The sequence below is a fragment of the Agrobacterium tumefaciens genome (genome assembly GCF_013337285.1).
GTDB lineage: Bacteria > Pseudomonadota > Alphaproteobacteria > Rhizobiales > Rhizobiaceae > Agrobacterium > Agrobacterium burrii.
On the sequence record NZ_SUPW01000010.1, the window covers coordinates 1 to 57,671 of the forward strand.

The 57,671-nt window shown below is 59.5% G+C and carries 48 protein-coding genes and 1 pseudogene (1 of these 49 running past the window's edge); 29 read left to right on the forward strand and 20 right to left on the reverse strand.

Features of this window, described 5'->3' with window-relative positions; translation table 11 throughout:
- Positions 1-23 precede the first annotated feature (23 nt).
- Positions 24-1,787, reverse strand: coding sequence for an ABC transporter transmembrane domain-containing protein (locus FCH38_RS20800; protein ID WP_174375010.1), 1,764 nt, complete (start codon positions 1,785-1,787; stop codon positions 24-26).
- A gap of 479 nt (positions 1,788-2,266) precedes the next feature.
- On the opposite strand from FCH38_RS20800, the gene FCH38_RS20805 reads away from it, so the two are divergent.
- Complete coding sequence (locus tag FCH38_RS20805) at positions 2,267-3,559, forward strand: glycosyltransferase family 4 protein (RefSeq protein ID WP_153516011.1); 1,293 nt, start codon at positions 2,267-2,269, stop codon at positions 3,557-3,559.
- Between the two features lie 45 nt (positions 3,560-3,604).
- Here the strand turns inward: FCH38_RS20805 and FCH38_RS20810 are convergent, their stop codons facing one another.
- The 5 genes from FCH38_RS20810 to FCH38_RS20830 form a co-directional block, all read right to left on the reverse strand.
- Positions 3,605-4,501 (reverse strand): MurR/RpiR family transcriptional regulator, encoded by an 897-nt coding sequence (locus tag FCH38_RS20810; protein ID WP_153516169.1) that lies wholly within the window; start codon positions 4,499-4,501, stop codon positions 3,605-3,607.
- 96 nt (positions 4,502-4,597) lie between these two features.
- Positions 4,598-5,560, reverse strand: a complete 963-nt coding sequence (locus FCH38_RS20815; protein ID WP_153516012.1) for an ABC transporter substrate-binding protein — start codon at positions 5,558-5,560, stop codon at positions 4,598-4,600.
- Between the two features lie 7 nt (positions 5,561-5,567).
- A complete protein-coding gene (locus tag FCH38_RS20820; RefSeq protein ID WP_153516013.1) occupies positions 5,568-6,608 on the reverse strand; it encodes a FecCD family ABC transporter permease in 1,041 nt (346 codons plus the stop codon).
- Positions 6,605-7,648 carry a FecCD family ABC transporter permease gene (locus FCH38_RS20825; protein WP_153516014.1) on the reverse strand — a complete coding sequence of 348 codons (1,044 nt, stop codon included), beginning with the start codon at positions 7,646-7,648 and terminating at the stop codon, positions 6,605-6,607. The genes FCH38_RS20820 and FCH38_RS20825 overlap by 4 nt, the downstream gene beginning before the upstream one ends.
- The gene (locus tag FCH38_RS20830) at positions 7,645-8,469 is read right to left on the reverse strand and encodes an ABC transporter ATP-binding protein (RefSeq protein ID WP_153516015.1); all 825 of its coding nucleotides are present in this window, start codon (positions 8,467-8,469) and stop codon (positions 7,645-7,647) included. The genes FCH38_RS20825 and FCH38_RS20830 overlap by 4 nt, the downstream gene beginning before the upstream one ends.
- Before the next feature lie 271 nt (positions 8,470-8,740).
- On the opposite strand from FCH38_RS20830, the gene FCH38_RS20835 reads away from it, so the two are divergent.
- Positions 8,741-10,912 (forward strand): TonB-dependent siderophore receptor, encoded by a 2,172-nt coding sequence (locus FCH38_RS20835; protein ID WP_153516016.1) that lies wholly within the window; start codon positions 8,741-8,743, stop codon positions 10,910-10,912.
- A 49-nt stretch (positions 10,913-10,961) separates the two neighbouring features.
- Here FCH38_RS20835 and FCH38_RS20840 read toward each other — a convergent pair whose 3' ends face one another.
- The gene (locus FCH38_RS20840; protein ID WP_174375011.1) at positions 10,962-13,028 is read right to left on the reverse strand and encodes an ATP-dependent helicase; all 2,067 of its coding nucleotides are present in this window, start codon (positions 13,026-13,028) and stop codon (positions 10,962-10,964) included.
- 384 nt (positions 13,029-13,412) lie between these two features.
- Between FCH38_RS20840 and FCH38_RS20845 the strand changes: the two genes are divergently transcribed.
- Positions 13,413-14,150: a prolyl oligopeptidase family serine peptidase gene (locus tag FCH38_RS20845; RefSeq protein WP_174375012.1), complete on the forward strand. Its 738-nt coding sequence runs from the start codon at positions 13,413-13,415 to the stop codon at positions 14,148-14,150.
- Positions 14,151-14,238: 88 nt separating this feature from the next.
- Here the strand turns inward: FCH38_RS20845 and FCH38_RS20850 are convergent, their stop codons facing one another.
- From FCH38_RS20850 to FCH38_RS20865, 4 genes are read right to left on the reverse strand one after another with little or no spacing between them, the layout of a single operon-like run.
- Positions 14,239-14,976 carry an ABC transporter ATP-binding protein gene (locus FCH38_RS20850; protein ID WP_174375013.1) on the reverse strand — a complete coding sequence of 246 codons (738 nt, stop codon included), beginning with the start codon at positions 14,974-14,976 and terminating at the stop codon, positions 14,239-14,241.
- Entirely contained in the window at positions 14,973-15,818 is an 846-nt protein-coding gene (locus FCH38_RS20855) for an ABC transporter ATP-binding protein (RefSeq protein ID WP_174375014.1), read from the reverse strand. Before FCH38_RS20855 ends, FCH38_RS20850 begins: the two co-directional genes overlap by 4 nt.
- Complete coding sequence (locus tag FCH38_RS20860; protein WP_174375015.1) at positions 15,805-16,704, reverse strand: ABC transporter permease; 900 nt, start codon at positions 16,702-16,704, stop codon at positions 15,805-15,807. The genes FCH38_RS20855 and FCH38_RS20860 overlap by 14 nt, the downstream gene beginning before the upstream one ends.
- A complete protein-coding gene (locus FCH38_RS20865) occupies positions 16,701-17,729 on the reverse strand; it encodes an ABC transporter permease (RefSeq protein ID WP_149900939.1) in 1,029 nt (342 codons plus the stop codon). Before FCH38_RS20865 ends, FCH38_RS20860 begins: the two co-directional genes overlap by 4 nt.
- Positions 17,730-17,935: 206 nt before the next feature.
- Here FCH38_RS20865 and FCH38_RS20870 point away from each other — a divergent pair, with 206 nt between their 5' ends.
- From FCH38_RS20870 to ligD, 8 genes are all read left to right on the forward strand, one after another.
- Positions 17,936-18,649, forward strand: a complete 714-nt coding sequence (locus FCH38_RS20870; protein ID WP_149900940.1) for a FadR/GntR family transcriptional regulator — start codon at positions 17,936-17,938, stop codon at positions 18,647-18,649.
- Positions 18,650-18,716: 67 nt separating this feature from the next.
- The gene (locus FCH38_RS20875; protein ID WP_153516022.1) at positions 18,717-19,697 is read left to right on the forward strand and encodes a mannonate dehydratase; all 981 of its coding nucleotides are present in this window, start codon (positions 18,717-18,719) and stop codon (positions 19,695-19,697) included.
- Positions 19,698-19,773: 76 nt separating this feature from the next.
- Positions 19,774-21,360 (forward strand): ABC transporter substrate-binding protein, encoded by a 1,587-nt coding sequence (locus FCH38_RS20880; RefSeq protein ID WP_174375017.1) that lies wholly within the window; start codon positions 19,774-19,776, stop codon positions 21,358-21,360.
- 243 nt (positions 21,361-21,603) lie between these two features.
- A complete protein-coding gene (locus FCH38_RS20885; RefSeq protein WP_174375018.1) occupies positions 21,604-22,707 on the forward strand; it encodes a hypothetical protein in 1,104 nt (367 codons plus the stop codon).
- A gap of 177 nt (positions 22,708-22,884) precedes the next feature.
- Positions 22,885-25,227 carry a bifunctional diguanylate cyclase/phosphodiesterase gene (locus tag FCH38_RS20890; protein WP_174375019.1) on the forward strand — a complete coding sequence of 781 codons (2,343 nt, stop codon included), beginning with the start codon at positions 22,885-22,887 and terminating at the stop codon, positions 25,225-25,227.
- 211 nt (positions 25,228-25,438) lie between these two features.
- Positions 25,439-25,723, forward strand: a complete 285-nt coding sequence (locus tag FCH38_RS20895; protein ID WP_174375020.1) for a hypothetical protein — start codon at positions 25,439-25,441, stop codon at positions 25,721-25,723.
- Entirely contained in the window at positions 25,720-26,547 is an 828-nt protein-coding gene (locus tag FCH38_RS20900; RefSeq protein ID WP_174375021.1) for a Ku protein, read from the forward strand. The genes FCH38_RS20895 and FCH38_RS20900 overlap by 4 nt, the downstream gene beginning before the upstream one ends.
- A 3-nt stretch (positions 26,548-26,550) precedes the next feature.
- Entirely contained in the window at positions 26,551-29,043 is a 2,493-nt protein-coding gene (ligD, locus tag FCH38_RS20905) for a DNA ligase D (protein ID WP_174375022.1), read from the forward strand.
- A 3-nt stretch (positions 29,044-29,046) separates the two neighbouring features.
- Here the strand turns inward: ligD and FCH38_RS20910 are convergent, their stop codons facing one another.
- A complete protein-coding gene (locus FCH38_RS20910; RefSeq protein WP_153516029.1) occupies positions 29,047-29,838 on the reverse strand; it encodes a Ku protein in 792 nt (263 codons plus the stop codon).
- 83 nt (positions 29,839-29,921) lie between these two features.
- Positions 29,922-30,065, reverse strand: a pseudogene (locus tag FCH38_RS20915) (nuclease PIN); the annotation flags it as partial.
- 113 nt (positions 30,066-30,178) lie between these two features.
- Between FCH38_RS20915 and FCH38_RS20920 the strand changes: the two are divergent.
- Complete coding sequence (locus FCH38_RS20920) at positions 30,179-30,721, forward strand: NUDIX hydrolase (RefSeq protein WP_149900948.1); 543 nt, start codon at positions 30,179-30,181, stop codon at positions 30,719-30,721.
- A 287-nt stretch (positions 30,722-31,008) separates the two neighbouring features.
- Here FCH38_RS20920 and FCH38_RS20925 read toward each other — a convergent pair whose 3' ends face one another.
- Together FCH38_RS20925 and FCH38_RS20930 are read right to left on the reverse strand one after the other, a co-directional pair.
- Positions 31,009-34,167 (reverse strand): efflux RND transporter permease subunit, encoded by a 3,159-nt coding sequence (locus FCH38_RS20925; RefSeq protein ID WP_174375023.1) that lies wholly within the window; start codon positions 34,165-34,167, stop codon positions 31,009-31,011.
- 1 nt (position 34,168) lies between these two features.
- Positions 34,169-35,317, reverse strand: coding sequence for an efflux RND transporter periplasmic adaptor subunit (locus FCH38_RS20930; protein WP_174375024.1), 1,149 nt, complete (start codon positions 35,315-35,317; stop codon positions 34,169-34,171).
- A gap of 188 nt (positions 35,318-35,505) precedes the next feature.
- Between FCH38_RS20930 and FCH38_RS20935 the strand changes: the two genes are divergently transcribed.
- The 3 genes from FCH38_RS20935 to FCH38_RS20945 all read left to right on the forward strand — a co-directional run bounded on the left by FCH38_RS20935 (position 35,506) and on the right by FCH38_RS20945 (position 38,495).
- Positions 35,506-36,180, forward strand: coding sequence for a response regulator transcription factor (locus tag FCH38_RS20935; RefSeq protein WP_153516033.1), 675 nt, complete (start codon positions 35,506-35,508; stop codon positions 36,178-36,180).
- Positions 36,177-37,514 carry a sensor histidine kinase gene (locus FCH38_RS20940; protein WP_174375025.1) on the forward strand — a complete coding sequence of 446 codons (1,338 nt, stop codon included), beginning with the start codon at positions 36,177-36,179 and terminating at the stop codon, positions 37,512-37,514. Before FCH38_RS20935 ends, FCH38_RS20940 begins: the two co-directional genes overlap by 4 nt.
- 102 nt (positions 37,515-37,616) lie before the next feature.
- Positions 37,617-38,495 (forward strand): DUF3313 domain-containing protein, encoded by an 879-nt coding sequence (locus tag FCH38_RS20945; RefSeq protein ID WP_174375026.1) that lies wholly within the window; start codon positions 37,617-37,619, stop codon positions 38,493-38,495.
- 51 nt (positions 38,496-38,546) lie between these two features.
- On the opposite strand, the gene FCH38_RS20950 is transcribed toward FCH38_RS20945, so the two are convergent.
- Entirely contained in the window at positions 38,547-39,455 is a 909-nt protein-coding gene (locus FCH38_RS20950; protein ID WP_174375027.1) for a hydrogen peroxide-inducible genes activator, read from the reverse strand.
- 209 nt (positions 39,456-39,664) lie between these two features.
- Between FCH38_RS20950 and katG the strand changes: the two genes are divergently transcribed.
- On the forward strand, positions 39,665-41,836 hold the full coding sequence (gene katG, locus FCH38_RS20955) for a catalase/peroxidase HPI (RefSeq protein WP_174375028.1): 2,172 nt from the start codon (positions 39,665-39,667) through the stop codon (positions 41,834-41,836).
- 163 nt (positions 41,837-41,999) lie between these two features.
- Here the strand turns inward: katG and FCH38_RS20960 are convergent, their stop codons facing one another.
- A complete protein-coding gene (locus FCH38_RS20960) occupies positions 42,000-42,176 on the reverse strand; it encodes a hypothetical protein (RefSeq protein WP_174375029.1) in 177 nt (58 codons plus the stop codon).
- Between the two features lie 216 nt (positions 42,177-42,392).
- On the opposite strand from FCH38_RS20960, the gene FCH38_RS20965 reads away from it, so the two are divergent.
- Entirely contained in the window at positions 42,393-43,286 is an 894-nt protein-coding gene (locus tag FCH38_RS20965) for a helix-turn-helix domain-containing protein (protein ID WP_210267274.1), read from the forward strand.
- 200 nt (positions 43,287-43,486) lie between these two features.
- On the opposite strand, the gene FCH38_RS20970 is transcribed toward FCH38_RS20965, so the two are convergent.
- Positions 43,487-45,607: a TonB-dependent siderophore receptor gene (locus FCH38_RS20970; RefSeq protein ID WP_174375031.1), complete on the reverse strand. Its 2,121-nt coding sequence runs from the start codon at positions 45,605-45,607 to the stop codon at positions 43,487-43,489.
- Between the two features lie 221 nt (positions 45,608-45,828).
- Between FCH38_RS20970 and FCH38_RS20975 the strand changes: the two genes are divergently transcribed.
- From FCH38_RS20975 to FCH38_RS21000, 6 genes are all read left to right on the forward strand, one after another.
- A complete protein-coding gene (locus FCH38_RS20975) occupies positions 45,829-46,839 on the forward strand; it encodes an iron-siderophore ABC transporter substrate-binding protein (protein WP_174375032.1) in 1,011 nt (336 codons plus the stop codon).
- Complete coding sequence (locus tag FCH38_RS20980; RefSeq protein ID WP_174375033.1) at positions 46,836-47,879, forward strand: FecCD family ABC transporter permease; 1,044 nt, start codon at positions 46,836-46,838, stop codon at positions 47,877-47,879. The genes FCH38_RS20975 and FCH38_RS20980 overlap by 4 nt, the downstream gene beginning before the upstream one ends.
- Entirely contained in the window at positions 47,876-48,916 is a 1,041-nt protein-coding gene (locus FCH38_RS20985; protein WP_174375034.1) for a FecCD family ABC transporter permease, read from the forward strand. Before FCH38_RS20980 ends, FCH38_RS20985 begins: the two co-directional genes overlap by 4 nt.
- Positions 48,913-49,722, forward strand: a complete 810-nt coding sequence (locus tag FCH38_RS20990; protein WP_174375035.1) for an ABC transporter ATP-binding protein — start codon at positions 48,913-48,915, stop codon at positions 49,720-49,722. The genes FCH38_RS20985 and FCH38_RS20990 overlap by 4 nt, the downstream gene beginning before the upstream one ends.
- Before the next feature lie 76 nt (positions 49,723-49,798).
- Positions 49,799-50,080, forward strand: a complete 282-nt coding sequence (locus FCH38_RS20995) for a type II toxin-antitoxin system RelE/ParE family toxin (RefSeq protein ID WP_149900962.1) — start codon at positions 49,799-49,801, stop codon at positions 50,078-50,080.
- Positions 50,081-50,132: 52 nt separating this feature from the next.
- Positions 50,133-50,432 carry a HigA family addiction module antitoxin gene (locus FCH38_RS21000; RefSeq protein WP_149900963.1) on the forward strand — a complete coding sequence of 100 codons (300 nt, stop codon included), beginning with the start codon at positions 50,133-50,135 and terminating at the stop codon, positions 50,430-50,432.
- 19 nt (positions 50,433-50,451) lie between these two features.
- Here the strand turns inward: FCH38_RS21000 and FCH38_RS21005 are convergent, their stop codons facing one another.
- A complete protein-coding gene (locus FCH38_RS21005) occupies positions 50,452-51,324 on the reverse strand; it encodes a helix-turn-helix transcriptional regulator (RefSeq protein ID WP_174375036.1) in 873 nt (290 codons plus the stop codon).
- A 134-nt stretch (positions 51,325-51,458) separates the two neighbouring features.
- On the opposite strand from FCH38_RS21005, the gene FCH38_RS21010 reads away from it, so the two are divergent.
- The 6 genes from FCH38_RS21010 to FCH38_RS21035 all read left to right on the forward strand — a co-directional run bounded on the left by FCH38_RS21010 (position 51,459) and on the right by FCH38_RS21035 (position 57,429).
- Positions 51,459-52,673 (forward strand): amino acid ABC transporter substrate-binding protein, encoded by a 1,215-nt coding sequence (locus FCH38_RS21010; RefSeq protein WP_174375037.1) that lies wholly within the window; start codon positions 51,459-51,461, stop codon positions 52,671-52,673.
- A gap of 70 nt (positions 52,674-52,743) precedes the next feature.
- A complete protein-coding gene (locus FCH38_RS21015; protein WP_174375038.1) occupies positions 52,744-53,616 on the forward strand; it encodes a branched-chain amino acid ABC transporter permease in 873 nt (290 codons plus the stop codon).
- The gene (locus FCH38_RS21020) at positions 53,613-54,521 is read left to right on the forward strand and encodes a branched-chain amino acid ABC transporter permease (protein WP_174375039.1); all 909 of its coding nucleotides are present in this window, start codon (positions 53,613-53,615) and stop codon (positions 54,519-54,521) included. Before FCH38_RS21015 ends, FCH38_RS21020 begins: the two co-directional genes overlap by 4 nt.
- A complete protein-coding gene (locus tag FCH38_RS21025; protein ID WP_174375040.1) occupies positions 54,518-55,246 on the forward strand; it encodes an ABC transporter ATP-binding protein in 729 nt (242 codons plus the stop codon). The genes FCH38_RS21020 and FCH38_RS21025 overlap by 4 nt, the downstream gene beginning before the upstream one ends.
- Positions 55,239-55,961 (forward strand): ABC transporter ATP-binding protein, encoded by a 723-nt coding sequence (locus tag FCH38_RS21030; RefSeq protein ID WP_174375041.1) that lies wholly within the window; start codon positions 55,239-55,241, stop codon positions 55,959-55,961. Before FCH38_RS21025 ends, FCH38_RS21030 begins: the two co-directional genes overlap by 8 nt.
- 16 nt (positions 55,962-55,977) lie before the next feature.
- Entirely contained in the window at positions 55,978-57,429 is a 1,452-nt protein-coding gene (locus FCH38_RS21035; RefSeq protein ID WP_174375042.1) for an aldehyde dehydrogenase, read from the forward strand.
- 30 nt (positions 57,430-57,459) lie between these two features.
- Here FCH38_RS21035 and FCH38_RS21040 read toward each other — a convergent pair whose 3' ends face one another.
- A protein-coding gene (locus FCH38_RS21040) for a choline sulfate utilization transcriptional regulator (RefSeq protein WP_135397603.1) crosses the window boundary here: on the reverse strand, positions 57,460-57,671 show its 3' portion. It continues 685 nt past the right edge of the window; only the last 212 of its 897 coding nucleotides appear in the window; its start codon lies off the right edge, out of view; it ends in the stop codon at positions 57,460-57,462.

The window sequence follows — 57,671 nt, forward strand, 5'->3', positions numbered from 1 at the left end:
TGCGGCCTGATAAAGGATCAGGATTATGCTACGTCCGCATCGAACTGGATGCTGTGCAGGCGTTTATAAAGGCCATCCGTTGCAAGCAGTTCACGCCGACTGCCTTCTTCTACGACCTGCCCATTATCCATAACGACGATCTTGTCGGCTCGATTGATTGTTGAAAGCCGGTGAGCAATGACAATAGACGTCTTGTTCAGGGTCAGGCGCTCAAGTGCATCCCTTACGAGGGCTTCGGATTCTGAATCCAGGGCGCTGGTCGCCTCGTCGAGGATCAAAATGTCGGCATCTCTCAGCATGGCGCGAGCGATCGCCACACGCTGTCTCTGGCCGCCGGATAGGCCTGAGCCATTTTCACCGAGCTTGCTGTCGTAGCCGTCAGGCATCTTCATGATGAAGTCATGCGCATTGGCAGCCTTGGCAGCAGCTATGATTTCTTCTTCCGTCGCGTCGTCACGGCCAACGGAAATATTGTGCTTTACGGTGCCCGAAAACAGGAAAGTTTCCTGACCGACATAAGATACATGCTCGCGCAGGCTCGCAAAGGAAGCATCACGCAAATCCATGCCGTCGATTTCAACGGAACCGTTTTGAGGATCGTAAAGGCGCATCATAAGATTGATAATGGTGGATTTTCCGCTGCCGGAAGGACCTACCAGTGCGGTCATTTTGCCGCCCTCAAAGAGCACACTGACATCCTTCAGAACCGGCTGGCCTGAAACATATTCGAAGCTGACGTTCTTCAGTTCCACATCGCCACTTGCCTTGGGGAGAGGCTGAGCGTCCTTTTTTTCGTCAAGCGTCAACGGGGCGTCCAGAACCTCGAACATCATGCGGACCCCGATCATGCCGCTTTCGATCTGGATTCTCATACGCGCCAGACGTTTTGCCGGTTCGTAAGCAAGAAGCAGAGCGGTTATAAAGGCCATCAGATCGCCAGGAGAACCGCCTTTTTCCAGAACAGTATAACCGGAAACGGCGATGACGACGGCAATCGCGAGGCCCGACAGCGTTTCCATGATCGGGCTGGTCGCCGCTTCAAGCTTCGCAATACCATTGGCGCGATGCTCGACGTCAGACACCGCCTTGTTCATACGTTGACGCATAAGCTTCTCAAGCGAAAACGCTTTGATCACACGGACGCCGATGCTGGTTTCCTGCACGACATTGACGATTTCGCCAAGCGAAGCAAGTTCCGCCTCCATGATCTTGCGCACGCGACGCAGGACAAGACGGACGCTGAAGATTGCGATGGGTCCTATAATCATTGAAATCGCGCTCAGAAGAAAATTCTGGGCGAACATCACCACGATCAAGCCGATGAGCGAAAGCAGGTCGCGTATAAACGACGTGACGACCGTATCGATAACGCTTCTGGCAGCCTGTGCATTGTAGGTTACGCGAATTAGCAATTCCGACGATGGCAGGTTCTGAAAGAACGATACGCCTTGCTTCAGCAGGCGATCATAAATTTTGCGTTGCTGCTCCGCGACAATGCTGTTGCCTGCTTTGCTCAGATAATAGCTCTGAACGAACGTGGCGAGGCCCTTGACGATGAATATTGCGGCGACAGCAAACGCAATCTGAAGAACGACATCAAAACCACGTTTCAGGTAAACGCTGTTAACGATATCGCGCATGATCCAGGCGCTGAGAGATGTCGTTGCAGCGACGACAACCATTGCCGCGATTGCCATCGAGTACCAGCTAACGTGCTTTTTGAAGTTCTCTTTGAACAGTCGTACCAGCAGCTTCTTGTCGTTTTGCGACAAAAATGATCCGATCACAGCGATATTCCTAAATTGGTGCAGAAACTACATTTGGTGAGTGTTATCACGTTAGACGAACAAACCCAAACTAGGGGAGTGATGTTCTGTGTGTAACGTTCACATATGATCTGCTCAAGTTTCATGCTCAGAAAACTCAAAGCTTAACACTGGTCCCAAATGCCGAGGCACGTCTAATCCGAAATTGGTTTAGTGCACTTAAATGGGTGATCGCTAAGTGTCAATCTCCCTCTGGTGAGGAAGCCACGAACCGCCGTTTTTGCCAGAAGCAGAATATGGGGGCAATTCCCGCTTTAGTTGTTAGGCGGAAATGTGTAGTTTTGCGCCACCGATAGGTTCTCAACATTGACAAATGCGCTGTGCAAAAACTATATGCCAAGCTCAATGGTGGGCTATCGACAACGGCGTGGCATATAAGCTCGTAAGTTTTTGCAATCTAATTGTTTTATGACGGAAGTGTCCGTCAGGCAGGACGGTAAATGCCCCAAGTCTTTTTTGATCTGTCGGAACTGTTCCTGAACTCGGGAGTGAAGTTTAAATATTACGGTATCGCGCGAACCGTAATGGAAGTCGCTTATGAACTGACTTTGGCTGATAAATCAGTAAGGTATGTAATCTATTCGCCGCTGCATCGTCGGTTTTTCGAGGTTTTTCCGCGGACAGGTGATGCATCGCCAACCGGTGTTCTGGATCCGAATGTTCCTTCAAGCGCGACGCCACTGCGCCTCAGACAAAATCTTTTTGATACGAATTTTTTGAAGTCTTTGTTCTACAAAGCGGTGCGCACGGTAGTTGAGCATCGCAATCGCAAACGTTGGGCAACTATTCCGGCTGGTGCAGTTCGAGAGGTTGATCTAGACGGGCAGATTCTGGTCTCGCTTGGGAGGCCTAAAATTATGTCAGATTACATCATGGCATTGAATGAACGGGGCGAAAAAGCCACCTTTATTCCGATGCTCCATGACATGATCCCGTTGCATAATTTCACCCACCGGAATCAATTTTCGTTTCCGAGGAATTTCATTTACGATAACAAAGTCGCCATAGGGGCCGCGGCGCTGATTTTGACGAATTCAGAATTCACGGCGCGGGAAGTAAAGCATTTTTCAAATATGGGAACATTGCCGCCCGTGCCGGACGTTGTGGCGATACCCCTTTGCAACGAGCTTCGGCCGACAGTTGAGCCAATCAACAAGAGGTCGCCTCAAGGCCGCTATCTTCTGGGTGTCGGTATTTATAATGGCCGTAAAAACCTGGAATGTGTTGTTGAAGCCATGCTTCTATTACAGGCTTCCGGCGTCGTGCCGCCTGCGTTGGTGTTGGCAGGTGCAAGGCGAAAAAGGGTTGAAAAATTTTTAAAACTAGAAAAATTCCGTCCGATCGTCGACAAGTTTCACTTTGTTCTTAATCCGAACCAGGCGGAATTACGTCTGCTTTACGAAAACGCCTACGGTCTCGTTTTACCGAGCAGGATGGAGGGGTGGGGTTTGCCGATCAGTGAAGCTCTGTGGTGCGGGACCCCGGCGTTTGCCGCGGATGTGCCGGCATTGAGAGAGGCCGGCGGGACGCTGGCACTTTATTTCGATCCGGAGAAACCAGACGAGTTGGCAGATTTGGTTCGTGTATTGTTATTGGAACCAGATAAGTATTCTGCGTTGAAAACGAAGATAGCCGAGTTCAAACCACAAATGCGAACATGGCAGGATGTCGCGTCAGATATACTCCGTGCGGTTCACGAATTAGATAACAACGAGAGAAAATCGGGGACCTAAGGCCGCAAACTGAAGCCCCGGTAGGTTCGATAATCCGCGCTACTTTTAAACGCGCTTATGCGGCCTGATCGACGTCCTCAACTCCACCAGCCGCTCCAGTGTCTCGAGGCTCCGCTCCGGAAGTGCCGCGGAGAGAGCTAATGCCATGGTTTCCATTGCAACCAGCGATGGGGCGTGCAGCGCCACACCTTCGTTTTTGGCACGCGGCAGGAAGAGGCAGGCATCGGCGTGTTTTTTGAGCACGCTGTCTTCCTGGCCGAGCAGCATGATGATGGGGATGTCGAGACGGCCGGCCTCGGTGATGGCGGTCTGGGCTTCGCGGTGGGCGCGGCCGTGCAGGAGCATGATGAGGACGTGGCCGTTTTCCAGCTCCAAAAGCTGTTCGGCGAGTGTGATGCCGGTGGCGTTGAGCGCATAGGAGCGGACGCCGGAGCGCTGGAACAGTCTTGCCGCATAGGTGGCGATGATGCCGGAGGCTCCAATGCCGAGAACGCCGATGCCGCGCGCTTCTGCCAGAAGACGTACAGCGGCGGCCATCGCCTCGCGGTTTTCCGTATTGGCGAGCATTTCCAGCGTATTTTTCTGATTTTCGAGAACGAAGTCGATTGCGGCGTCCGAATTGCCGGACATGGATTTTGTCGTGGCCGCCATTTTCTCGACGGGCGAATCCGTCACGCCGAGATAGGCCTCCAGCGTTTCTTTCAGATCGACCAGCCCCTGAAAACCGAGCGCTTGAATGGCGCGAATGACAGTCGCATCGGACGTGTTGGTCTCGTAACCGATCTCCAGCGCCGATTTGCCGAGGACGGCATGGCGATGGCCGTCAATATACTCGGCAACGGCGAGCAGGCCGGGAGACAGTCGTTCACGACGCTTGCGTAATTGATCGCCGAACCGGTCGGTGCGCCGAAGCCTTGATGTTTGCGTTTCGCCAGCCGCCATGGGTATTCCGTGAAGATGAGTTGCATACTCTTCTTCACGGATTAGCAGCGCGCCGAGCCCGGAGGCAAGCGCTTTTGTTTGCACCGGCTCTCTCCCTTATTTTGCCGCCGCCGGCCTTGTCGTCAAATGTGATTGGACGGCGGAGACCATGAGGCTGAGCGCGGCATAAGAGTTGGAAATCGCTTCTTCGCGCGGCAACAGAATGTAGCGGCCGTCGCGGCAGGCTTTGAGGAAATTGCAGAAGCCCGGCATCACGGTTTCCATCATGTCGATTTCCACCTGCGGTGATGCGCCGGTATCGGAGCGATAGGGATCGAAGATGATATCGGCGTCGAGTTCCGGCAGCCGCTCGGCGCTGATTTCAATACGATCGCCGTCTGGAATGTCGTCGATGATGGCGGGGAACCGGAAACCGGCATCGCGCAGCACCCGCCCGAGCGCGCGGTAGGTGTGATAGACACTGATCTTGCCGTTGAGCGGCTGGAACACTGAAACCGTGATGGCGTCGGTATCGATGGCGGCCTTCAGCGCTTCGATCTGCGCCCGGTAGCGCCTGTCGAGCACAGCAAGCCTAGCTTGCGTGCCCGTCAATTCGGCAAGTTCCCTGTAGATATGCGGCGCACCATCCTTCGTGTTGTCGATGGCGATAGTCGGGGCGATCTGTTCCAGTTTTGCGATGGGGGTTGGGCGGTCTGGCTCGGTGAGGATCAGGTCGGGCTTGAGCGCGACGATCGCTTCCAGATCGGCATTGATGGAGCCGATATAGGTGATGTTGCTATTGTCGAAATCCACACCTGTCAGGATGGCGCTGGAACGCAGATAGGGTTTGCCGTCCGCGCCCACGCGGCCGTGGCTGCCCACGGGCATCACGCCCAATTCGATCAGCGGTATGGTGAGGTCGATATCATGCAGCGTCACGATGCGTTTCGGTTTTACCGGGATGGAAACGATGCGGCCGAGATCGTCGGTAAAGCGCCGGCTGGTTTCTTCGGCTGGGGCCATGGCTGCGCCGAGGAGAAGGCCGGCGGCCGAAAGAAAAGCGAAAAGGGTTTTGCGCATGGAAGACCTATAGGCGATACCGGTGAAACCAGAGAAGGGCGAGAAGTGTGGGCGCGCCGATGGCGGAAAGAACGAGGCCGGTCGGCAGCTCCAGGGGTGAAAAGGCGGTGCGGGCGATGGTGTCGGCTGATGCCACCAGTATTGCGCCTGTCAGCCCCGCACCCGCGATCAGTCCGAGATATGAACCGCCCGGCAGCAGAAGCCGGGCGATATGCGGGCCGATCAGGCCGACGAAACCGATGCTGCCGGTGAAGGAAACACAGGATGCGGTGAGAATAACGGCAAGCACGATCTGCAGTGTAGAAAGTAAGCCTGTGTGAACGCCAAGCGTCGCTGCGGCATTGTCGCCGAGGGTCTGAACATCGGCAGTGCGGGCGGCCAATACAAGAAGGCCGATGGCGATAACGAGGATGACCGAGAGAACCCGGACGGCAGTCCAGCTTGCGCCTTGCAGGTTTCCCGCCATCCAGATCATCGCCGTCTGCAAATTACGAATATCCAGCGATGCCATAAGGATAAGCAGCAAAGCTGATAAAAACCATGAAAAGCCGATACCGGTCAGGACGAAACGCAGACGCGAGGTTGCGCCGGAAAGCGTCAGGACGATTGCGGCGCTTATCATGCCGCCCGCAATACCGGCGGTGGGGCGAAGCATCACCGGCAGGGCAGGTAGCATAAACAGGCAGCCCAGCACGGCAAGCGATGCGCCTTCCCGCACGCCGAGCAGGCCGGGATCGGCAAGACCGTTGCGGGTCGTGGCCTGCATGATGACGCCGGCAATGCCGAGCATGGCGCCGGCCACCATCGCGAGCGCCAGTCGCGACAGCCGGAAGTCGATAACCACCATGGCGTCGTTCATGACGGGATCGGTGTTGGTTGCGGTCAACAGCGACCAAAGGGCGGAGGTGGGGATGCGCTGGGTGCCGACGGTGAGCGACCATGCGGCGACAAGGGCAAGACAAAGGAAAAGCCCCAGCAGAACGGCGAGCCGCGAAGGCATGAGGCGAATGGAAAAGTGTGCCAGTCGGATGACCCGGTAACGGTTCATTTCAGCACCCTGCGCACTAGCCACAGAAAGACCGGCGCGCCGACAAGGCCGGTCATCGCGCCTGTGGGCAATTCCGTCGGCAGGAGGATCAGCCGGGCGGCAAGATCCGCCGCAATCAGCAGGGCCGAACCGCCGAGTGCCGCGAGAGGAATGGCAAGCAGAAGCCGCCTGGTTCGCAGACGTGCAATGAGCGGTGGCACCACAAGTCCGACAAAACCGATTGGACCGACGATGGCGATGGCCGCGCCGCAAAAGAGCGATATGGAGATGAGCGCCAGGGTGCGGGTTGCGCGCACGGATACACCAAGGGTTACGGCAACGGCGTCACCAAGGGCAAGCAGATCGAGCCGGGGCGCGACGGCGAGGGCCAGGATGAGGGCGATGCCGGAGGCGGGCAGGGCGGCGGCTATCGTGGCCATCGAAACGCCGGCTGTGTCACCCACCAGCCAGAAACGCATCTGCTGCAATGTTTCCTCGTTGAGAATGAGGATAGCGGAGGTCAGCGTTCCAGCAAGTGTGGAAATTGCAATGCCGCAAAAGACGAGTTTTGCCGGTGTCAGGCCCTGCCGTCCGGCGCAGGCGAGGAGAAGAACGAACGAAAAGCTCACGCCCGCTCCCGTGGAAGCCAGTAATGGCCGCAGCGTTGGCGTGGCGATCAGTCCGAGCGGCGGCACCGTTGCCGCAACGACCGCGAGGCTTGCGCCGGCATTCAGCCCCAGAATATGCGGTTCGCCCAGCGGGTTTCGCAGCAATGTCTGCAACAGAAGCCCGGCAACTCCAAGGCAGGCGCCGGCCTGCAGCGCCGCCAACAGGCGTGGAAGGCGAAGCTGCAGCAAGACCTGCTGGTCGAAATTGCGGACATCGTAGGAAAATATCAGCTCATGCAGGACATGGGGGGCAACGGCGCGCGGGCCGGTGGCAATATGGGCCAATGCCAGAAGCAGTATTGCCAGCAATAGAAAAAGCGTCGCCACAAGGGCGCGGCCATAGGCTGTCGTCTGCAGGGTCTCCGGGCTGTTGCTGGTCGTGTCTGCCATCATGCCGCGCCGCTCCGCCCGGGCAGGGGAAGAAACACCGGCCGCGCCGTGACAGGATGTGTGAGCTGGGCGACTGCCATGTCGAATACATCCGCAATGATGCCGGCATTGCAGAGCGTTGCCGTTTCCAGCCGGTGCCGCAGCCGGCCGTCTTTCAGAAAAATCAGATGATCGGCATATTGGAGGGCAAGATTGATATCATGCAGCACCGCGACGATCGTGCGGTTATGGTGCGTGACGAGACCGGCCAGCATGTCCAACACCTCAATCTGGTGGTGCAGATCCAGATAGGTGGTCGGTTCGTCAAGCAGAATGATATCCGTCTGCTGCGCCAGAGCCATGGCGATCCAGGCGCGCTGGCGCTGGCCGCCGGAGAGGCTGTCGACCGTTCTTTCCGCCAGTTCGGACATGCCGGTCACAGAAAGTGCCTGTTCCACCGCGTTGGCGTCGTCCTCGCTCCATTGTTTCAGAAAACCCTGATGGGGGTAACGACCGCGGGAGACGAGATCGAAAACTGAAAGCCCTTCTGGCGTGTGGTTCTGCTGCGCCAGCATACCGAGCCTTCTTGCCACATCCCGTGTCGGGTGGCGGAAGATATCGCGGCCGTCGAGAAGAACATGGCCGCGGCTCGGCCGGTGCAGGCGGGCGAGCGCGGAAAGGAGCGTGGATTTTCCCGAGCCGTTTGGGCCAAGCAGGACGGTGAAACGGTTCGGAGCTATATCAATGGACATATCGGCAAGCGCCGTCCGGTCGCCATAGGCAAGCTCTAGTGCCTGTGCAGCAAGCCTTTTGTCCGCGCTTATGAATTTGCTACTGAAACTCAAGATCGTCCCCGTTCGAATGAACCGCCACCAGAATTATTGATGACTGTAGTAGTCAAGTATATAGGCTGCGAAAAATCGGTTTTTATGCGCTGATTTGCGCAGGAAGCGGCTGGCGCACACCAGATTGGGAGCGAAGATGCGTAAATATGCGCCCTCGAACCCGTGAGTTTTAACTGTCGTCCGCCGAATTAAAGTTGACTACTACATTCATCAATTGAAAGAGCGGTGCATCGTCGCGATGACGATTTGGGACAGTCGGGGACAAGACAGGATGCATAACGGTTCGATGATCATTCGGGTTGGCTCGCGGGCGCTAGTGGCATTTCTTTTGGCCGGGGTCGCCCTGCATGCCTATGCGCAGGAGAGCGCGACACCGAAGAAAAATGCCGACGGAACGACCGTGCTCGAAACCATAACGGTCAATGCTGATGTCAAGAAAGGCGCGCGTGGCTACCAGCCGGTGACGACGGGCACGGCGACGCTTACCGAAACGCCGATCCTCGATATTCCGCAATCGGTCAATGTGGTGACGGCTGAGGTGCTGCGTGACCAGCAGGCGCGCTCCCTGGACGACGCGCTGGCCAATGTCAGCGGCGTCACCCAGGCGAATACGCTGGGGGCCACGCAGGATGCCGTCATCCGTCGTGGGTTCGGCGATAATCGCGACGGCTCCATCCTCGTCAACGGGCTGAAGACCGCACTGCCGCATTCTTTCAACGATACGGTCGAGAGAGTGGAAGTGCTAAAAGGTCCGGCCTCGACGCTTTATGGCATTCTCGATCCGGGCGGCATGGTGAATGTTGTGACGAAGAAGCCGGAAGACACGTTTACGGCGGAGGCCTATTCGCGCTTTTCCGCCTATGGCGCAGGCAAGTATGGCACATCAGGCGGTTTCGATGTGACCGGCCCGATTGCAGGTACGGATTTTTCCTATCGCCTGATCGGTGAGGGGGAAAACAGCGATTACTGGCGCAATTTCGGTGAGAAGAAGAACTGGCTGATCGCACCCTCGCTGAAATGGAGCGGCGAGGACACCGATATTACGGTTTCCTACATGCATGAGGACTATAGCGTGCCGTTCGATCGCGGCACGATCTTTGATCCGGCGACGGGCAAGCCGATCAATGTAAGCCGCCGCCTGCGCCTTGACGAAGCCTATAATATCACCGACGGCAAATCCGATCTGGCGAGCATCGCCATAGACCGCCAACTATCCGATGACTGGAAGCTGTCGCTGAATTATGCCTATAGTCGCAACGAATATTCGGACAATCAGGCCCGCGTGATGGGGTATAATTCCCGCACGGGGCAGGTAACGCGCCGGGCCGATGCCACGCAGTATTCCACCATCTATAACCATGCAGCCCGGGCGGATTTGACGGGCGAGGCCGAAATCGGCGGGCTGCGCAACGAGCTGCTGTTCGGCATGTCCTATGACTACAGCAATACCCTGCGCACTGACATGTTGCGCTGCGCGAATTCCACCAATTTCAACATCAACAACCCGGTCTACGGTCGGCTGCCGGCCTGCACCACGGTCAGGGCCGTTGACAGCGACCAGACGGAACAGCTTTCCACCGCCTCGATCTACATGCAGGACGCCCTGCATCTGGGTGATCAATGGATCGCGGTTGGTGGCTTGCGCTACCAATATTACGACATCTATGCCGGCAAGGGTCGTCCCTTTGTCGTCAATACCCAGAACAACGGCGGCGAACTCATTCCCAATGCCGGCCTTGTCTACAAGCTGACGCCGGATGCCTCGCTTTACGCCAATGTGGCCAAGACCTTCCGCCCGCAATCCTCGATCGGCGCCTATTATGGCGGGCTCGATCCGGAGGAAGGGATTTCCTACGAGGTGGGTGCCAAGTTCGACCTGTTTACCGGGCTGAATGCCAATATCGCTTTGTTCAACGCCCGCAAGCGCAATGTTGCCTATTCGGAAGACGTGGGCGGTGTTTCTACGGTGAAGGCCGCCGGTCTCGTCCGTTCGCGCGGCGTGGAGGTCGATATCGCCGGCAGCCTCACCAATGATCTCGATCTGATCGCAAGCTACGCCTATACGGATGCGCTGGTACTTGAGGACGCCACCTATGCCGGCAAGCGCCTGCCGAATGTGGCGCGCCATACCGGTTCGCTGTTCCTTGCCTATGATGTCGGCGAGATAGGACCGAACGGCAATACGTTGCGTATCGGCGGCGGTATCCGGGCCGTCGGCCAGCGCGCCGGCATCAATGACAATTCCTATTCGCTGCCAGGTTATGCGGTCTTCGACGCTTTTGCGACCTACACGCTGCAACTGGAAAAGCCGGTGACGCTGCAACTCAATCTGAAGAATATCTTCGACAAGACGTATTACACCTCGTCCATCGGCTCCACCAGCTATGCGAATGCCATCGGCGAACCTTTCAATGTCAGCCTGACGGCCAGTGTGAAGTTCTGACGGCAGCGCCGACATCAGTTGCCAAGAGCGGGGTGAACGCCCCGCTTTTTTATTTCCACATCGCCCGCATCCGCGCACCCACATCAATCCTGATCTGCTGCGCGCTGCGGTCGGAAGCGGCGGCCGATACGATCGGCCAGGTGGTGGTTTCGAAGAATTGCAGCAGGGTTGCCGGTATGAAGCGGGTTCTTGAGGCGTAGACATGCCGGTCGCCCTGCTGGCTCTGGCCGCCGGTGAAGAAGCGTTGCGGGGTGATCAGCGACAGGCCATCCTTGGCGCGCGTCATCGCGACATAGAGCAGCCGTCGCTCCTCCTCCAGTTCCTGGGTGGTGCCGACGCCAAGATCGGATGGGATGCAGCCATCGATGACGTTGAGGATGAAGACGGAACGCCATTCCTGGCCTTTTGCCGAATGGATGGTCGACAGGGTCAGGTAATCCTCGTCAAGCAGTGGCACGCCCGCCTGATCACTGGTGGCGTCAGGTGGATCAAGCGTCAGCTCGGTCAAAAATCGTTCGCGGGAGGGATAGCCGCTGGCGATCTGTTCGAGTTGCAGCAGATCGGCTTTGCGGGTATCGGCATCCTCATGGAGGCGTTCGAGATGGGGCTCGTACCATAGCCTTGCCTGCCCGATTTCGCCCGGCCAGCCGTTTTGGCCACGCCGCAGCCCCACCAGCATTTGCGTGAAAGCCGTCCAGTCATCGCCAGTCTTCGGCGGCGGCGGAATTTCGGCAAGGGCAAGCAGCGGCTCGGGATCTGCCGCGACCGTATCGAGAATGTTGCCGGCTTTCTTCGGTCCGATGCCGGGTAGCATCTGCAGCAGCCGGAAGCCGGCGACACGGTCGCGCGGGTTCTGCGCGAAACGGAGGACCGCCAGCATGTCCTTCACATGGGCGCTGTCGAGGAATTTCAGGCCGCCGAATTTGACGAAAGGGATGTTGCGGCGGGTCAGTTCCACCTCGAGCGGGCCGCTGTGGCTGGAGGTGCGAAACAGCACGGCCTGCTGTTTCAGCGTCATACCGGTCTCGCGATTGGCAAGGACCTGATCGATAATGAAATTCGCCTGTTCGGTTTCATCCTTCACCGTCACCAGCTTCGGGCGTTCGAGCGACTGCCGCTCCGTCCACAGGTTTTTGGTGAACCGCTCACGCGCCAGATCGATGACGCCATTGGCGGCGGCAAGAATTGGCTGCGTTGAGCGATAGTTGCGATCAAGCGTGATGATATCCGCCGCCGGGCTGAACGATGCCGGAAAATCGAGGATGTTGCGCACCGTCGCAGCGCGGAACGAATAGATCGACTGCGCATCGTCACCCACTACCGTCAACCCGTGGCCACCGGGTTTGAGCGCCATCAACACCGAGGCCTGCAGCCGGTTGGTATCCTGATATTCGTCGACCATCACATGGTCGAAACGGTTGCCAATATCGTCTGCCAGAATGGGGTCGCTCACCATCTGCGCCCAATAGAGCAGAAGATCGTCGTAATCGAGCACGTTCTGAACCTGCTTGGACTCGACATAGGCCGCGAATAGTTGCTTGAGTTCGCTCTCCCAGTTGGCGACCCAAGGATAATGCTGGCGCAGGATTTCCTTCAACGCCGTCTGTGAATTCACCGCGCGCGAATAGATCGCAAGGCATGTTCCCTTGGTCGGAAAGCGGCTTTCGGTCTTGGAAAAGCCGAGTTCGTGCCGGGCGAGGTTCATCAGGTCGGCGCTGTCTTCACGGTCGTGGATGGTGAAATCGATATTGAGGCCGATCTGTTCGGCATAGATGCGCAACAGGCGGGCGCCGATGCCATGAAACGTGCCGGACCATGCCAGCGCATCGGTCAGAGCGCCTGAATTGCTGCCGAGAACATGTTTGCAGATACGCTCGACACGCCGCGACATTTCCGAGGCCGCACGTCTGGAAAACGTCATCAGCAGGATGCGGCGGGGATCGGCGCCGTTGACGATCAGATGCGCGACACGATGGGCGAGCGTATTGGTCTTGCCGGAACCGGCGCCGGCAATGATCAAGAGCGGTCCGGCCGTCTGTCCTTCTGTCAGCCCGACGCCGTGTTCCACGGCCTTACGTTGCTGTTCGTTCAACTTGTCCAGATAGGCAACCGCCATGCCTGCAATCCTTGATATGTGGTTGTCTGTCCGTGGATAGCGGTGGAAATGGCCAGCCGTCGAGGCATCGGCTGGCCATTTCCACCGTTCCTGCAATGATTAGCAAAGACTCAAACACCAATCCAGAACAAATAATGAACGCCCCGACTTGGTAATCCAGGCCGATATGTCGGCCCGGGTGGCGATGGGTCGAGAGGATCTGATTTTCCCATCACGATAAGAATAGTAATGAGGAAAATCTCGTACTTAATTGAAATATATTAATCATTTATTGTCGTTTCTTTCGCGTTTCCTGTCTCAGCTCGGAAAGGCTTGAACCAGGCCGGAGGCTTGCGAGTTCAATCATCGGCCTCGGGAAAGAGGTCTGTCTGTTGGGAGGACTAAATGAAAAATCTGAAATTCTGCCTGATCGCCGTAGCTGCTCTTGCCACCTCGACATTCGCCTCGGCCGAGCAGAAAGCCGTGAAATCCGATGTCACAATCGCCTCTGACATCAATTACCTGCTCTATACCCCGAAGGACTATGCCGGTTCGGAAAAGACTTACCCTCTCGTTGTCTGGCTGCATGGCGGTGATCAGGGTGGCAGCGATGTCGAAAAGCTGCGGACAAGCGGTCTGCCGAAAATGATCGAAGAGGGGCGTGATTTTCCTTTTCTGGTGTTCTCGCCGCAAAACCCCAGTGAGGAGCTGCTTTACCCGATCGAGCGTGTCGCAGCCGCTCTTCAGTCGGTGGTGGCCGATCATCGCGTAGACCGCAGCCGCATCTACCTGATCGGCTATAGCCGGGGTGGATTTGGGGCGTGGTCAATGGCCGAACAGTTTCCGGAAGCTTTTGCGGCTGTCGTGCCGATCGCCGGCGGCGGTATCCGGCATTATCTCAACCGCACCAATGAAAAGACCGCCTTCTGGGCTTTTCATGGTGCAAATGACGAGGTGATACCACTGTCCGACACCGTGGTTCTCGTTCAACGCCTTCAGGAGTTGAAACGCAATGTTCGGCTCACCGTGTTCGAGGATACGAACCACCAGGCGGTGGAGGGAAAAGTGCTGAAGGACGAGGCGATGTGGACCTGGCTTCTCGAACAGAAGCTCGCTGAGGTCAAAGCGCCGTCTTCTCCCTGAGTTTCACCGGATTGCTGATTGAGCCAATCACAAACAAAGCCGCCCGGCGCTTCCGCCGGACGGTTGTCTCTAGAGGCTGGATGTTGATCTAAAGGAAACTGCTTTCGAACAGTTCGCCTGAATAGGCCGCGTGGGTAACGCCCGCTTCAAGGTCGGCCCTGGTCAACTCATCGACGAAAACGCCGTTCTGCATGACGAGAACGCGGTCGCACATATGGGCGATGACCGCGAGATCGTGGCTGACGAGAACGAAGGTGAGGTCGCGTTCCTCGCGCTGGTCGGCAAGCAGGTTGAGGATTTCCGCCTGAATGGACACGTCGAGCGCAGATGTCGGCTCATCGAGCAGCAGGATTGGCGGTTCGAGGATCAGCGCGCGGGCGATTGCCACACGCTGGCGCTGGCCGCCGGACAGTTCATGCGGAAACCGCTCGGCGAAATGAGCGGGCAGGCCGACCTGTTGCAGGGCATCAGGGACTTTCGACCAGCCGTCGCCGAGCCCCATCGCGCGGATGGGTTCGGCCAGAGCCCGGCCGATGCGATGGCGCGGGTGCAGCGAACCGTAAGGGTCCTGAAACACCATCTGCGCCAGCTTCAGTTCTTCGCGGCTTCGCACCTTACCGACCGGCTTGCCGTCGAAGCCGATCGATCCGGTCCAGACCGATTCCAGGCCCGCAAGCGACCGCAGCAATGTCGACTTGCCGCAACCGCTTTCGCCAACGATGCCGAGCGTTTCGCCTCGGTTGACCTTGAGGCTGACGCCGCGAACGACGTGATTGCGGTTTTCCTTCGCGCCATAGACGACGTCGAGCTCGTCTACCGTGATCATCGCATCACCTCCGCATCGATTGCCTGTCGGTCCAGTACCTTGAGACGCCTGACCGGGTTGCGGGGATCGGGCATCGCCGCGATCAGGCCGCGTGTATAAGGATGTTGCGCATCTTCCAGCTTGGTCAGCGTTTCCACCACGCGCCCGCCATACATGACCAGCACCCGTTCGCAGAAGGCGGCAACCATGCGGATGTCATGGCTGATGAGAATGAGGCCCGAATTGTTTTCACGCACCATCTCGTCCAGAAGCAAGAGCACATCCTTGCGGACGCTGACATCGAGAGCCGAGGTCGGCTCGTCGGCGATGACGAGCTTCGGTTTGGCGAGCAGCATCATGGCGATCATCACGCGTTGCCCCATGCCGCCCGAAATCTGGTGGGGATAAAGCCCCATCACACGGTCCGGATCATTGATACGCACGCGTATCAGCATATCCCGCGCTGCGTTTCTCGCTGCCTTGCCGGTGAGAGCCAGATGCAGTTCGGCCGCCTCCGCCACCTGTTTTCCGATCGGCAGGACCGGATTGAGCGAATAACGCGGATCCTGCATGATCAGCGCCATTTCGCTGCCGCGGATCGCGCCCATCTGGCGTTCGGATCTGGTAAGCAGCGGTTCGGACAGGAAATCCATGCGCTCCGCCGTCACGGTGGCGCTTTTTGGCAGAAGCCGCATGGCGGCGCGTCCGGTCGTAGATTTTCCGGAACCGGACTCGCCGACGATGCCGACACGCTCGCGTCCGACGTCGAAATTGACATTGGAAACGGCGGGAATGGAGTTGCGGCCAAAGCGAACGTTGAGGTCGCGGACCGAGAGAATGGGGGAGCTATCAGGAACGGGCATGGCGCGGATCCAGCAGGTCTCGCAGCGTATCGCCGGCGATGTTGAAGGCAAGGCTCGTCAGCAGGATGGCGATGCCGGGCATGACGGCGACCCACCAGTAATCGAGCATGAATTTACGGCCGCTGGAGATCATCGCTCCCCATTCCGGCAGCGGCGGCTGAGCGCCCAGACCGAGGAAGCCGAGCGACGCGGCAGTGAGAATGATGCCGGCCATGTTCAGCGTCAGACGGACGATGACAGAAGGAATGCACATCGGCGCAATGTATAAAAATAGGATGCGCAGCGGTGATGCGCCATAAAGGCGGGCGGCGGCGACATAGTCTGTATTGCGCACGACGAGAGCTTCGGCGCGGGCGAGACGCGCAATTGGCGGCCAGGCGGTCAGCGAGATCGCGATGATCGCCGTGCCGAGACCCGCACCCATCGCGGCCGCAAAGGCAAGCGCCAGAACGAGCGACGGAAAGGACAGCACGATATCGGTGGCGCGCATCAGGATGGCATCGGTTCTGCCGCCGAAGAAACCGGCCATGACGCCAATTGCAAGGCCGATGGGGCCGACGATAATCGAGACCGACAAGACGGTCTGGATGGTGATGCGGGTGCCATAGACAAGCCGGCTGAAAATATCCCGGCCGAATTCGTCGGTGCCGGCCAGATGCAGCCAGCTGGGCGGCTGAAGCGCATTGTCGAGCGCCTGGCGCGCCGGATCGAATGGCGCAATGAGCGGCGCGAAAATCGCAACAAGAACCAGGACGGCAAGGATGGCAAAACCGAACATTCCAAGCGGCTCGTCACCGAGCTTTCTTAATGTCCGGAAGGTCGTGGTGGATATCCGCGACAGGGCGCTGCGGCCATGAACGGTATTATTCTGGGTGATATCGGTCATCGAGCGACCTCCCGTGTGCGCGGGTCCAGCGTGGTATAGGCCACGTCTGCCAGGAAGTTGAGCATCATGAAGATGAATCCGATGACGATGGTGGCCGCGAGAATGGCATTCATGTCACCGATGAGCAGGGCGTTCGTCATATATTGGCCGATGCCCGGCCAGGAGAAGACGATTTCCGTCACCACGGCGCCTTCGAGAAGGTTGCCATAGGAGATGGCGAGAACGGTGATGAGCTGTACGGCGATGTTGGGCAGCACGTGACGGGTGATCGTGCGTGCCGGGCTGACGCCCTTGGCGCGCGCTGCGATCACATAATCCTGGCTCAGCTGTTCCAGCGTGAAGGCGCGTGTCATGCGGGTGATATAGGCCATCGCCATATAGGCAAGGATGATCGCCGGCAGGAGGATGTGCGAAAGCGCGTTCCAGAAAATCTCGGTCTCGCCGGCAAGCAGGGTATCGACCAGCATCAGTCCCGTTTTCGGCTCGACGAGGCCTTCATAAAAAACGTCGACACGGCCGGGGCCTGCGACGAGGTTGAGATTGGCGTAGAAAATCACCAGCCCGACGATGCCGAACCAGAAGACCGGGATCGAATGCCCCACCAGCGCGAAGACACGCGCGAATTTGTCGATGAATGTATCGCGAAACAGCGCGGCGGCGAGGCCAAGCGGCACGCCGATGACGGTAGAGATGATGATCGCCAGCGTCGCCAGTTCCAGCGTCGCCGGAAAAGCCTGCGCCAGATCCCGGGTCACCGGATTGCCGGTCAGGATCGCTATCCCGAAATCACCGTGCAGCAGGCCGCGCAGATAAAGGAAAAACTGCTGGTAGAGCGGCAGGTCAAGTCCGAGCCGCGCCCGCATGGCCTCATAAGCCTTGGGGTCCGCAAGCTCGCCGACGATTGCGCCGACCGGATCGGTCGGCATGACGCGTCCAATGATGAACGTGATGCAGAGCAGAATGAAGAGGCTGACGACAAGTTGCAGGAAACGATGTCCAAGCCCACGTAGAGAAATTTCCGTCATTTTTGGCCGCACTTCCGTGGAAGGAATTCTTCAGTGGTCATGGCAGGGTGAGCTGCTCGCCACAGGCGCGCAATTCTCCATTGCAAAAACTCTTGATGGTACTTCATCCCAACTCCTCCCTGAGCTAACATGAAAACATATGACGTAACACAAAGTCATCATATGAGTAACGAAGGGATTCGTATTCCGCAAGAGGGAAGAGTGGCATGAGGGACGATATGACAAAACCGCGGGAGCGGCGGGCGCAACCGATCATCGACAATCTCAGCGCGGAAATTCGCAGCGGTAAACTGAGAAATGGTGACCAGCTTCCCACGGAACCGCAGCTTGAGCGCACCTATGGCGTGAGCCGAACGGTGGTGCGCGAAGCGATCGCGGATCTGCGTTCCGCCGGTTATGTCGTTCCCATCCAGGGCAAGGGGGTTTTTGTCAGCAATACCAGTGAGTGGGACGGGGTGAAGCTGACCCAATCAGAAGCTGGCACCATTGCGGAAACGCTGGAAATGCTGGAGTTCCGGCTGGCGACGGAGGGGGAGGCGGCAGCCATTGCAGCCTATCGCCGGACGGCCCAGCAGGAAGCCGCAATCTCGGCCGCGCACCGGAAAATGGCCCGCGCCATAGATGCCGGCGAAACCACCGTTGACGCCGACTACGAGTTTCACACTGCCATCGCGATTGCCACGAATAACCGTTTTTATCTGGAGGCTCTGCGCCAGTTCGGCTCACGCTCGATACCGCGCGGTCAGTTTCCAACGCTGCCGGAAACGGGGGATGCGAATTATCTTCGCAAAGTGCAGGCGGAACACGATGCAATCCTGCGCGCCATCGTCGAGCAGGACCCGGATGCGGCGCGAAAAGCCATGCGCGAACATATGCTTGCGAGCCAGCGTCGATATCGCCTGCTTTCGGAGGCGCAATAGCATCTCGACACTCATCTTATTTCGTGCGATGTCATATGATGACTTGCATGGAGAGAGGAGAGAATCGATGTATGTCGGCACCCAGGTTGCTGCACGCGATGATGAGGATTTCAAGGTTTGGGCGCAGCTCGGCGTCAAAAACATAAGCGCTGACCCGCCCGGAAAGCCCGCGAGCTGGGTTCTGGATGACTTCGAGCGTCTGCGCGACAAGGTCGAAAGTTTCGGTCTGGTACTGGACATGGTGCAATTGCCCCTGCCTTCCCGGCCGATCGAGCAGGCATCCTATCCGGATATCCTGCTTGCCGGTCCGGAGCGTGACCGGCAGATCGACGCCGTCTGCACGATGATCGAGAATATTGCCAAGGCCGGCATTCCGGCCGCGAAATACAATCTCAACCTTATCGGTATTCCGCGCACCGAAATGGAACTTGGCCGCGGCGGTTCGCTCAATGAGGCGTGGCGGTGGGACAAGGCCGACCACAATGCCGATCCGGGTCTGGCCGGCGTTCTGTCCGAGGACGAGAACTGGGAACGCATCGACTATTTCCTCGAGCGCGTGGTGCCGGTCGCGGCAAGCAACAAGGTGCGCCTCGCGTGCCATCCGCATGATCCCTATACGCCGCCGGGCTATAAGGGCGTCACCCGTGTGCTTGGCACTGTCGAAGGTCTGAAGAAGTTCGTGCAGATGCGCGAAAATCCCTATCACGGCCTGAATTTCTGCCAGGGATCGATTGGCGAGATGCTCGATAATCCGCGCGAGGAGATCGACGACATCATCCGCTGGTTCGGCAGCCGCGACAAGATTTTCAACGTGCATTTCCGCAATATCAGCGGTGGCAAGCTGTCGTTCATGGAGACGTTCCCAGACGAGGGCGACATGGACATGGTGCGTTCGCTGAAGCTCTACCATGAACTGGGCTATCGCTACATGATAATGCCCGATCATGTGCCGACAATTGCCGGCCGTGACCCTGTCGGTGTCGCCTTCAGCTTCTGCTACGGCTACATCGCCGCGCTTCTGGAAGCACTGAACAACAAACATCTTTGACTGTTTCAGGCCGGTCGGCGCAGGTCCGCGCCGCCGGTTTCACATCCATAATTACCGATCTGTAGGAGGAGCAGGTATGAGAAAATCATTGATCCGTCTCGCATTCACCACCGTTCTGGGAGCCATGCTGGTGCCCGCGGCGCCAAGTCTGGCAAAAACCCCCAACGACCAGCTCATCATCGCAACGTCGCTGGCTCAGGTTCTGTCGCTTGATCCGCATCAGGCAACCGAAGCCAAGGCCAACGAAATCATGGCCAATCTTTATGATCGCCTGATTTCTGTTGATGGTTCGGGCAAGGTTTCGCCGCAGCTGGCGGAGCGTTGGGAGACAGATGACAAGGGCATCACGTTTCATCTTCGCGAGGCTAAATTCGCCTCCGGCAATCCTGTCACCTCTGCGGATGTGGTTTATTCGTTCAGCCGTCTGTTGAAGATGAACCAGGCGGCCGCCGCCAACCTTAAACGCGTTGGCTACAATGCTGACAATGTCGACAAGCTGGTGAGCGCGCCGGATGAAAAAACGGTGCGTATCGAACTTTCCGGTGAAACGACCTCCGAACTGCTGCTCTATCGCTTGGCCATGGTCATTGCCAGCGTTGTCGACAGCAAGGAACTCAAGTCCCATGAGGTCAATGATGATTGGGGCAATGCCTGGCTGAGGACAAATTCCGCCGGTTCCGGACCCTTCACGCTTAATCGCTGGTCGCCCAATGAGATCATCATTCTCGAGGCCAACAAGGACTATGTGGCCGGCAGCCCGAAAATGCGCCGCGTCATCGTGCGGCATGTGCCGGAAAGCCAGGTCGAGCGTCTGATGCTGGAGCGCGGCGATATCGACATCGCCAGCGCGCTGACGGCGGCCGACCTTGCCATCTTCAACAACAAGGAAGGTTTTCAGATCCAGCGCGTGCCGACGGGTGGTTTCTATGTCCTGTCGATGAATGCCGGCAAGGAGCCTTTGTCCAACCCCAAGGTCCGCGAGGCAATCGCCTACGGCATCGACTACAAGGGCATGGAAAAGACCATCATGGGGCCTTATGGCCGGGCGCGCACGGTGCCGGTGCCGGAAAACTTCGAATATGCCATTGCAAGCCCGGACTGGAAGCTTGATGTTCCGAAGGCCAAGGCGCTTTTGAAGGAGGCCGGATACGAGAACGGCTTTACGCTTAATCTGAAGACGATTGCGCAGACGCCGCGTATCGACCTCGCTACCGCGATCCAGGCGTCGCTGAGCCAGATCGGTATCACCGTCAACATCCAGCAGGGTAACGGCTCGGATGTGATCGCCGCCCACCGCGCCCGTGATTTCGATCTGCTCATTCCGCAGACCGGCGCCTATATGCCGAATGTGCTGGGTTCCATGGAGCAGTTTTCCAGCAACCCCGACAATTCGCTTGCTGCCAACAACGCCGGCAATTTCGTCTGGCGCTCGGCCTGGGACATTCCGGAACTGACTGCCCTGACGGCAAAGGCTTCGCTTGAGCCCGACGCCAAGAAGCGCGGCGAAATCTACACCGAGATGCAGGAAAAGTTCGTTGCGCAGAAGCCGGCCGTGCTGCCGATGTTCGAGCGGTTCGAACCCATCGTGCTGAATGCGCGCGTGAAGGACTATGTCGGCCATCCAAGCCAGACGACACGGCTGGAAAAGGTGACGAAGGACTAAGGGTAAAACCAAATACCATCTGAAAACCTGCGACGGGCGGTCTTACCGCCCGTTTTTTATGGGCAGTTGCAGCGCGATGTTTTAGGGCAAACCGTTGGTTTCAGGCGATTATCGTCATCATCCCGAAATTTCGGGGGTTTTCTCAAGGACTTCATCGGATTAGACCGTGTGACGACCATTCCTTCCGCTGGGCGAGAGTCGCAAACTCCGCTCATCAACCTCCCGTAAAATACGTTGACGATCATGAACCTTGCACAGATAAAACTTCCGTCGCGGCCGCTGAGCCTCAAGCGTGGCGTCATTTCGGTGCCGGCAGCCTATTATTTTTCCATTCCGGTGCTTCTGGTAATCTTGGCGGTGATGCTTGTGGCTGAGGGCCCGGGAATATTGCGCGACTACCAGATCAGTGAAGATCCGCTGGAAATAGAAAGCGGTGATATCAACGGCAGCTGCAAGACCCGCAAGGCGATCTTTACGACATGCGAGGCGGACCTTTCTTATGAGCACGCCGGCGTGAGCTACACGAAGGAAGTCGAGGTTATGTTCGTCGATTTCCATTCCGGCGACTATGAGACCGGGCTGGTCATTTCCGCGAAAAACCCGGAGCTTGCAACGATCTCCCTCGGCATCGATATGCTCTGGAACCGCATCATCACGCTCGGTGTATTTGTCGCCCTGCTCGGTTTAGGCAGTCTGGCAATGCTGTTTACGCTTATTCGCGTCCTGCGAGCCCGACTGCAATTACGGCATCCGGCCCCTTTAACCATTATCCCCGTGGCGCTGACGGCAGTCGCCGAAAAACGCAGCCGTCTTTTCGTGACCTATACCGATACGGTCAGAGACGCCAAGACCAAGCGGCAGTCCTTCACCCATCTGGAAAGGGGACGCATCCCTGTCGTCGTTGGCCACACTGGAAAACACGATATTGCACTGGCGGTCTGGCACGGCAATACTGCGCTTCCGGTTCTGCTCGACGACCAGCTGGAGCGGATCGACCTGTCGAACGAGGAGAGGGCGCAGGCTCTGGCATCAATCGCACCGATGGTTGCGAGCCAGGCCCAGGAAGGCTCTTCCACTGCCGGTGCGGCGATAAAGAAACAACCGGGCCTTCTGCGGCGACTGGGCACTTTCGTCGCAATCGTGGCCGTCATCATTGTCGCGGTCTTCGGTTACTGGCTGTGGTATGTCACAGCCGCGCCGTCGCAATTCAATTCGCCGGGCATGGACCTCAACAACATGATGCCCGCAGCCCTTAATGAATGGGGTTGCGCCCGTCTGCAGGAGCGCTTCGCCGACGGCCCGGCGCCGTTTGGATGTACTGCGGCCGACTATCGAAGCTGGAAATAACGGCTTTTTTCTCTAACGTCGCCGGACCGAGCGCAATGTTTTGCGCCGGTCCGGTGCATTTCCTGCTCGGCGCAGAACTGATGGCGCCATTTATCAATAGTTGCATTAGAGATTTATAAATAAACCAAATTCATAGTGCGATCATGGGCGGTTCTTCAGAGGCTGGGAGAGTGCATCATGTTCACGGTTCTGGAATGCGTCGCGGTACAACACGACCGGGCGGTCGTGCTTCTTGCGGCATTGATCTGCCTGCTCGGCATGCTCGCGTTTTTTCACCTGTTGTTGCGCGCCGAGGAAAGTCCGGTTGGCCGTAAGCCCTATTGGGTTCTGACCGCCGCCTTTGCCGGGGGACTCAGCGTCTGGGCTACACATTTCGTCGCCATGCTCGCCTATAAGGGCTCGGTCCCTATCGGGTTTGATTTTTCCTTCACGGCTCTTTCAGCGGCGCTTCCTGTTCTGGGCTTCTGGCTGGCGCTCCGGGTTCCCTCGCAGGCAGGCTACAGCCCTGCTATCGTCGGAACGCTGGTGACCGTTTCGGTCGCCGTCATGCATTTCGTCGGCATGGCAGGAATGGATGTCGCTGCCACCGTCAGCTATCGCTGGGGTGCTGTCCTTGGCGGTTTTGCCGTTTCCTGGGTGTTTTTTCTTCTGGCCTTTTTCCTGTTTCGCCGTCCCGGCTCCTGGAAACAGCATATCCTCCTTCCGGCCGGCTCTTCGATACTGGCAATCTGCGCGCTGCACTTCACCACCGTTTCGGCAACGGTGCTGTCGCCGGATTCCTCCATTTCCGGTCCCGACCCCGATAGCCTCGCAAGGCTGATGGTGATCGGCGCCGTGTCCGGCGTAACGTTCCTCATCCTTTGCGCGACCGCCACCGCGGCGCTGGTGGATCGTTACCTTGTCGATCTCAAGGGCCTTGTCGATGCGACGCTGGATGGCCTTGCCGTCGTGCGCGATGGCCGTATCGTCGAGCTTAACACACGCTTTGCCGGACTTCTTGGCAATGATGAGGTAGCCCTCATCGGAAAAAATCCCGATGATCTGTTCAAGGCCATGGACGGGCAGCCCGCCTATCTGCCGCGCCATGCACCGGTCGAGGCCATCCGCGAGCGGGCCGACCGGCAACAGGTGTTTGAACTTGCCGTGCGCACCATCGAATATCGTGGTCGCCCCTGCGAGGTGATGGCCATTCGCGATCTGACGGAAAAGCGCGAGGCGCAACGGGAAATCGAATATCTCGCGCGCCATGACGTGCTGACAGGCCTTGCCAACCGTACGATGTTCCAGACCCGGCTTCGCCAGCAGATCGAGAATTGCGACGAGGAGGACGAATTTGCGCTGCTGGCGCTCGATCTCGACCGGTTCAAGGCAGTCAATGACATATTCGGCCATGCCGAGGGCGACCGGGTGCTGAAAAGGGTCGCAGCCATTCTTCATGAATGCGCAAGGGCAGGCGACGTGGTCGCGCGACTTGGCGGCGATGAGTTTGTCATCCTGACCGCCCGGCACACCAAGGCGGATGAGGCGCGCCTGCTCGCCGAGACCATCCTTGGCATGTTCTCAGTGAAAATGAATGTTGCCAATGACCCGACCGCCGTCGGCGTCAGCATCGGCATCGCCGTTTTCCCGCGTGACGGTCGGGATGATGAAAGCATCATGCACGCCGCTGATCTGGCGCTCTACCGCGCCAAGGTGGGTGGGCGCGGCATATTGGCATTTTACGATCCTTTGATGGATCAGGAGGCGCGTGAGCGCCGGCAACTCGAAACGGATTTGCGGCTTGCCGTCAATCGCAACGAGTTGCTGCTGAACTATCAGCCGGTTTTATCCGTCGAATGTGGTCAGGTCGTTGGTTACGAGGCGCTGGTGCGCTGGCAGCATCCGACACGGGGTGTCGTGTCGCCGGATGTTTTCATCCCGATAGCGGAGGAAAGCGGGATCATCATCTCGCTTGGCGAATGGGTGCTGCGTGAGGCCTGCCGTGAGGCGAGCACCTGGGCGCCGCATCTGAAAATCGCGGTAAATGTCTCGCCGCTGCAGTTTTCTCTGGCAAATCTCGGTCATGTCGTCTGCACGGTGCTGATGCAGACCGGTCTTTCGCCGAACCGGCTGGAACTGGAAATCACCGAGGCGGCACTCCTGAAAGACCGCAAGGCGACGCTGATCATCCTCAACCAGTTGAAAGCGCTGGGCGTCGCCATCGTCATGGACGATTTCGGGACGGGTTATTCCTCGCTCAGCAATCTGCAGAGTTTCCCTTTCGACAAGATCAAGATCGACCGCAGCTTCATCGCGGCCATGAGCGAGGACGACAATGCCCGTGCCATCGTGCGCGCCGTGATCGGCCTTGGCCGCAGCCTCGATCTGCCGGTGACGGCGGAAGGGATTGAAACCGACGCGCAATATCGCATGGTCGTCGATGAAGGTTGCGCGCAGGCGCAAGGCTATCTCTTCGGCAAACCGGATGTGGCGCCCGCCGCGGCTGCGGGCATGACCACACGGAAGAAATATTCCGTTTGAAAGAACGTGCGGCGGCATGATGCCGTTGCCGTTCCTCCCCCCCCGCGCCTTGGCAATTAAAGCCGGGTAGCCATGCAAAAAAGACTGCTATGGACCATATTCTCAATGGAACGAGGACCAATCCGAATCGTTAAAGTCACTTATGGCGTCTCCCGCCAAGCCGAGGCGAGATCAACTTGTCCTATTGCTTGAGACGCCTTGAGGATGTGACATGAAACGGCAGGCAGAACGTTCAGACGCAGGTATAAAACCTTTTGATGTCCGCGACCGGCTGATACTGGCGCTTTATGCGCAGCTGAAGGCGGAGCGTCAGACCCGTAAGGCGATGGAATGGGTCATCCGCAATGGGGGCCTTTCTCCGGAGGTGCTGGAGGCGATGGCATCCGACCCAGTGCCGGTGCTGGCGGAAACGGATGTGCCGGCCATCGAGCGTATTCTTGCTGCCGACCGGGGTGATGAGCGATCTTCCGACAGTCATCGCGGGCGGGCATCATGAACAGGAGAGCAAGCTGGAAGGGCCATCTTGCCTTTGCCGATTTCAACTGCGAAATCGGGCTTTATTCCGCGCTGACCTCAACGGAGAAGATTTCGTTCAACATCGTCAATCGCAAGACCGGCCACCGGGTGGAACGGCAATATGTCGATAGCGATACCGGCGAGGCCGTCGGGCGTGACGATCAGGTCAAGGGTTACGAGCGCGACAATGGTGATTACATTATCATCGAAGGTGACGAGATCGCGAAACTGATGCCGGAGAGTGACAAGGTCATTCGTATCCGGCATTTTCTTGAATGCGACGAGATCGACAAGCTGTTTTTCGATAGGCCCTACTATCTTGCGCCGACGCAGGAAGGCGGGGAGGAAGCGCTGACGCTGCTGGCAAAGGCGATGGAGGACGAAAACGTCGTCGCTCTCGGCGAGGCGGTGCTTTTCCGCCGCAATCGCATGTTGCTGATCCGCCCAAGCGGCAAGGCTCTCGTCGCCACGACGCTGAATTTCGGCTACGAGGTGCGCGCTGAGAGCACCGTCTTCAAGTCCATTCCCGATATTCAGTTCGATGACGAGATGCTGGAGCTTGCCGGCCATATCATCAAAACACGCGCCGGCACCTTCGATCCTTCCGACTATAGCGACCGTTACAATGATGCCCTCGCGGAACTGGTGAAGGCCAAGATCGAGGGCCGGGAAATCCAAAGGCGGCCAGCTCCGAAGCAAGATAATGTCATCGATCTGAAAGAGGCCCTGCGCCGCAGTGCGAAGGCCGAGGGCGGGGAAAAAACCGGGACGGCGGGCCGCAAGGCGTCACGGAAAGCGAGCTGATGCATGGGATTGCAGACCTATAACGCCAAGCGCAGTTTCGACAAGACGCCGGAGCCGAAGGGCACGCGGGCCGAAGCTCAAGGGTCGAGTTTCGTGATACAGAAACACGATGCCCGTCGGCTGCATTATGATTTCCGGCTGGAAATGGACGGTGTGCTGAAAAGCTGGGCGGTGACGCGCGGCCCGAGCCTAGACCCGGAGGACAAGCGCCTTGCGGTGCATGTCGAAGATCACCCGCTAAGCTATGGTGATTTCGAGGGCGTCATTCCCAAGGGACAATATGGCGGTGGAACGGTCATCGTGTGGGATCGCGGCGTCTGGCGGCCGATTGGTGATGCCAGGAAAGGATATCGCAAGGGCCATCTCGAATTCGAACTGGAAGGCGACAAGCTTAAAGGGCGCTGGCATCTGGTACGCATGCATGGAAAACCCGGTGAGAACAGGGAAAACTGGCTGCTGATCAAAGGAGATGACGAGGAGGCCCGGCATGAGGGTCGGGCGGATATTCTGGAGGAGCGACCGGAATCGGTAAAGACCGGGCGCACCGTCGAGGAGGTCGCAGCCAAACCCAAGGACACATGGAATTCCAAGTCAGTCTCGAAAAAGGCAGCTGCCTCTTCTTCCGGCCAAAAGCAGGCGCATGCCTTGCCCAGGGGCGCACGCAAACAGGCGCTTCCGTCTTTCGTGCCGCCGGCGTTGGCAACGCTGAAGCCGAAACCGCCAGTTGGTTCCCGCTGGCTGCATGAAATCAAATTCGATGGTTACCGCCTGCAGGTGCGGCTCGATCACGGCAAACTCCAGCTTCTGACGCGCAGCGGGCTGGACTGGACGGAGAAGTTTGGCGATGCGGTGGCACGCGCGTTGAAAGCCCTGCCGGCCGAAACCCTGCTGATGGACGGGGAAATCGTGGTGGAACGCGACAGCGGCGCCTCCGACTTCTCGGCGTTGCAGCAGGATTTGAGCGAGGGGCGGAGTGATCGTTTCGTTTTTTACGCCTTTGATCTGCTATATCTCGATGGTTCCGATCTGCGTGGGGCGGCGCTTACCGATCGCAAGGCGTTGTTGGAAAAGCTGCTGCCAGCGGGCGATCACAAGCTTCGGTACAGCGAACATTTCGAGGAGAGTGGCGAGCTTGTGCTGGACCACGCCTGCCGTCTCAGCCTTGAGGGCGTTATTTCCAAGGTCAAGAACAGCCAATATGTTTCCGGCCGCAAGGGCGAATGGGTGAAATCCAAATGTTCGATGCGGCAGGAATTCGTCATCGGCGGCTACACGCTCTCTTCGACATCGGACCACGCCATCGGCTCACTGGCGCTTGGCGTTTATGAAAAGGGCAAGCTGCGCCATGTCGGCCGCGTCGGTACCGGCTACACGGGCGAAGTGGCGGAAATGCTGCTTGGCCGCCTGAAGCCGCTGGAAAGTGAGGAAAGCCCGTTTGGCGACAAGCTCACCGCGCTTGCGCGCCGTGACCTTCACTTCGTTACGCCGCAACTGGTGGCGGAAGTGGAGTTCCGAGCCTGGTCTGGAGATGGCAATCTGCGTCACGCTTCCTTCCGCGGCCTGCGCGAAGACAAGCCGGTGGAAGAAATCGAACGCGAGGAGAAGGCCGTGAGCGATACAAACGCGCCGCAATCCGCCATCAAATTCACCCATCCGGACCGGCTTTACTGGCCTGATGACGGTGTGACCAAGGAGGGGCTCGCCGATTATTACGCGCAGGTGTGGCGGCATATGTCGCCCTTCGTTGTCGATCGACCGCTGGCGCTGCTGCGTTGTCCCGAAGGCATAGAGGGGCAGCGGTTTTTTCAGAAACACGCCTGGCGCGGCATCAACAAGGCCGTGGAGCAGATCAAGGATCCCAAGGACAAGGGCGGTGAACCGCTCATCCGCATCACCGATTTCGACGGTCTTATGGCTCTGGTCCAGTCCGCTACGCTCGAAATTCACCCATGGGGCACCACCACCGCCAACTGGGAGAAACCCGACATGATCACCATGGATATCGATCCCGGCGAAGACGTGGCCTGGGAAGAGGTGATCGAGGCGGCTATGGAACTGAAACGGCGTTTCGAGGACGCCGGGCTTGTCGCCTTCGTCAAGACTTCGGGCGGCAAGGGCCTGCATGTCGTCGCGCCGCTGAAACCGCAGGCAGGCTGGGCAGCCGTAAAGGCTTTCTCGAAAGCGATGGCCGCCGATATGTCGAAGGCGGAACCTGATAAATATCTTTCCGTGGCAACGAAAGCAAAACGCCGGGGCCGCCTTTTCATCGATTATCTGCGCAATGGCAGGGGCAATACGGCGGTCGCGCCCTATTCGACGCGTGCCCGGCCCGGTGCGGCCATTTCCGCACCGCTGGAATGGTCGGAACTCACGGCCGAGATTGGCCCGGCGCATTTCACCGTCGCCAATATTGGTGCGCGTCTCTCAGTCCTCAAGAAAGACCCATGGGACGGATTTTTCGCCGCTGCCCGGCCGCTGCCGAAAAAGGCCGGCTAACACCTAGCGTCGCTTGTCGGCGGCAAGGCTTTTCTTCAGAGCGTCCATGATGTTGATGACATTGCCACCGGTGCGGGCTTTCGTGCCGGTTTTCTGTTTCGAGGACGGGGTCTCGTCACCTTTGGTCTTCAGCAGCGCCTTGATCTTTTTCTGGATGGGGTCCTGCACCAGGGTCGGCTTCCAGCCCGTCTTCTGTTTGCCGATGCGTTTTTCCATGGCATCCAGCAGGGGTCTGTCGATTTTCATTTTCGGCTCAAGCGCATCAATGCTCTCGCGCACTTCCTCGCCATAATGCAGCGTCCAAAGAATAATGCCCTTGCCGGAAGGCTCCAGCAGTACAGCTCGTTCGTGACGGTAGAGAACGAGCCGTGCGATACCGACAACGCCATTCGCCGACATGGCCTCCCGGATAACGCTGAAGGCTTCCGCGCCGATCTTGTCTTCCGGCCGCAGGAAGTGCGGGCGGTCGTACCAGATCCAGTCGATGGAACCTGTGGGAACGAAGGTCTTGATGTCGATCGTGCGGGTGCTTTCCAGCGCCACTGCATCGATCTCGTCATCTTCCAGCAGCACATAGTCGTCTTCGGCGCGGGGAAAACCCTTCACCTGGTTTTTCGCCGCCACCGGCCGGTGGGTGATGCTGTCGACATAGCGGCTTTCGACGCGATTGCCGGTCTTGCGATTGAGAATGTGGAAGCGGTATTTATTGCCTTCCGTGGTGGCGGGCGTCAGCGAAACGGCAGCGGTCACCAGCGACAGCTTCAGATAACCCTTCCAGAAAACCTGCCGTGCCATGTGATCCGCGATCCGTTTCGTCGCCATTGGTCTCGCGGATCAAACAGCCACAGGGTGGCTTTTGTTCCGGGAGAGGGCAACGACAGGTCGCAATTCCTCACGACGCCTGTGCCAACAAACAGTTGATCCAGAGCACCGGCCGCTTTGAAGACGGTCTCGGAATGTTTGCTGAACAGGTCAAAGAAGCGATCCCCGCGCGGCATCAGCTTGCGGAAAATGCTCATCATGTGAATTGGCCCTCAATGGCGCCATTTATGTTGTAGGGGGTAACTGTCATAAAACTGTCATAAATTCGGGCAGGGCATTGATGCAACCCGGAAAATCGGCACTATCAACGCAAATGAAATCTTCCAAGAAAAGCCGGAAAACCCGTCCGGCGCGCCCCCTGACACTGCTTCAGCAACTCGCTGCCGTCCCCGAAAAGCTCTTCACCGGCGCTTTTCGGCAGCAATATGCCGCCGTGTGTTTTCGCTACGGCGGCAACGGGGACGATATCGAAATCCTTCTCGTCACGTCGCGCACCACCCAGCGCTGGATCATTCCGCGCGGCTGGCCGATGAAACGCAAGAAGCCGCATGAGGCGGCGGCGATCGAGGCATGGGAAGAGGCGGGCGTGCGCGGCCGGGTGAGAAAGGCCGCCATTGGCCGTTACACCTATCTGAAGATGCTCGACAATGGCGATGTCGTCCCGTGCATGGTCGATGTGTTCCAGATCGAGGTGACGGGTGCGGAAACGAGCTTCAAGGAACGTGGCGAACGCCTGGTCGAATGGGTCCGTCCGGATGAGGCAGCGAGGCGCGTTCGGGAAATCGAATTGAAATCGTTGCTGGTTGATTTCAAGCCCAAGGGCAAAAGGAAAGACAGGGCGGGTGAGAGACCCTGACGGGCCGCCATGTTTTCCGTGAGCAGAGCCCAGACCTTACGCCGTAATGCCGTTGCAATACGACATACTCCAATTTGCCGGATGAATTTCGTCAGGTGCATTATGCGTTTATATCGTGCCGCCATGCGGCTTCTTGGCCGCTGCATCCATCCCATCGTCGTTTTGCCGTGCTTCTGGCGGGACCGGCCACCATACTTCTGCTTCGGTAAGACCCGTTGCCCCATTGATGGGAAAAGCGTTGCCGCTTCTCCCGTCAATAACCGGTTTCCTTGCGAAACAAGGGGCTTTCAGACGGGCTGCGCCTCGCGGGGTTGGCCCGATTCTGCCGTGTCCGGTTTTCCCGCGTCATCCGGCGCTTTTGGCAAAAGGTGGGCAAAACGCCTGACGATGCTGTCGATATAGGACAGGATGGTCGGCACGACGATCAGGGTGAGGAGGGTGGAGCTGATGAGACCGCCGACCACCGCATGCGCCATCGGCGCGCGCTGCGCACCGCCACCGCCGATGGCCAGCCCAAGCGGGATCATGCCGAAGATCATCGCAAGCGTCGTCATGATGATCGGTCGGAAGCGGATGACGCCGGCGTTCGCCAGCGCTTCGTTCAGCGAAAGCCCGCGTTTTCTTTCCCGATTGGCGAAGTCCACCAGCAAGATGCCATTCTTGGTGACGAGGCCCATCAGCATGATGAAGCCGATCAGCGAGAACATGTTGATCGTGCTGCCGGCCACCATCAATCCCAGAAGGACGCCGGCCAACGAGAGCGGCAGCGAGGCCATGATGGCGAGCGGCTGCAGGAAGCTGCCGAATTGCGAGGCAAGCACGATATAGATGAAAATAACCGCCATGATGAGCGCCTTGACCATATGGCCGATGGTCTCCTGCATCGTCTCGGCCTCGCCGCCGAAGCGGATGCGATAACCATCCGGCAGATCGCGGGCAGCGCTCAGGTTTTGGAGGGCATCCGTCACGTCACCAAGCGTGCGTCCTGCAAGATTGGCTGAAACCAGCACCTCGCGGCGATTGTCGATGCGACGGATTTCGGCCGGTGCCGGGGCAGCGCCGATCTCGGCCACCTGATCGAGACGCACCATCACCGGCGTGCCATTTGACGTCGTGCGACCGGTCGCGATCATCAATTCGCCGAGGGTTGCGGTGTCGGAACGACGTTCGCCGGGCAGGCGCACGACGATGTCATAGCTGTTGCCGTTCCTATCCGTCCATTTCGAAACATCTTCACCGCCAATGAGCGAGGAGAGGGCCGTGGCTAGATCGGAGCGGGAAATGCCAAGATCGCTCGCCGCCTCGCGTTTAAGACGCACGGAAAGGACCGAGGTCACGTTGCGGGCGCTGGAATTCACATCCACGAGGCCGGGGATTTTTTTCATGTCCTCGACCAGACCGGTGGCGATTTTTTCGAGAATGGCCCGGTCGTCGCCGAGGATGCTGAGCTGCACCGGGCTTTCGCCGCCGCCAAGACCGTCCTGAAGGATCGCAACCTCTATGCCCGGTATGGCTGACAGGCGCTTGCGGATCGGTTCGGCCAGCGTGGCGGGTGTTTGCGTGCGCATTGTCAGCGGAACGAGCCCCCCCAGCACCGTGGCGCGCTGCTTGCCCGCCGCGCCGCCGGTATTGATGGTGGAATAGAGCGTTTCGACCTCGGGGAACGCCCTCAGTGCCTTCTCGACCTGCCGTACTTTTGTCGTCGTGTAATCCAGTGAGGAACCGGCCGGGGCCGTCACGGTAATCTGAAAGCGGCCTTCATCGGTAGCAGGCACGAATTCCACGCCGACCAGCGGCACCATGAACAGGCTGCCGATGAAGATGCCCGATGTGGTGAGCAGGGTGATGAGCCGGTGGCGCAATGTCCAGCCGATCACATGCCGATATTGTTCGGCCAGCCATTCGAAACCATGATCGAAGCGCATAATCAACCGCCCGATCGGCCCGCGTCTGGCATCGGGTTGTGCATCCGGATCGTACCAGACGCTCGAAAGCATGGGATCAAGCGTGAAGGTGACAAAAAGGGAGATCAGTACCGCAGCTGACACGGTGACGCCGAATTCATAGAAGAACCGGCCGATAATGCCGTCCATGAAGGCGACCGGCAGGAAGACCGCCACGATGGTTGCGGTTGTCGCGATCACCGCAAGGCCGATTTCGTTGGTGCCGTCGAGCGCCGCGCGGATATGGGATTTGCCCATATGCAGATGACGGGTGATGTTCTCGCGCACGACGATGGCGTCATCCACCAGAATGCCGATGGAGAGTGTGAGCGCCAGAAGGCTGAGTGTATTGAGGGTGAAACCAAGGAAATCGATGACGGCAAGCGTGCCGATGATGGCGATTGGCAGTGTCAGGCCGGTAATGACCGTACTGCGCCAGGAATTCAAAAACAGGAAAACGATGGCGATGGCGAGCGCCGCCCCTTCGATCAGCGTCGTCTGCACCTGATTGACGGATTCCCGAATGGGCGTGGAGGTGTCGGTGACGATGCGCAATTGGACATTCTGCGTGGCCAGCTCGGTATTGAGCTGCTGGAGGCGGTTCCTCACATCCGTCACGACCTGAACCGTGTTGGCGTCCTGAACCTTGACGATATCGATCGCCAGCGCCGTCTGGCCATTGTAGAGGGCGCGGCTTTCGGCATCGACCGCCCCTTCGGAAACCGTGGCGACGTCGCGCAGCAGGATCGCTGCGCCACCACGCCTCGCCACGACCATGTCCAGCAGCGCCTGCGGTTCCTCGACGCGACCCTGAACCTGGATCGTGCGTTCGGATACGGGGTCGACGATGCTGCCGGCCGGGCTGTTGCCGTTGCCGGTGCGCAGCGCGTTCACCACCTCGTTGACGCCGACCCCGAGCGCCCGCATGCGGGTTTCGTCTATAGCAACGTCGATCTGCCGTTTGCGGCCGCCCACCAGCGTCGCCTGTCCGACACCTTCAACGGTAGTCAGCTGGCGCACCACCTTCTGGTCGGCAAGGGTGGTGAGCGCCGGCACGTCGAGCGACGTCGAACTGATTGCCAGCGAGAGGATAGGTTCGGCGGCGGGATCGAAACGGGAGACGACCGGCTTCTTGGCGTCTTCCGGCAAATTCGCCTCGATGGCGGCGACCTTGTCGCGCACATCCTGCGCCGCAGCGGCCCCTTCTACCTCAAGCTTGAATTTCACGACGACCACGGAGCGTCCCTCATAAGAGGTCGAGGTGATCTCATCCAGACCGCCGATGGCGTTCAGCGCATCCTCGACCGGGCGTGTCACTTCGGTTTCCACGGTCTCCGGCGTCGCACCCGGATAGGTGGTGACCACGACGACGACGGGCACGTCGACATTGGGATATTGATCCAGCCCCAGCCGCTGCAGCGAAAAGAGGCCCATGACCAGCAATGTCACCATCATCATGGTGGCGAAGACGGGATGGGAGACGGATATACGGGTCAAAAACATTTCAGCCTGCCTTATCGATGGTCACGGCCATGTCCGGCTGCAATTCCGGAAGCGGTGCAGTCAGGATCGTTTCTCCATCCTTCAGGCCCGTGGCGATCTCGATCAGGCTGCCGCCGTTCCAGCGTGATCCGAGCGCCACCGTCTGGCGACGCAAATGACCGTCCGTCACCTTGAGCACATGGTAGCCGGTCTCATCCTTGCGAAGCGCGATGGCGGGAACCACCAGCGCATCGTTTTTTTCGCGCACGAGGATTGATCCGCTGGCAAACATTCCGCCCCACAGCCGGCCGTCGCGATTGGCAAGCCGCAGATAGACGGCGACAAAACGTGTGCCATCCTCGGCAACCGGGCTGATACGCTCGACGGTGCTTTTGACGGTCTGGCCACCGAGGCCGTCAATCTCCAGTTCCGCCGTCTGGCCAAGGTTTACACGGGGAATATCGCGGGTGGCGACCAGAACCTTCGCTTCCAGCACGCTGGTATCGACCAGTGTGAGAAGCTCGCCATCGGCGCTGACGCGCGCGCCGGCTTCAGCCAGCCGGCGGGTGACAGTACCACTGAAAGGCGCGCGGATTTCGGCGTTGCTCAGCGCGAGGCGGGCGATATCTGTCTGGGCCGAAAGGCTTTGAACCCTTGCGGTTTTCACCACGACATCGCTTTTCGCCTTGTCCAGCTGTTCCGCCGATGTGATGTTTTTGTTGGCAAGCTGTTCGGTTCTCGCCAGTGCCAGCATTGCCAGCGTCAGTTCGGCCTCGGCCGCATCCCGGTCGCTTTGCCGTTGCAGCAGCGCCGCTTGCAGGTCATCGGTCTCAAAGCGCACCACTACATCACCCGCCCTGACCGCCTGTCCGTCCCGGACGCTCATCTCCAGAATTTTCCCGGCCTCGCGGGCGCGGATCACGATGCGGTTGACCGGCTGGAGTTCACCGCTGATGCTGAGCTTCTCCACCATCTGGCGTGCGCCGATCTTTGCCGTTTCCGAAGCCGTCAGTTCGAAGGGAATGCCGGCCGGGCTAAGGGTGGTGGCTTCGACAATTCCCCTGACGCGCTCGTTGGCATCGACGCTGCCGCGCGCCGGGTCGAGGGCAGTAACGACGAGCGCGCAGCCCGCAAGCGCGATCCCGGCCTTGATGCTTCTCTTCACCCACATAACACAATCCTTCTAGGCAAAGTTCTTTGGGTAACGGCTCACCGAGCCGTCACGTCGCCTGTTATTCAGGCGGATGGTGTCTGGATAAGGGGCCATAATTGCAGCAGCATTACCCTGCCGCATCGTCTTTGCCGCAATACTGCCGCAACCTTTCTGGCAGAGAACGGCTGGTGAAGGGACGGTGACGTATGAGACTTCTGTTGATCGAAGATGAAAAGGAAATGGCGGATGCGCTGACGGCGACGCTCGGCAAGCAGGGCATTGTCATTGACCACACCATGCGGCTTGGCGATGCGATGGAGCTGACACGCCAGCATGTTTACGACGCCATCCTGCTCGACCGCAGGTTACCGGACGGTGAGGGGCTTGCCTTCATCCCGAAACTGCGCCGCGCCGGTGTCGATACGCCGATTATCCTCTTGACGGCAATGAACGAGCCGGAAGATCGCATCGCGGGACTGGATGGCGGCGCGGATGACTATCTGGGAAAGCCGTTTCTTGTCGGCGAGCTTCTGGCGCGGGTGCGCGCGGTTCTGAGGCGGCCGGCAAACCTTGCTCCGGCCCAGATCGCCGTCGGCCGGATCGTGATCGACCCGCTGCATCTCAGCGTCACCATCAATTCGCTTCCCTTCGATCTTCCCAGACGCGAGCTTCTGGTTCTCGTCGCACTCGCCAAACGCAAGGGTAAATCCGTGCTGCGTTCCACGCTCGAGGCGGCGGTCTATAATTACGAGGAGGAAATCCAGTCCAATGCGCTTGACGCGCATATATCGCGGCTGCGCAAGCGTCTGCTGGACGTCTCGGCCGGGGTGAGCGTGCATAATATCCGCGGCATCGGTTATCTGCTGAAGGAAGAGGCATGAAGGTGAAGGGCAAGTCCAATCCGTCTTTGTGGTGGCAATTGAGCTGGCAGCTCAGCATTGTCGTCTCCGCCATGATCGCGGTCGTCATCGTCGGCCTCTGCATTTACGGGGTGATGCGGGTCTCTCCCAATATCGGGCTTTGGGAGGATCTGTCTTCGACACTCGACGGCTCGCTTTCGCTCGATCCGCAGAAAGGGCTCGTCATCACCGAGGGGCCGGCGCTCAAGGCCCTCAAGGCGGAGAATGAAGAACTCTGGTTCGTTGCCTCGACGCTGGATGGCCAGTCCGTGACCTATGGCGCTGTGCCGGCGGTCTATGCCGAGCTATCGCGTTACGCCCATCTGATGATGGACGCTGATATTCGCGGCGGCGCCGGCATATCCGAGGTCGCGCTGTCTGAAAGTCTCGATACGGCATCTGGCCCGCTGAGGGTCATGTTCGGCGGAACCTCCCATATCAGCGCGTCGTTTCTGACGCTTCTTCTCGGCACCTATCCGATCTATGTTCCGCTGCTGGCGGTTATCCTGCCTGCAGTGTTCTTTTCCGTGCCGCGCATCGTGCGCCAGGCGCTCGCCGGTCTCAGTTCCGTCGTCCGGAAAGCCCCGGAGATCGACCCGCGCCGGGCGGGCTCGAAGCTGCCCGTCGAGGACGTGCCACGGGAAGTCGTGCCGCTGATCGTATCCTTCAACAGCATCCTCGAACGGCTAGAGCAGCAGTTCCGGGCGCGGCAACGGTTTCTCATCGATGCGGCGCATGAGCTAAGGACACCGATCGCCATCATGCAGACCCGGATAGAGGGCCTGCCGGAAGGGCCGGACCGGCAGCGGCTGATGGAGGATGTCGCACGGCTCGGCGAAACCGCCGAGCAGCTTCTGGCCGTGGAGCGGAACGATCAGGTGCATGACCGTTGGGAGACGGTCGATCTCGTCGAAATCGCCCGTACGGTCGTTGCCGATCTTGCGCCGCTGGCGCTGTCTGTGGGTTACGATATTTCCTTCGACACGCAGATCGCGCGCTACGAGATGCAGGGCAACCCCTTCGCCCTGCCGCGCGCCGTCAGTAATATCGTGCGCAACGCCATCGACCATGGCGGAAACAGAGGGATGATCCATGTTTCGGTTCTCGCAAACGGTGAAATTGCGATTTCCGATGAAGGGCAGGGCATAGCGGAAGACCAGCAGGAGCGGATATTCGAGCCATTTTATCGCGTGACGCCGCGAAGCACGGGAGCAGGTCTGGGTCTCAGTCTCGTCAAGCAGATCGTCGCTGACCACAATGGACGTGTCCTTCTGGAAAGCTCCGCCTTCGGAAGCACATTCCGGCTCTGCTTCTGAGCGCCATTTGCAGCGCCTGCGGACCGCGATTGTAATGCTGCCGCAATTTTAGCTGTCGTAGCGTGCGGGGCACAGGAAATCTTTCCAACCGGAGCACATGCAATGAAACACCAGCGGAATCCGTTCGTCACGGCCAGCGGCAGCAGAGTTGTGCGCAGCCGCAGCGCCTCCTTCGCCGCTTTGCCCTTCGCTCTCATTATGTCAGGCTGCACCTCCGTGCCGCTGCAGGAAGGTGGCACGCTGACATCCTACGCACAGCTCAGCCCAGCCAAGGGAAAATTCACCAAGACCAGGACTTTCGTTGACGCCAAGGGGCTGGCTGCCGTCAAAACCGTCGCCATTGTGCCCACCACCTTTTCCTTCACCGCCTCTTCGCGTGTCCCGTCGGAAAAAGACCGCGTACTCGTCTCAAATGCGCTGGATCGAGCCATCTGCGTGGCGCTCAGCGATAAATACCGGATCGCCGCCCATGGCCAGCCAGCGGATATGACCGTCCGCACGGTCATCACCGATCTGGTTCCCACCAATAAGACCATGGCAGGGGTCTCCACGGCGGTTTCGCTCGGCAGCAGCTTTGTCCTGCCGGTCAGCGTGCCACGCCTGCCCGTCGGGCTCGGTGGTCTGGCTGTCGAGGCGGAAGCCGTCGATAACGTCGGTGTCCAGCGGGCGGCTGCCGTCTGGTCCAAGGGCGCCAATTCCATCACCGACAATCCCCGCGTTTCAGAAATAGGCGACGCTTATGGCCTCGCCGACGATTTCTCCAATTATTTTGCGCGCATTCTGGTGACGGGCAAGGTCTCTGATGGGCTGAACCTTTCTATTCCTTCGGGGCACCGAATCCGGTCTGCCTTGGGCGGAAAACCGAAATACGCCGAATGCGACGCCTATGGCCGCTCACGGGGTTTGCAGGGCATGGTGGCCGACAAATTCGGCGCACCGCCCGAATGGACTGACAAGCAGGCAAAGGCCGCTTCGCGATAGGATCAGCCAGCCTTACCGCAGCTTGGGCGCGCGGCGATCCGGCCGCCGCCTCTACGAAGACAGGCCAAGTTTCTCAATGCCGCATTCGCGGACGATCTCCGAAATATGGGCGAACTGCGCAGACAGCGGATTGCTCTTGCGCCACACCATGCCGATGGTCCGTGATGGGCGCGGTTCCGCCAGCCGGAAGACCGAGACCGTGGACTGGCGTGTTTCCATATCGACCGCCATCTGCGGAATGAGCGTGACGCCGATGCCGGCGCCGACCATCTGCACAAGGGTGGAGAGCGAGCTGCCCTCCATCAAGACGCGCGGCGGCGCATTCGTCGTGCTGCAGAAGGAAAGCGCCTGATTGCGGAAACAATGGCCTTCTTCGAGCAGCAGCAGGCGCATTTCACCCAGCTTGTCGGCGCTCGGCACCGGCATGCCCGCATCCTCCATCGGCCGCACCAGAATGAACTCCTCTGAAAACAGGGGAACCTCTTCCAGCGAGGGTTCCGAGACGGGAAGGGCGACGAGCGCCATGTCCAGCTTCGCCTCCAGCAGGTCCTCGATGAGTTTCTGCGTCACCGCCTCGCGTGGGCGGGTCTCCAGTCCGGGATAATGTCGGGTGAGCGTCTTGATGACCTGTGGTAAAAGATAAGGTGCGACGGTCGGGATGACGCCGATGCGCAGGCGGCCGCTGAGCGGGCCATGCCGCGCCCGTGCCAGATCCTGCAACTCATCCACGGAGCGAAGGATCGAACGGGTGCGTTCGGCGAATTCCTCACCAAGCGCCGTCAGCCGGATCTGGCGGCTGCCGCGTTCGACAAGCGGCGCGCCGATCAGCTCTTCCAGCTCGCGGATCTGCAGAGAAAGTGCTGGTTGGGAAATCGCACATGCCTCCGCCGCCCGGCCGAAATGGCCGATCTTGGCGAGCGCGTCGAAATAACGGAGATGTTTCATGGAGAGGCCAATCATAAGCTCAGCATATCGCAGCCTTTAGAATATACAATTGGAAATTATGGAACCCGGCTGTTAGTCATCTTCATGACAGAAAGAAGCTGTAGCTGTGAAAGATCACCAGCGTCGCTGCATGGTTTCCTGAAACCTGCCGCGGGCTGGCCCCAACAGGCTGCACATGTCGAATTGATTATTTCGTTTAATTGCTAAACCCATCGGAGGGCGAAATGGACGCAACTTCAAAACCGGCTGGCAAGTGTCCCGTCATGCATGGAGGCAATACGGCCTCTGGTAAATCGGTGACCGAATGGTGGCCGAACGCGCTGAACCTCGACATTTTGCATCAGCACGACACCAAGACCAATCCGCTCGGCACCTCCTTCAACTACCGCGAAGCGCTGAAGACGCTTGACGTCGAGGCCCTGAAGGCCGATCTGCGCGCCCTGATGACCGATAGCCAGGAATGGTGGCCGGCCGACTGGGGCAGCTATGTCGGCATGATGGCCCGCGTCACCTGGCACGCTGCCGGCTCTTACCGCGTGACGGACGGACGTGGCGGCGCCAACACCGGCAACCAGCGTTTTGCACCGCTCAACTCCTGGCCGGATAACGTTAACACCGACAAGGGTCGTCGCCTGCTGTGGCCGATCAAGAAGAAATACGGCAACAAGCTTTCCTGGGCCGACCTCATCGCGCTCGCCGGCACGATTGCCTATGACGTTGCCGGTTTGAGAACATATGGCTTTGCTTTCGGCCGTGAAGATATCTGGGCGCCGGAAAAGGACACCTATTGGGGTGACGAGAAGGAATGGCTGGCGCCAAGCGACGGCCGTTACGGCGACGTGAGCAAGCCCGAGACGCTGGAAAACCCGCTTGCCGCCGTGCAGATGGGTCTCATCTACGTCAACCCGGAAGGTGTCAACGGCAAGTCCGATCCGCTGGCGACGGCGGCGCAGATGCGCGAAACCTTCGCCCGCATGGGCATGGACGATGAGGAAACCGTGGCTCTCACGGCCGGCGGCCACACCATCGGTAAGTCGCACGGCAATGGCAGTGCGGCCAACCTCAGTCCCGATCCGGAAGCCGCAGGCCCTGAGTATCAGGGTCTCGGCTGGATCAACACCAAGGGCCGCGGCATTGGACGTGACACCGTGGTGTCGGGCATCGAAGGCGCATGGACGAGCGAGCCGACCAAATGGGACAACGGCTTCTTCGACATGCTGTTCAAGCATGAGTGGACATTGACGCACAGCCCCGCCGGTGCATCGCAATGGGCGCCGATCACCATCGCCGAAGAAGACAAGCCTGTCGACGTCGAGGATGCCTCGATCCGCACCATCCCGATGATGACCGATGCCGATATGGCCCTGAAGGTCGATCCGATCTACCGCGAGATTTCGCTGCGGTTCAAGGACGATCAGGACCACTTCTCTGACGTTTTTGCCCGTGCCTGGTTCAAGCTGACGCATCGCGATATGGGGCCGAAGTCCCGTTATATCGGCCCGGATGTTCCGGCTGAAGACCTGATCTGGCAGGACCCGGTGCCTGAGGGTTCCACGAGCTACAATGTGGCTGCCGTTCAGGCGAAGATCGCCGCTTCCGGCCTGCCGGTTGCAGATCTGGTTGCGACCGCATGGGACAGCGCCCGCACCTTCCGCGGTTCGGACAAGCGCGGCGGCGCCAATGGCGCCCGCATTCGCCTAGCACCGCAGAAGGACTGGGAAGGCAACGAGCCCGCCCGTCTTTCCCGTGTGCTTTCGGTTCTCGAGCCGATTGCCCGTGAAACCGGCGCAAGCATCGCCGATGTGATCGTTCTGGCCGGCAATTACGGTGTGGAACAGGCGGCGAAAGCGGCCGGCTTCGACATCGCTGTGCCCTTTACGGCCGGCCGTGGCGATGCTTCCGCCGAGCAGACGGATGCCGACAGCTTCGCCCCGCTTGAGCCGCTGGCGGATGGTTTCCGCAACTGGGTCAAGAAGGACTATGTTGTCAGCCCCGAAGAACTGCTGCTCGACCGGGCGCAGCTACTCGGCCTCACAGCGCCGGAACTGACCGTTCTCATCGGCGGCCTGCGCGTCATCGGCGCCAATTATGGCGGTGCGGCGCATGGCGTGTTCACCCAGACACCGGGTGCACTGACGACGGACTTCTTCACGACGCTGACGGATATGGCCTATTCCTGGGTTCCGACCGGCAATAATCTCTACGAGATTCGTGACCGCAGGACCGGAGCGGCCAGATATACGGCGACCCGAGTCGATCTCGTAATCGGCTCCAACTCCATCCTGCGCGCCTATGCGGAAGTCTATGCGCAGGACGATAGCAGGGAAAAATTCGTCCGCGACTTCATTGCCGCCTGGACGAAGGTGATGAACGCCGACCGTTTCGACCTCGTCTGAGCGGAAAGGTGACCACTCAATAAAACAAAACCTCCCCGAGCGATCGGGGAGGTTTTTTTGACTCTGCCAAAGCTATCCAGACGCTGCGTTGTCCTCGGGGTGAGCCAATGATGACGCATAAGAGGGGATGCGTGGCTGGCGGCGGTCGGGGTCAAAAAAACTGTCAGCGGCGGTCGAATGATGAAACCGGCCGGTCAGCGGCTGGTTTTTCGGCCTTCCCCAAGGGGGCCTTGCCGCCTTTTTCATTTTCGTGCGCATCCGGCCCGGCAACGATGACCCCGTGGCCCTGTTCTTCGCGCTTCTTGTCGGCGAAATCGCCCGCTTCCTTCTTGCGATCCATGTTCATCTCCCGTGTTGAGGTCCTGTCATGGATTTAACGGGCAGTGCGGGCGGAGGTTCCAGAAGTGCCGCGCAAGAGAATGTTTCTCTTTATAACGATCTTTGCTATTAACATGAATTGATAAGTCATGTTATTGGCGTGGGGCGCGATGTCTGTTGCGGCGTTTGCCGTTTCCCGCGTCCCCAACCTCGGCTCGACAACCGGACGGTAACCGCATTGAGTTTCTGGCATTCCATGACCTGGCACACGGAAGGGATCAGCGTTACCGCGCCGGTCAAATGGCGCCAGTTTGACGGGCTGGTCAGCGCGTTCTGGGAGGCCGAAAGCCAGATGGGGGCGAAGGGTTATTATCTGGCCGCCGATCCCCGCATCATGATTTTCTTCAACGATGTCTCGTCACGGATCCGGATTTCCAACCGCGATGGCGAGCTTTCGCAGCATTCGCGGCCAATGACGCGGGCGGTCTATGTGCCGGCCGGCGTGCCGATGTGGACGAGCAGCAACGCCACGCATCGCTTTTCGCACCTCAACCTGCATATCCACAAAGACCGGCTTTTGCGCTTCCTGTCGCCGGCGGTCGGTGGTTCGGCAGCCATGACGGCGCTGCGCCGTCCGGTCGAGATACAGGATATCGGCGCGGTGGAAACGCTGGCAGGCCTGCTTGTCGATGAACTGGCCGAGCCTTCGAAACATCCGCTTTATGCCGAAAGCCTGGTCGGCGGCATCGTCGCTGGACTGCTGGATATTCCCGGTCCGACGCCCGAGCAGGCCAATGGCAGGCTGACGCAGGCACAGATGAACAGGCTGCTCGCCCGGGTCGAAAAGCGCGGTGACGACCGCATGACGGTTGCCGAAATGGCCGATATTGTCGGGCTTTCCGAAAGCTGGTTCGCCACCGTGTTTCGCCAGACCACGGGTAAAACGCCGCTGCAATGGCAGCTGGAGCGGCGGATCAATGCCGCCCAGAAACTTCTGCTGGAGGGCGATCTGACCGTGGCCGATATCGCCGCGCAGCTTGGTTTTTCGGATCAGGCCCATCTGACCAAGGCCTTTCGCCACTCGGTGGGCGATACGCCAGCCGCCTGGCGGCGCATGCACAGGCTGCTGTGAACCGGCGCGCCTTGCCGTCTATGCGCAGCGGTTGGCGCAATTCCACAAGCCTCGCTCTACGTCATCCTCGGGCTTGTCCTGAGGATCTGCTGCCTTCTGACTTGATGAGATGTGGTTAGATCCTCGGGACAAGCCCGAGGATGACGTTGAACATTAGAAGAATTGTGCAATACACTGAAAAATATTGCTAATCTCGATGTTTACCACGTCTTGCGCAGGGTAACGGAGAACGCCCGGCCGGGATTGTAGAAATCAGCGCCGAACCCGCCATAAGCAACATGTTTTTCGTTGAAGAGGTTGGAGACATTCACGTCCAGAGAGGCGGTTTCCTGGATTTTGTAGCTTACTGCCGCATCCACGGTGATGCTGCTGCCGGTAGAAACCTTGTTGGCGTTGTCGAAATAATAGGAGCCGGTGTAGCGGCCGCCGAGGCCGAAGGTCGTGTCGCCGAAGTGGTCGTTACCTTCAAGCGTGTAGTTGACCCATAGCGAGGCCTGATGTTCCGGCACGAATTGCGGCCGGTTGCCAACATTGCCGCCCGTGCCGTTTTCTGTGATTTCCGCGTTGAGATAGGAATAGGCCGCCGTCAGGCTGAGATTGTCGGTGACTTCCGCCTTGGCTTCCAGATCGAGACCACGCACGCGGACTTCGCCGATGGTGGTGGGTAGGCTGGTGATCGGGCTGGTGACGGTGATGTTATTTTTCTTCAGGTCATAGATCGAGGCGGTAAACAGGGCGGGGAAAGCCTCCGGCCGGTATTTGATGCCAAGTTCGATCTGTTCGCCGCGCTCCGGTTCAACGGTGAGCCCCGATGCCGGCACCACCGATTCGGCATAGCTGATATAGGGCGCGATCTCATTGGTGACCTTGTAGGACACGCCGATACGCTTGGTCAGTTCGCTGATGTCGCCGCTCGCCGTCGTGCCGTTCAGCCGGTTGGTCTGGTCGGTGTCGATCCAGTCGTTGCGCAGGCCGGCGCTGACGATCAGCCTGTCGAAGAAGGTCAGGTCCTGTTGCAGGTAGATCGACTTGGTCTTCTGGTCCGTCAGCGAGTTGGAGAAGAGCGGCACCGAGGAGGGCGCGCCGGTATAGACGGGGTTCATCCAGTTGATGTCGGGCGCAGCGCCGAAGTAGTTTTTGCTGCCGGACGAGTAGTCGTTATAAAAAACGCCGACGAGGCTGCGGCTCTCGACGCTTTCCAGCGTCGTGTCGTATTGCAGCCGGGTGTCGATCAGGAAATTTTCGGTCTCGGTATCGTTGCCGAAATAGGAGCGATTGGCGATGGTCGAACCGTTGGTCGGCGTGGACGAAATATAGGCGTAGCCGAAATCGGTGTTGGTCTTGCTGTAGCGCGCATTGGAACTCAGTGTCAGGCCCGAGCCGAAATCGTGGTCGAACATCACGCTCAGCGAATTGCGGTTTGTGCCGCGATAATTGTAGTCCGGTTCGCCGAAGAAACGGCTGCGGTCGAAATGCGAGCCAACCGGATGGCCGCCGCCACCGGGAACGCCGTCCTTGTTAAGGTGATCATAAACCACGGTCAGGCTGGTGACATCGGTCGGGCGCCATGTCAGGCCGCCCATGAAGAATTTCTCGTCATCGCGGGAATAATCATATTCCGCATCGGCGTTGCGGAGCTTGCCGGTGAGACGATAGGACAGCGTGTCGTCGCTGGTGATGTTGTCGCCGAAGTCGAAGCCGGTTTCGGCGCGGCTATAGGAGCCGCCGGTGATATAGGCTTCGCCGAAGCGGGCGCGTTTCGGTACCTTGGTGGAATAATTCACCGAGCCGCCGGGATCCGAGACGCCAAAGGTGGTGGAGTTGCCACCCTTCAGCACTTCCACGCGCTCATAGGCATAGGTTTCCTCACGCGCCGCACCGAAAGGGCGGCCGAGCGTCAGGCCGTCGCGATAGGTATAGGCATCGAAGCCGCGAATCTTGAAATAGTCGAAACGATCGTCGGAGCCGTAGAAATCCGTGGTTACGCCGGCGGTATATTGCAGCGCCTCTTCCACGGTCTGCACACCGCGCTGCTGCATTTCCCTGGCGGTGATGACGGAAACGGAGGCTGGCGTATCGAGAATGTCGGTCGCCATCTTGCTGCCGCTCGTCGTGCGGGTGGCGACGATGGACTTCTGGTCATTGTCGCCGCTGTCGATGGTGATCCGTTCCAGAACCGTGCTGCCGCTTGTATTGGCAGCCTCCTGCGCCAGCGACCGGCCGGGCAGGGTGGCGACAAGCGCCGTGCAGGCAAGTAGGGTGGCTTTCCCATAAAAATGTGGCGCGGTTTTACGGTTTTTGCCGTCGATTTCGATTTTCATTGCCAGATTCCAGAAGTTGATGCCCCGATCGCCGCTTGCACGGCCCACTCTCGAAGCGCCCAATAACTTGAGAAAGTTTGTCCGGTATTGTAACTTTTTGCGGTTTTGTACAAAACCCCGGAAATTTCACCGCTGTTCGGGCGGCATCTCTTCCTTAGACTTGACGGGGGCATGTGAAGCTGAGAGTTCAAGTCCACTTTTGAACCTTTGAGAGCTTCGTCATGCTTCGTCCGTTCCGCTGCCTCGTGCCGGCCCTTGTGCTGTTTCTGTCGATAATCGCGCCAAATATGGCCTTGGCGGATGATGCGATGACCTATCCCATCGTCATCAAGCACGCCTTCGGTACGACGACGATTACGAAGAAGCCGCAACGGGTCGCCACCGTCGCCTGGGCAAACCATGAGGTGCCGCTGGCGCTTGGCATCGTGCCTGTCGGTTTCGCCGCCGCCAATTTTGGTGATGATGACGGCGATGGCCTGCTGCCCTGGGTGGCAAAGCGGCTCGCCGAACTCAAGGCGGACAAACCGGTTTTGTTTGACGAGGGCGATGGCATCGATTTCGAGGCCGTGGCGGCAACGCAGCCAGATGTCATTCTCGCGGCCTATTCCGGTCTTAGCCAGTCTGACTATGATACGCTGAGCCAGATCGCGCCCGTGGTGGCCTATCCCGTCTCTCCATGGGCGACGGACTGGCGCGACATGATCCGGCTGAACAGCGCCGGGCTTGGCATGGTTGCCGAGGGCGAGGCACTGATCAAACGCATCGAGGCAGAGATTGCCGAAGTGGTCGCCGGTCACCCGCAGCTGAAGGGCAAGTCGGCAATGTTCGTCACCCATCTCGACGCCACCAATCTCAGCGTCGTCAATTTTTATACCGCCAATGACAGCCGGGTGAAGTTCTTCGCCGATCTCGGGCTCGCCTCGCCGAAAAGCGTCGTGGAAGCAACGAAGCCGGGGCAGTTCGCCGCCGGTGTCAGCGCCGAGCGTGTCGATGCATTCGACGATGTCGATATTGTCGTGACCTATGGCAGCAAGCCGCTGTTCGATGCCATGCGCGCCGATCCGCTGCTTGCCCGCATGCCCGCCGTCTCCCGCGATGCCATCGTCATGCTCGGCCGCGATCCGCTCGGCACCGCGTCCAACCCAACGCCGCTGTCGATTTCCTGGGTTTTGAAGGACTACGCCGATCTTCTGGCGAAAGCGGCGGACAAATCCTCCGGGAAATCCCAATGACTATGCATGGATCCGGTAAAGGTCCGGCCGTGCTGCTTGCCGGCCGCTCCAACCGTAAACGAACGGCGTGGCTGAGCGCCGTGCTGGCGATTCTGGCCGTGCTTTGCGCGCTTTCAGTCGCCATCGGCACGCGTGATGTATCGCTGGCGGATATTACCGCAGCGCTTGCCGGCCGGGTTGAGACGGTTGCGGAAGCGGCCGTTGCGGTTCGCCTGCCGCGCACGGTGCTTGCGCTTCTGGCCGGTGCCGCACTCGGGCTGGCAGGGGCCATAATGCAGGGCGTCACCCGCAATCCGCTGGCCGATCCCGGCATTCTCGGCGTCAATATGGGGGCCTCGCTCGCCGTCGTCATCGCCATCGTCTGGTTCGGCATTGCGTCTTCACAGGCCTTCATCATTGCCGCCATCATTGGTGCGGGTCTCTCGGCCGTCTTCGTTTATGTCGTCGGTTCGCTCGGGCGCGGCGGGGCCACCCCGCTGAAACTGGCGCTTGCTGGTGCTGCCACATCCGTCGCCTTCTCGTCATTGGTTATCGCCGTGGTTCTGCCGCGCAGCGATATTGCCGGCGGCATCCGCGCCTGGCAGATTGGCGGCGTCGGCGGCGCGACCTTCGAGCGCATCGAGACCGTTCTGCCGTTTCTGGCCGCCGGTTTCGCCATCAGCCTGCTTTCGGCGCGCAGGCTAAATTCGCTGGCTCTGGGCGATGAGCTCGCCGCCGGCCTTGGCGAAAACGTCGCTGTCGCCCGAGCCGTGGCGTCTTTTGGGGCTATTTTGCTCTGCGGCACGGCTACCGCCATTTGCGGGCCGATCGGCTTTGTCGGGCTGGTTGTGCCGCATCTGTGCCGTCTGCTCGTCGGTGTTGACAATCGCTGGCTCCTGCCGTTTTCCGCGCTTGGCGGCGCCTGCCTGCTGCTGGCTGCCGATATTGTCGGCCGCATCGTCGCACGGCCGTCCGAACTCGATGTCGGCATCGTCACCGCGCTGGTCGGTGCACCGTTCTTCATCTGGATCGTCAGACGCCAGCGGGTGCGTGAACTATGATCATGCACGCTGCCGTCATCGACACACTGGTCTTGAACCGCCACGCCCGACAGCGCCGGCGCCGCCTCGTCATCGCCACCCTGTCGGCCCTGCTGATTGCTGCATTCGCCCTGACGCTGATGCTGGGGCAATCCTTTACGCCGCCCGGTGAGGTGATCCGCGTCTTGGCTGGCGAGGATATTGCCGGCGTCAGCTTCACCGTCGGGCAATTGCGCCTGCCGCGCGCGCTGCTCTCGGTGCTGGCCGGGCTGAGCTTTGGGCTGGGCGGTGTCGCCTTTCAGATCATGCTGCGCAATCCGCTGGCCAGTCCCGACATTATCGGCATCAGTTCCGGTGCGAGTGCTGCCGCCGTCTTCGCCATCGTCGTGCTGCAGCTGAACGGACCGCTTGTCTCGGTCTTTGCCGTCATCGCCGGTCTTGGCATTGCGCTGCTGGTCTATCTCCTGTCCTTCCGCAACGGCGTGGCGGGAACGCGGCTTATCCTTGTCGGTATCGGCGTTTCCGCCATGCTCGAAAGTTTCATCGCCTATATTCTCTCCGTCGCGCCCGCCTGGACGCTGCAGGAGGCGATGCGCTGGCTGACGGGCAGTGTCAACGGCGCCAAACTTGCCCAGACGTCGCCGCTCTTTGTCGCCCTCATTCTGTTCGGTGGGTTACTTTTGAGCCGCGCGCGTGATCTTGAGGCGTTGCGGCTCGGCGATGATGCCGCCGCCGCGCTGGGCGTGCGGGTTGGGAAAACGCGCATCATCGTCATCATCGCCGCCGTGGGCATGATCGCTTTTGCCACGGCCGTCTCGGGACCTATCGCCTTTGTTGCCTTCCTGTCGGGGCCGATTGCCGCGCGTATCGTCGGCAGCAACGGCTCACTGCTCATTCCCGCAGCACTTGTCGGGGCCGTACTGGTGCTGGTGGGCGATTATTGCGGCCAGTTCCTGCTGCCGGGCCGATACCCGGTCGGCGTCGTTACCGGCGCGCTTGGCGCGCCCTATCTGATTTACCTTATCGTGCGGGTCAACCGCAGCGGAGGCTCGTTATGACCGGCCACTCCCTTTCCGTGAACGGCCTTTCGGCTGGCTACGGTGAAACCCTTATTATCGAAGGGCTGAACCTCGTCGTTCCACGCGGGAAAATCACCGTCATCGTCGGGGCCAATGCCTGCGGCAAGTCCACCCTGCTGCGCAGCATGTCGCGGCTTATCACGCCCCGCGCCGGGCAGGTCCTGCTCGACGGTAAATCCATCCATCGGCTTCCTTCGAAAGAGTTGGCGCAGCGCATGGGCCTCCTGCCGCAATCGCCGATCGCGCCGGAGGGTATCGTCGTCGCCGATCTCGTCAGCCGTGGCCGGCACCCGCATCACGGCCTGTTCGCCCGCTGGTCGCGCCAGGACGACGAGGCGGTTGCCGCTGCCCTTTTCGCCACGGATACGGTGGACCTTGCCGAGCGGCCGGTAGATGAACTGTCGGGCGGCCAGCGGCAACGCGTCTGGATCGCCATGGCGCTTGCCCAGCAGACCGACATATTGCTGCTGGATGAACCCACGACCTTCTTGGATATCAGCCATCAGGTCGAAGTACTGGACCTTCTGACTGACCTCAACCAGTCCCGTGAAACCACAATCGTCATGGTGCTGCACGATCTCAACCTCGCAGCCCGTTATGCCGATCATCTCGTCGCCATGACGGACGGAAAGCTGCATGTCTGCGGCACACCGGAAGAAGTGCTGACGGAAGAGAATGTCCGCCACGTCTTCGGCATCGAAAGCCGGGTCATCGAAGATCCGACCTCCGGCAAGCCGATGATGCTGCCAATCGGGCGGCATCGGGCGATGACGGGACGGCAATAAATTGTATCTCTTTAAGATACCGTTCTGTTGACTTCTGAGTGTATCGGTTTATGATACCAATATCACGAGGCCAGCAATGATCCGTTCTTTTAAAAACAAGCTGACCGCATCGATTGACGACGGATCTGTGAAGAAGGGCTTTCCCGCGGATCTCATACGCCGCGCCCAGCAGCTGCTCACGATTCTGGATGCGTCGACCACGGTTGACGACCTTCGGTCACCACCGGGTAACCGTTTGGAAAAGCTGTCCGGCGACCGTGAAGGCCAATATTCGATTCGGATCAACAAGCAATGGCGTATCTGCTTCGTCTGGACAGACGCGGGGCCGGAAAGCGTGGAAATAACCGATTATCACTAGTCGGTTATTTTCGGAAAGCTCAGGACAAATAGGCCAAGGAGGGCCAGCGATCATGACAATCAGCAAATCGCCCCCGATCCACCCGGGCGAAATCCTGCGGGAACTCTATCTGGAGCCGCTGGGCATGTCAGCATACGCCCTTGCAAAGCACCTCAATATTCCTCGCACCCGCATAGAACGGATTGTGGGAGAGAAACTTGGTATCACCGCCGACACTGCCTTGCGCCTCGCAAAGTTTTTCAAGACCACACCGGAATATTGGCTGAACTTGCAGAACGCCTTTGACATTAAGGCCGCCGCTGCAAGGCTGGAAGCGGACCTTGCCAATATCAAAGAACTGGAAGCCGCCTAATTCTCAGCCGCCTTTCAGGTCACGGCCAAGCCGCATAAGATGGCGGCGGCAGGTTCTGCATCCGCGTTGCGGCCCGGCGGAAACGTCCGGGAGACGTGCCCTCGTTGCGGGTGAAAAACCGATTGAAGTAGCCGGGGTCCTGAAACCCCAATCGAAACGCAATTTCAGCAACTTGCAGTGAAGAGTTAAGAAGAAGGTCGCGTGCTTCGGAGATGATTTCGCGGTGAATATAGGCCTGTGGTGAAAGCCCCGTGGCCTTGTGAACCGCAAATCCCAGCCGTTCGCGGCTGACACTCAAATGTCTTGCATAATCGTCCACGCCCCATTGATCGCGCTTGTGCTGGCTTACCAGCAGGACGAACCGTTCGGTGAGGCTGCCGGGCGTGGAGACGGCCGCGGCAATATCGGCCATGGCGTGCTGGCAGATGCGGATGAGGGTGACGGAGAGCAGGCTGGCGATGATCGTGTCCGAACCGGTTGTAGCGCGCACATTTTCGCTGGCGATGGTCTCGATATAACCTGCCAGTTCCTGCCGATCCTTTTCCGCTGGCGTCTGCGTCAAAATACGCTGCAATATATTGCGCACCGCGCTCGCGCTCGTGCCTGTGGGCATGGCATGGGCAAGGCCGATTTCGGTCGTCCTCAGCAGCGATCCACGAGTTCCGGCATTCAACCGCAGGCGGCCCGCGGGGGCGATGGGCAGCCAGACGAGCCCCGGTGCCGTGACAGGCAGCGTCTTTTCACCCTGCAGGATTTCTGCTTCGCCGGCGGAGAGAAGCAGCAGATGGGCACTATCCGCTTCCAGCCGCAATTCCGATACGCGCAGCGCTGAGGTGAGGGTGCGTGCGGTTATCTCAACGCGGTTGCCGGCAATCTGGCTGTACAGCGGCATTATGCCTCCAAAAGTACAATAATGCGCTACGCTAGTGCATTTTATATGCGGCTGTCATTGCTAAACTTTGATCAGCGCAGGGGAAAGCCTTGAGGAGAACGGCAACCCCGAGAAGGCGCTTTGGGAGGAACATCATGAATAGTCTGAAGCGCAGAACGCTGTTCTGCCTGCTCTCCGGTGCTGCCCTGTCGGCAGTATCTTTCGGTTATGTCAATGCGCAGGACCGCACGTCGGTGAAGATCGGTTATGCCGTTTCAAAAAGCGGCGCCAATGCCACAGGTGCTGGCATCACCACCATTCCGAACTACAAATTGTGGGTGAAGGAGGTCAACGATGCCGGTGGCCTCACCTTGCCGGATGGCAAGCGCCTGCCGGTGGAAGTGGTCGAATATGACGACCGCTCCTCGGCCGAGGATGCGGTACGTTTCACCGAACGTCTGGCCAGCCAGGACAAGGTCGATTTCATTCTGCCGCCATGGGGCACGGGCTTCAATCTGGCCGTCGCACCGCTTTATGAGCGCTTCGGTTATCCGCAACTGGCAGTGACCGGCGTGACCGACAAGGCGCCTGAATTTGCCGCGCGCTGGAAGAAGAGCTTCTGGATGCTGGGCGGCGGCCATGATTATGCCAATGCGCTGGCCGACGTTCTGAAAGCCGCACGCGATGCCGGCCAGATCAACGACAAGGTCGCGGTGATTTCCGTGGCTGACGGTTTCGGCATCGATCTCATCAAGGCCGCGCGACCGGCGCTGAAAGAAGCGGGTTTCACACTGGCCTATGACAAGACCTATCCGGTCGGCACTTCGGATTTCGCAGCACTTGTGAACGAGGCGGCGGCGAGTGGTGCGGACAGCTTCATCGCCTTTTCCTATCCGCCCGACAGTTTCGCGGTGACGAAACAGGCGCAGACGGCCCGGTTTAACCCGAAGGTTCTTTATGTCGGCGTCGGCGGTGCTTTCCCGATCTTCCCGAAGGTCTCCGATGGCAAGCAGGGAGGCGTGATCAGCATCGGCGGCGTTGATGGCAGCAGCGACAAGATCGAGGATTATTTCAAGCGCCACGAGGCCTTCATTGGCGCCAAGCCGGACAGCTGGGCAAGCGCCATCACCTATGCGAGCCTCGAAATGCTGGCCCAGTCCATCCAGCGTGTCGGCCTCGACAAGGCGGCGGTGGCAAGCGAGCTTTCGACGGGAAGCTTCGAAACCGTCATCGGCCCGGTCAAGCTTGAGGACAACCAGCTTCGCCAGCTATGGTGGGCGGGACAATGGCAGGGTGACCGCTTTGTGGCGATTGCACCCGCAGACCGTTCAGGCGCGGCAAAGCCGGTCATTCCGAAGCCGCAATGGTGAGCCGTTGCCGGCCGGGGCCGTGAACCCCGGCCGGCAGGCTTCGGCCATGTTCCAGACTGGAGACAATCCCTTGTTTTTATCCACCCTCATCTTCGGCTTGATGCTGGGAGGGACCTATGCGCTGATCGCGCTTGGACTTTCGCTGCAATATGGCATCGCCCGCATCATGAACCTTGCTTATGGCGAAGTGCTGATTGCGGCTGCCTTCTTCGCCTTCGTGCTGTTTTCTAGCTATGGCCTTTCGCCGCTCTTGTCGCTGTTCATTATCGTGCCGCTCGGTTACTGCCTGTCCTTTTTGATCTACCGGGTCATGATGCGGCCGCTGGTACGCCGTTCGGGCGGGGCCGGCCGTCTGGAAGTCGATTCCATACTGGCGACCTTCGGGCTGCTCTTCGTCATTCAGGGCATCATGCTTGTCGTGTTCGGCGGCAACTATCATTCCTATTCCTATCTCGCCGATGGCGTCGATATCCTCGGCACGACGGTGGCGCTCAACCGGCTCCTGTCCTTCTGCCTGTCGGTCGTCATCGGCGGCGGGCTTTATCTGGCGCTCACCCACAGTCGCTGGGGCCTCAACCTGCGGGCGGTGGCGCTTGCGCCCAAATCCGCGCCGCTGGTCGGTATTGATGTGAACCGTGTGGCCTCGATCGGCTTTGCGCTTGGTGGAGCACTCGCCGTGGCGGGCGGGGTGATGATCTCGATGTACCAGACCTTTTCCGCCTCCTATGGCGTGGTCTTCACCATGAAGGCGCTTGTCGTTGTCATCATGGGGGGTGTCGGCAATCTGCTCGGCGCGCTGGTGGCCGGCCTGCTGCTCGGCCTCGTAGAAACCTTCGTGCTGGTTTATGTCGATCCCGGTCTCACACTTGCCGCCACCTATCTGCTTTTCCTCGTGGTGCTGCTCTGGCGACCGGAAGGCATTTTCGCAAGGAGGGGCAAATGATCCCGCTTCTCATCGGCCTTGCCGCAGTCGCGCTGCTGGCGCTTTCCCCCATCTTTTTCGATGCCTATGGCGTGGGTGTCATCATTGGCCTGTTGGGTTATGCGACGCTCGCCTCCGCCTGGGCGATGTTCTCCGGTCCCACCCGCTATATTTCACTCGCCACCGTCGCCTTCTTCGGTGTCGGGGCCTATACGGTGGCGGTGCTGAGCGAGGTTTTGCCCTGGCCGCTTGTGCTCCTGTGCGCGGCCCTTGTCGGTGCGTCGCTTGCGCTTGTCGTCGGGCTTTCCACACTGCGCGTCGCCGGCATTTATTTCGTGATCTTTTCCTTTGGCCTTGCCGAGCTCATCCGCCAGCTCATCACCTGGTATGAGGTGAATGTGACTGGCACGCTTGGGCGCTATATCTTCCTGCCGCTGGAGCCGCAGCATGTGCTCTGGCAATTGCTGGCGCTGGCTGTCATCACCCTTCTGCTGGCAATCCTGATCGACCGCAGCAAGCTCGGACTGGCGCTGAAGGCAATCGGTGACGACGAGGTCGTGGCGGCCCATGCGGGCATCAATCTCGCCCGCACCAAGTTGACGCTCTTCGTGCTGTCGGCCACGATCATCACGCTGGTCGGCGCCATTCAAGCCCCGCGCTGGGTCTATATCGAGCCGGCCATCGTCTTTAATCCGCAGGTCTCGTTCCTCACCGTCATCATGGCCTTGCTTGGCGGAGCCACACGCCGCTGGGGACCCATTCTCGGTGCGGTGCCGCTGTTCCTGCTGTTCGAATGGCTGGGCGCCAACTTCCCCAACCATTTTTCCATCATCCTCGGCGCCCTCTTCATCCTCATCGTCTTTGTGTTGCCGGATGGCGTGCTGGCGGCGCTTGAGAAACTGCGCAAAAAGGAGAAAGCCGCATGAGCGCTGTTCTCGAAATCACCGATATCCGCAAGACCTTTGGCGGGCTGAAGGCGGTGGATGGTCTTGGTCTCACCATCAAGGCCGGCGAGGTCGTCGGGCTGCTGGGGCCGAACGGTTCCGGCAAGACGACGCTGATGAACCTGATCTCCGGGGCGCTGAAGCCAACCGAAGGGTCGATCCGGCTAAAAGGGCAGGAGATTGCAGGAAGGCGGCCGGATGTGATTGCCCGCGCCGGCGTGGCGCGCACCTTCCAGCTCGTGCGGCTTTTGCCGTCGCTTTCCCTGCTCGAAAACGTCGCCGTATCGGCCATGTTCGGGCCGCAATGCCTGTCCCGTCTTGAGGCGGAGAAGGTCGCGCGGGCCTGCCTCGAAAGGATTGGCCTTGCCGGGCGGGAGACCCTGCCGGCCGGCGATCTCACCTATATCGACCAGAAGCGGCTTGAACTGGCGCGTGCGCTGGCGGGTGAACCGAAGCTTCTGCTTCTCGACGAATGGCTCGCGGGCCTTAACCCCACGGAGCTGCAGGAAGGAATAGCGCTGATCCGGCGGCTGGCATCGCAGGGAACGACGATCCTGCTAGTGGAACACATCATGGCCGCCGTGCGCGCACTCTGCCCGCGCTCCGTGGTCATGGCGGCGGGTCGCAAGATTGCCGACGGGCCGACGGCAGTAGTGCTTGATGATCCGCAGGTCATTTCCGCCTATCTGGGAGCGGCACATGCTTGAAATAGATGCACTGACAATCCGCTACGGCAAACATCTTGCGGTTGACGGCATATCGCTCAATGTCGCCAAGGGCGAAACGGTGGTGCTGCTCGGGGCCAATGGCGCTGGCAAGTCGTCGCTGCTGAAAGCGGTCGGCGGCATGGTTGCGCCGGCCTCCGGCGAAGTGCGCGTCAACGGCGCGTCGCTTGCCGCTGTCCCCGCTCATCAGATCGTGGAGCGGGGCGTGGCGCTGGTGCCGGAAGGACGCGGAATTTTCGCAGCGCTGACGGTGGAGGAAAATCTTCGTCTCGGGGCCAATCCCCGCCATGCCCGTTCAGCGGAAAAGACGACGCGCGAGCATATTTTCTCGCTGTTTCCGCGCCTTGCCGAGCGGCGGCAGCAGCTTGCCGGCACCATGTCCGGTGGCGAACAGCAGATGGTCGCCATCGGGCGGGCGCTGATGTCGGCACCGGATTATCTGCTGCTGGATGAGCCGAGCCTTGGGCTTGCGCCCATCGTCACGCAGGAACTTTTTGCCGCTTTGGGTGAGATCAAGAAGAGCGGCCTTTCCATTCTGCTCGTGGAGCAGAATGTACGCGAAAGCCTTGCGCTCGCCGATCGCGGTTATTTGCTGGAAGCAGGACGGATTGTCGGGGCAGGCACGGCTGAAGCCCTGTCCGCCGATCCCGCCGTGCAACGGGCGTTTCTCGGCGGTACCACCGCCGCCATTGTCTGAACTCAGGAGAAAGACCATGCAGACTGTCAATCTTTTCATCGGCGGTGATCATTGCCCGGCCGCAAGCGGCAAGCGCTTCGAGCGCAGCAACCCCATTACCGGCGATGTGGCGACCAGTGCGGCGGCGGCAACGGTGGAGGACGCTATGCGCGCGGCCGATGCCGCGGCGGCCGCTTTCCCGGTCTGGTCGGCAACGCCGCCCGGTGAACGCCGCCGCCTGCTTCTGGCTGCCGCGCAGGCGCTTCTCGCCGCCGGGCCCGACATCACCCAGGCGATGAAGGAAGAAATCGGCGCAACCGATGCCTGGGCCGGGTTCAACGTCAAACTGGCGAGCGACATGCTGGTCGAGGCAGCGAGCCTGACCACCCAGATCAAGGGCGAGATCATCCCCTCCAACCGTCCGGGAACCATGGCGATGGCGCTGCGCCAGCCGGCCGGTGTCGTCCTGTCCATGGCGCCGTGGAATGCGCCGGTCATTCTCGGCGTGCGCTCCATCGCCACGCCGCTTGCCTGCGGCAATACGGTTGTCATGAAGACCTCGGAACTTTGCCCGCGCACCCATGCGCTGATCATCGAAGCCGTCGCTTCCGCCGGTCTGCCGAAAGGCGTGCTCAACGCCGTCTCCAATGCGCCGGAAGATGCCGCAAAGATCGTCGATACGCTGATCTCGCACCCCGCCGTCAGACGGGTGAACTTCACCGGCTCGACCCGCGTTGGCCGCGTGATTGCCGAAACGGCCGGCCGTTATCTGAAGCCCGCTTTGCTGGAGCTTGGCGGCAAGGCGCCGTTCATCGTGCTTGACGACGCCGATATCGACGCGGCTGTCGCGGCCGCCGCCTTCGGTGCCTATATGAACCAGGGCCAAATCTGCATGTCGACGGAGCGCATCATCGTGCTCGACAGCGTTGCCGATACATTCGTGGACGCCTTCGCCAAAAAAGCTTCGAGCCTCACGGCCGGCGATCCGCGTGAGGGCAAAACACCGCTCGGCTCGCTGGTCAGCGCCGAAGCGACATCGCGCATCCGGGCGCTGGTGGATGATGCCGTGTCCAAGGGCGCGCGGCTGGTCGCGGGCGGCGGCGGCAATGGCACGATGGTGGATGCGATCGCCGTCGATGGCGTCACGCCCGCCATGCGGCTTTATGCGGAGGAAAGCTTCGGCCCCGTCGTCTCCATCATCAGGGCGGGCAGCGTGGATGAGGCGGTGAGCATCGCCAACGAAACCGAGTTTGGCCTTTCTGCCGCGATTTTCGGCAGGGATCAGGCGCGGGCGCTTTCGATTGCCGCCCGGATTGAAAGCGGCATATGCCATATCAATGGCCCTACCGTTCACGATGAGGCGCAGATGCCTTTCGGCGGTGTCAAGGCATCCGGTTACGGCCGTTTTGGCGGCACGGCGGGCATTGCGGAATTCACCGAGCTACGCTGGGTCACGTTGCAGGACGGGCCGCTGCATTATCCCATCTGAACCGGAAACGGTACAGGCTGGCGGGCGGCGTCACCGCCGCTCGTCGATCAGCCAGCCGGTGAGTTTCCTCACCGCGCTGTCGCTGCTTTTCGGCCGCATCAGCCAGTAACCGCGTCCCGGCGCATCAAGGCTCGGGCCGGCCGTCACCAGCACGCCGGCTTCGAGTAACGGATCGACCAGTCCGGCCCAGCCGAGTGCAAAACCCTGCTCACCGATGGTTGCCTGCACCACCATCGTGTAAT

Coding starts and splice junctions, on each gene's coding strand:
- FCH38_RS20855 (WP_174375014.1), bottom strand. CDS start 15,818: ATGCCCGTTCCTGATAGCTCCCCCATTCTCTCGGTCCGCGACCTCAAC.
- FCH38_RS20860 (WP_174375015.1), bottom strand. CDS start 16,704: ATGACCGATATCACCCAGAATAATACCGTTCATGGCCGCAGCGCCCTG.
- FCH38_RS20895 (WP_174375020.1), top strand. CDS start 25,439: ATGAAACGGCAGGCAGAACGTTCAGACGCAGGTATAAAACCTTTTGAT.
- FCH38_RS20935 (WP_153516033.1), top strand. CDS start 35,506: ATGAGACTTCTGTTGATCGAAGATGAAAAGGAAATGGCGGATGCGCTG.
- FCH38_RS21030 (WP_174375041.1), top strand. CDS start 55,239: ATGCTTGAAATAGATGCACTGACAATCCGCTACGGCAAACATCTTGCG.
- FCH38_RS20950 (WP_174375027.1), bottom strand. CDS start 39,455: ATGATTGGCCTCTCCATGAAACATCTCCGTTATTTCGACGCGCTCGCC.
- FCH38_RS20925 (WP_174375023.1), bottom strand. CDS start 34,167: ATGTTTTTGACCCGTATATCCGTCTCCCATCCCGTCTTCGCCACCATG.
- FCH38_RS20985 (WP_174375034.1), top strand. CDS start 47,876: ATGATCATGCACGCTGCCGTCATCGACACACTGGTCTTGAACCGCCAC.
- FCH38_RS20825 (WP_153516014.1), bottom strand. CDS start 7,648: ATGATGGCAGACACGACCAGCAACAGCCCGGAGACCCTGCAGACGACA.
- FCH38_RS20910 (WP_153516029.1), bottom strand. CDS start 29,838: ATGGCACGGCAGGTTTTCTGGAAGGGTTATCTGAAGCTGTCGCTGGTG.
- FCH38_RS20865 (WP_149900939.1), bottom strand. CDS start 17,729: ATGACGGAAATTTCTCTACGTGGGCTTGGACATCGTTTCCTGCAACTT.
- FCH38_RS20920 (WP_149900948.1), top strand. CDS start 30,179: ATGAAATCTTCCAAGAAAAGCCGGAAAACCCGTCCGGCGCGCCCCCTG.
- FCH38_RS20880 (WP_174375017.1), top strand. CDS start 19,774: ATGAGAAAATCATTGATCCGTCTCGCATTCACCACCGTTCTGGGAGCC.
- FCH38_RS20810 (WP_153516169.1), bottom strand. CDS start 4,501: ATGGCGGCTGGCGAAACGCAAACATCAAGGCTTCGGCGCACCGACCGG.
- FCH38_RS20835 (WP_153516016.1), top strand. CDS start 8,741: ATGCATAACGGTTCGATGATCATTCGGGTTGGCTCGCGGGCGCTAGTG.
- FCH38_RS21025 (WP_174375040.1), top strand. CDS start 54,518: ATGAGCGCTGTTCTCGAAATCACCGATATCCGCAAGACCTTTGGCGGG.
- FCH38_RS21005 (WP_174375036.1), bottom strand. CDS start 51,324: ATGCCGCTGTACAGCCAGATTGCCGGCAACCGCGTTGAGATAACCGCA.
- FCH38_RS21035 (WP_174375042.1), top strand. CDS start 55,978: ATGCAGACTGTCAATCTTTTCATCGGCGGTGATCATTGCCCGGCCGCA.
- FCH38_RS20845 (WP_174375012.1), top strand. CDS start 13,413: ATGAAAAATCTGAAATTCTGCCTGATCGCCGTAGCTGCTCTTGCCACC.
- FCH38_RS20970 (WP_174375031.1), bottom strand. CDS start 45,607: ATGAAAATCGAAATCGACGGCAAAAACCGTAAAACCGCGCCACATTTT.
- FCH38_RS20890 (WP_174375019.1), top strand. CDS start 22,885: ATGTTCACGGTTCTGGAATGCGTCGCGGTACAACACGACCGGGCGGTC.
- FCH38_RS20995 (WP_149900962.1), top strand. CDS start 49,799: ATGATCCGTTCTTTTAAAAACAAGCTGACCGCATCGATTGACGACGGA.
- katG (WP_174375028.1), top strand. CDS start 39,665: ATGGACGCAACTTCAAAACCGGCTGGCAAGTGTCCCGTCATGCATGGA.
- FCH38_RS20940 (WP_174375025.1), top strand. CDS start 36,177: ATGAAGGTGAAGGGCAAGTCCAATCCGTCTTTGTGGTGGCAATTGAGC.
- FCH38_RS20900 (WP_174375021.1), top strand. CDS start 25,720: ATGAACAGGAGAGCAAGCTGGAAGGGCCATCTTGCCTTTGCCGATTTC.
- FCH38_RS20930 (WP_174375024.1), bottom strand. CDS start 35,317: ATGTGGGTGAAGAGAAGCATCAAGGCCGGGATCGCGCTTGCGGGCTGC.
- FCH38_RS21000 (WP_149900963.1), top strand. CDS start 50,133: ATGACAATCAGCAAATCGCCCCCGATCCACCCGGGCGAAATCCTGCGG.
- FCH38_RS20805 (WP_153516011.1), top strand. CDS start 2,267: ATGCCCCAAGTCTTTTTTGATCTGTCGGAACTGTTCCTGAACTCGGGA.
- FCH38_RS20990 (WP_174375035.1), top strand. CDS start 48,913: ATGACCGGCCACTCCCTTTCCGTGAACGGCCTTTCGGCTGGCTACGGT.
- FCH38_RS20875 (WP_153516022.1), top strand. CDS start 18,717: ATGTATGTCGGCACCCAGGTTGCTGCACGCGATGATGAGGATTTCAAG.
- FCH38_RS20945 (WP_174375026.1), top strand. CDS start 37,617: ATGAAACACCAGCGGAATCCGTTCGTCACGGCCAGCGGCAGCAGAGTT.
- FCH38_RS20840 (WP_174375011.1), bottom strand. CDS start 13,028: ATGGCGGTTGCCTATCTGGACAAGTTGAACGAACAGCAACGTAAGGCC.
- FCH38_RS20885 (WP_174375018.1), top strand. CDS start 21,604: ATGAACCTTGCACAGATAAAACTTCCGTCGCGGCCGCTGAGCCTCAAG.
- FCH38_RS21020 (WP_174375039.1), top strand. CDS start 53,613: ATGATCCCGCTTCTCATCGGCCTTGCCGCAGTCGCGCTGCTGGCGCTT.
- FCH38_RS20975 (WP_174375032.1), top strand. CDS start 45,829: ATGCTTCGTCCGTTCCGCTGCCTCGTGCCGGCCCTTGTGCTGTTTCTG.
- FCH38_RS20870 (WP_149900940.1), top strand. CDS start 17,936: ATGAGGGACGATATGACAAAACCGCGGGAGCGGCGGGCGCAACCGATC.
- FCH38_RS20980 (WP_174375033.1), top strand. CDS start 46,836: ATGACTATGCATGGATCCGGTAAAGGTCCGGCCGTGCTGCTTGCCGGC.
- FCH38_RS20850 (WP_174375013.1), bottom strand. CDS start 14,976: ATGATCACGGTAGACGAGCTCGACGTCGTCTATGGCGCGAAGGAAAAC.
- ligD (WP_174375022.1), top strand. CDS start 26,551: ATGGGATTGCAGACCTATAACGCCAAGCGCAGTTTCGACAAGACGCCG.
- FCH38_RS20960 (WP_174375029.1), bottom strand. CDS start 42,176: ATGGATCGCAAGAAGGAAGCGGGCGATTTCGCCGACAAGAAGCGCGAA.
- FCH38_RS21010 (WP_174375037.1), top strand. CDS start 51,459: ATGAATAGTCTGAAGCGCAGAACGCTGTTCTGCCTGCTCTCCGGTGCT.
- FCH38_RS20815 (WP_153516012.1), bottom strand. CDS start 5,560: ATGCGCAAAACCCTTTTCGCTTTTCTTTCGGCCGCCGGCCTTCTCCTC.
- FCH38_RS20820 (WP_153516013.1), bottom strand. CDS start 6,608: ATGAACCGTTACCGGGTCATCCGACTGGCACACTTTTCCATTCGCCTC.